Below are 57,340 nucleotides of genomic sequence, written 5' to 3' on the forward strand. Positions count from 1 at the left end.
AGCAACAAGCTGAAATTGAGTAATTCCTCCCGCCGGTCGTCTGCCGCTTCACCAGCACTGCGGCACTTTTCAGGTAGGTCATGCTTAGGAACGTTCAGTTGCGCTGTTGTGGGCAATGGGAGAAAACCGTTTGTCAATAAAGAAGGCCATGAGTCGAAACAGGTTGAGGAGGTCTGGGAAGTCAGTTCCCGGTTGACCTTGATGTTGAAGTGCCCAGTCTTCCCAGCGATCGCACCAAGTGCAGAGGTTTTCAATGGATTCCTCGGGCAAGTTTTTCTCACGGCGGCTAGCAATGCTGGCGATCGCCCGCCGAGTCACATGTTCTTGACTTAGCCAGCAGTGCTGTGGCAGTTCTGCAATCAATCGGTATAGAAGAGGGCTAACATCGTCCGTTGCCTGTTGAAGAACTTTCCACCAGTTCTCAAGGAGGTTGCCCTTCATCAGGGCTTCCAAAACATTCCCAGAACCGTAGAGAACTCGAAAGCAAAGACCATCCTTGCCGGGAAGTTTTTTCGCCCGTTCTTTTTCGGCCTGCCAGAGGTGCTCTAAAACAGTGGGTAGCGGCACACTTTTGTAGGCAATGACTACCCCCATACTCAGCGTGGCTTCCTCGCCCATGGTAAAGAGGCGACGCATTCCCAAGGCTTGAGCCGCTGTGCTACCCGCAACCGTTTGCCAGTAGCCTCCGCAGGATTCAAACTCCCCGCCGGGATCCGTACCACCACACCATGCTTGCCGCAGAGTATGAATCACCGAGAGGACATCCTCCAAGGGCGAGATGGCCATGACATCATCGCCACCGCTATAAACCACCCGACCACAGTGACGTTGCTCCACAAGGTAGGGCACCAGCCGATTCGAGAAATCCAAAAGAGCACGGTTTAAGCCCACATGGGTAGCAGGTCCCATGCGCTTGGGTGTGTTATCAATTAACTTCTTCCAGTTCTGAAGATTTGCATTTTTGTTGATTTGCTGCACAATATTGCCGGCAACGTACTCGCGGTAGGCTTTTAAGTTGTGACCACGCACGTAGTCTCCCATGTTGTCGCCATCGGCGAGGAGAATGCACCACCAGTCAGCGGGGGAGCGATCGCCCCAACCCATTTGTTTTTGTTGTTTTTGCGTCCGATCCACCGCACTGCGCAGGGCTGCCAACTCCTTCTTGGTTTCAAGCCCTACATCTTCTGCCAACCACTTGGCTGAGAACATGACACCGTTGTAATCCCCTAGCTTGGCATCCACTTGGGGAATATGGGTGGGACGGCGAGTTTTGCTGCCAAAGCGATCGCGATAGGGCTGTAAATCCAGATCGTCAGTAAATTCTCGATTCAATTTTTTCCAATACTGCTTGACCTGATCGGGACACGCCACCATAAACCGCGCAGCAGCGATACTGCTGGCATTGGGAAAACGCACTAAGTTTTCATAGTCATCTTCGGGACACTCAACCCCCAAGGACATAGCCACACCGCCATGCTTCCACGCCATCCGCTTGGTGACTTCAATGGCATTCAAACGCTCACTGCCATTAAATAGCCCCGGAAAGGCTTGGCTCATCACATACCAAAACAGGCGCAGGGAACTAGTAGGCAGGCCATGTCCCTCGCGGAAGGGATCGCGGTACAGCAGATTGGGGTGCAGGGCACTATAGACGCCGGAAATCGAGGAACGCTCTCCCGGTGAAGCAGGAAACTGCCAGTTACGGGTGTTTTTGATGGCGGAGAGGGCTTGCCCCAAGCGCTGTTGCAATAGCGGCCACCAAGTGCCGACATTAATAGTGGTATAGACATTTTCCTCGACGCTAGTGGGCAGCGGCTCCTGTGCTTTTGCTAAGGTGGTTTGAGCGGTTTTCCAGCTTGCGTAGGTGGATGCTCCCCGCTGACAAGTGAGCGTTTTTTCTGGATTCCCAAGGGGAAGCGCAATCCAGTAGCTTTGCCAGAAATTTTCTAATTGAGCTTCCCAAAGAGCATTCCACTCCCACTGTCCTCCTTGCTGCCAACTGAGAAATTCTTTCTTTAACTCCTCTTGCTCTGCTTCTGGAAATTGCCTGTGAATCCATTGCTGAATGTGGTTAATCCACTTGTCGTCGTAACTATTGCGGACTTTGGCTTTGATGGCTTCACGCACCTCTTTGCCAAGATCCAGCCAAATCTGCCGCAGATGATCTTGAAGTTCTTTGCCAATAGTGTCTTTATCGGCGGCAGGAATGAGAGCGGTAATCACGTTGGGAAAGCCTGCTGTCACCAAGGTAGGGGAGGGTTGCCCTTGATCAACAGGTTTGGCAATGCCAAATTCCTCAAAGTAGCCTTCAAATTCGGGATATTTTTGCAGTAGAAAGGCGTCAATGATTGTCTGATTGTAAAGATTGGGGGTAATGACGACATCAGGGCCATAGCGTTCGGCGAGAAACCAACACACCCTAGCGCTAAGGTAGTGAAGCAGGTAAGAACCGGCCCAAAAATCTAGGAGCTTGCGGGACGATTTGATAAAGTCCTGAACTGGGGCAAAGGAAAACATCAATAGCCAAGGATGCTGTGGCTCATCCCCATTTTGGGCATTTTTAGGAAACAGCGTCCCTGCCAAGGCAGCAGTAATGGAGGCATGGGCTTCGAGGGGGCAGTCGGGAATGCGTGTGTCAGCAGGCAGCAGCAAGATATCTTTCGCATAAACTGCTTGACCTTTAATGCGCTGATGGTTAGCAATGGCTTCACCATAAAATCGCCAAAACCACCAAAACACTTTTTCGGCGTCAGTTTCTTGGCGAATCTGATTCCAGATGGACTGCGCTTCAATTTCAGCTAAATTCTCATCGCTGAGACTCCCTGCAAAAGAAAAGTTGAGATGACTTTTAGCACCGGTGATAGGGTGGGCAATTTCTACTTGGGTGACGTTACCTGTTTGAGTCGGCGGGGTCATCATCCCCCCTTGAAAGCTCAGGCGATCGCTGGCCGAAGCAATATGATCTGCTGTAACGCCACCGTGCTTATTCCACCAATCTTGCAACGGTTGGGTATGCCGGTTTAGGCAAGACACCTGTTGCCATGCGCCTTTGAGACCTTTATTGCGGTACAAGGCCTTCAGATAGGGATCGTGAAGCAGGGCAAAAAGTTTGCGTTCGTAATACATACAGGTTCCTCAAAACAATTCACTCCACTGCGACTAGGTCACCCGATCGCAGCAGCTAATAGTTTATCCAGTGTAGTTAGGCGGGATATGCAGCAGGAAAAAAGTGAACTATTTTTTTGTAATTCTTAACGATTTTTATATTAAATACAAAAATTGTGACAATAAGAGGCGGCTTTCGAGAGATTTGCCAAATTGGCTCACGCCTAGATTCCTAGGTTAGCTCCCACAGGGTCTTCCCAAGGAGAGGGTTTGCGTATTTCCTATTGCGTTGCAGCAAAGTTTTTGCCCTCCTCGAAAAGGAAACTGGGAAATACTATAGCTTATCGCCTGCCTCAAGAATTTTCTCCAATTCGTCGGCTACTTCTAAAACAACGCGAATACTCGTATAGAGCGCTTCTGCATCGCAATCAGCGGCGACTTTAGTGCAGAAGACGGCAATGTATTTATTGTCAGCAAGGGGGCGCAATTCCCAAGCCCCAATTTTCTTGGTCGCATTCTCAATCAACAGGTAATTAGCTACTTCTTGATCCAAATGGCCGTCGGAAATGTAACCAATCGACCAGACATCGCGAATTTCATAGCTGCCGAGTTGCTGCGTTTGCGAGTCAATAAAGGCCTGTTGCGATCGCCCACCGTTTAGCTCAAAAACAACGCGGTAATCCCCATCCTCATCCACGCGGTAGCGAATTCCCAATTGATCCAAAAGACGACCGACCCGCAGATCTGCTTGGACTCGCCGCTGACCAAACATGCCAAAACTCCTACTAGCCGATGTAGTTTGAATTAGAGGGTATCGTATCAGATTTTTATGCTTACAGTAGCAATTTCACCGTTGTTCATATATGCGGTAGGGGCGAGGGCGTGGTATTGTGGCTAAGTAGTTAAAACCTCCCACTCTACGCGGGGTTGCCTGCCAATCCAACTCAATCAAGAGGATGCCATGCTGTCAAAGGGCTTTGAGGTTGAACTCTACACGGGTAAACCCACGGGGGAGATTGTGGGACTGTCAGATCGAATTGTGAGAGACTTGCCAGGGTTTGTGCGTGAGCCGGATAGTCGCAATGTCGAATTTACCACTCCCCCTGTATATCTCTATGATCAAGCCCTGTGTGACTTGTTGCGTCCTCGCTTTCGGCTGCGCGCCTATTTAAAATCCTTGGGGGATTTAACCCTTGTCCCCGGCAGCACTCTCAGTCTGGGGGATAGTCAACACTTTTATCGCTCTGACCCGCAGAACCCCTACCACACCTACATTGAGCAAACCTATGGCACGCGGGTGGTAACCGCCAGTGTCCACATCAACATTGGCCTGCGGCATCCAGAGGATTTGATCCGCGCCTGTCGGCTGGTGCGCATGGAGGCAGCGCTGTTTCTGGCACTCAGTGCGTCTTCGCCATTTCTCGATGGCAAGGTAACGGGCTACCACTCCACCCGTTGGGCCATCTTTCCCAAAACCCCACCCCAAGTGCCTTTATTTACTAGCCATGCCCACTTCATTGAGTGGACAGAAACACAGCTTCAACAGGGCACGATGCAAAATGTGCGGCATCTTTGGAGTGCGGTGCGTCCCAATGGCGATCGCCGACCCTATGATCTCAACCGCCTTGAACTACGCATTTGTGATCTAGTTACGAATCCCATTGCCCTCCTAGCGATTACCGCTCTCCTTGAAGCGCGACTCCTGCAAATGCTGGACACCCCTGATCTTGATCCGCTCCGCTGGGGTGATGGCGAGATGCTGGCACAAATGGCCGATGAAAATGAGCAGCTTGCCGCCAAAAGTAGCCTAGAGGCGGTGTTGACCCATTGGCGCGATCGCCGGCAACTCACAGCTGCCACTTGGATAGCGGAACTCTATGAAGAGGTCTGGCCAATTGCCAAAGCACAGGGCTTTAGCTGTTTTCTAGCACCGATTAAGAAAATCCTGCGACAGGGGAATACTGCCCAGCAATGGTTGGCGCAATATACAGCGGGACAGTCCATCCCTGAGATTATGGCCGCCGCCGTACAGGAGATGGCCGCCAGCGAACAGGAATTTGCAGATCAACTCTGTCAACCAGTGGCAGCGGTACGGGGCTAAGCATGGCGCATCTGTTCATTAGCACAGGGGAGGTCTCTGGGGATTTGCAGGGTGCCCTACTAGTGAAGGCCCTCTATCGCTTGGCGGCGCAGCGGGGGATTCCCTTAGAAATTTCTGCCCTTGGGGGCGATCGCATGGCTGCGGCGGGGGCAAAGCTACTCTTTAATACCGGCGGGATTGGCTCCGTGGGGCTACTAGAAGCTCTGCCACTGATCAAACCAACGATCGCGCTACAACTCAAGGCACGCCGCTATCTACGACAGCACCCACCTGATTTGGTGGTTTTGATTGACTACATTGGCGGCAATGTGGCCATGGGGCGGTTTATTCGCAAGCATTTTTCTGTACCGATGGTGTACTACATTGCCCCCCAAGAGTGGGTCTGGTCCCACAGTCTCAAGACGACTCGTCAAATTGTTGCCCTCAGCGATCGCCTGCTTGCCATTTTTCCAGAGGAAGCCAGCTATTACCACCGTCATGGCGCCAATGTCGTTTGGGTGGGGCATCCCCTGTTGGATCGCATTGCGGCGGCTCCCAGTCGAGAAGTTGCCCGTCAAAGTTTGGGTATTGCTGCCGATGAGCTGGCGATCGCCCTATTGCCCCTTTCGCGCAAACAGGAAATCCACTCCCTTTTGCCCCTGATTTTAGGGGCTGCGACGAATATTGCTCAAGCCTATCCCAAGGCCCGTTTTTGGTTACCCCTGTCTCTGCAACAGTATCGTCCAGCCATTGAAGCCATCCTCAAACAGTATCCAATTCCCGTCACCCTTGCGGAAGACTCCCTGCAAGTTCTAGCGGCAGCGGATCTGGCGATCGCCAAGTCGGGCACCGTGAATCTAGAAACAGCGCTATTGAATGTGCCCCAAGTCGTGATCTACCGCGTCCATCCCCTCAGTTTGTGGCTCTATCAACGCTTCTTGAAGTTTGATCTCAAATTTGTCTCTCCCCCCAATTTACTCGTGAATCGAGAAATCGTCCCCGAACTCCTTCAAGAACGAGCCACCGTTGCCAACATTACCGCTGCTGCCCTTGAGTTGCTCGATCATCCAGAGAAACGCTTAGCGATGCAAGCAGGCTATGCCGAAATGCGAGCTGTCATGGGTACTCCCGGCGTCGTTGATCGCGCCGCCACAGAGATTCTCGATCTGTTGATCAACAGAAAATGTGCAGGATCAGCGACCCTACACGAGTGAACAAACAACTGGCTCAAGTGTTAATGAGGAAATTCTCTACTGTTGCGGTTTCATGGCGCGATTGCCTTGACGGCGCTGCTGCATCTGGGTGGCCAAGGCTTGCCGTTGTTGTGGTGTGAGAATACCCCGCATAGCCAGCATGCTTTCAAAGCGGAGGGAGGCCAGTTGGTTTTCCAGTTGGCGGACTTGTTGATGTTTACTGCGGATTTGATCTTCAGAGGCATTGCCACTCATCATCTGCCGCAGTTCTTGCTTGGCAGTGCGCAGTTGGTTGCGGGTTTGCTCCATTTGACCTTGATATTGTTGCCGCACGGCTTGCAAACGTTGCCGCTGCTCTGGGGTGAGGTTGAGGTTCTCCAAGTTGGCTCCCCAGCGAGGGCCACCATAACCGGGGTCAGCGAAGGTCGAGGGAGCGATCGCCACCAAGGGGCTGAGGGCGCTACATACCAAAAGTGCTGCGAGGGATTTTTTTAACATGGCTGTGTTCTCCTTTATTACAAAATTACAAATTGGAATGATAGATTACTCAAAAAGAGGGGGTTCGGCATTGTAGAACATTGCCTGCCAATTGGTTGTGATGAAGGTTTCTACTGGATCTGGAGGAGTTTGCTTTGCCACTTGAGCTGACGGTTTGAGAAACCACACACTGGTGGCGGTCGCGATCGCCCCTGCGCCAAGGATGTAGGCGACTTGCCAACGCCGTTTGTTTAAATGATGTTGACGGAGGGCGGCTTGCACAATCTGCTGCTCCAAATGGGGAGGTGGTGGTGGGGGCGTTCCCGCATAGGTTCGGAGAAAGTTCACCAAGGTTGTATCCTCCGCAGGTGGGGGTTCACGTTTCATAGGCTGACTCCAGCTTCGCTAAAGTAAGTGCGCAACATGCCACGGGCACGAAAGAGACGGGATTTTACTGTACCGACTGGAATTTTGAGAATTTCAGCAATCTCCTTTTGGGGTAAGCCCTGCAGGTCATGCATGACCAAAACACTGCGGTACTCTAGGGGCAAAGTGGCTAAACCCCGCTGCACTAAATCCTCATAATGCAATTGCCGGAGATCCAGTCCAAGCGTGAGTGGCTCACTTTGAGACAGGTATTGCTGATGTCGCGATTTGCGCGTAGCCAGTTGACGGCGATAGTCGCAAGCCACATTCCAAGCAATCCGATAGAGCCATGTGGAAAACTTTGCCTCATGTTTGAGACCCTTTAGCCCCTTCCATGCCCGCAAGAAAACCTCCTGCACCAAATCATCTAGGGCAACCGCACCGCACAACTGAAACAGGAGCGATCGCACCCGTTGCTGATGTCGTTGATATAGCTCCCGAAACCCCTGCGGATGTCCAGAAAGGCACTGCTCAATCATCCGCCGATCGGGATCATTAACTTGGGATCGGGTCACGATAGCCGTTGGGGCTATTGCCGTTGATAGAGGTAAGGATATATTCATGCGAGGCATCACTCCATTGATGTAATCATCTGTTTAGACTGGCCCAGAAAAACAGAGGTTCAAGACCCTTGGCAGTATAGTTCGCTAGAATTTAGACAAAATTTAGACAACAATTGCGACTCCACGCTGGACTATACTAAACGTCGGATGCTCTGACAGGGAACTGATCGTGAATATCGCTGAAATTTTTAACCGTGGTGGCTTGGCCATGTGGCCACTACTGATTCTCTCGATCTTGACCTTAGGCACCATCTTTGAGCGGCTTTGGTTTTGGAGCATTGTCCTGCGGGGAGAGACGAAACTGGCTGAGCAGATTCTGGATGCCGCTCGCCACGATTGGCAAGAAGCCCTTGAACTAGCAGCAAATGCCTGTGATCAACCCATTGGTCGCTTCCTTTATACCCCTTTACAACTGATTGACACCAACCCAGAAATCTTTCGTCTGGCTTTAGAGGCGGCCGCTGATGAAGAACTGAGTGCCATGCGGCGGGGAGAAAAGGTTTTAGAGGCAACGATTACCATGGCACCTCTACTGGGTTTGTTGGGAACGGTGTTAGGTCTAATCAGTGCCCTCAGTTCGATTCGCTTGGGCGATATTGGCACACCCGCAACCATGGGCGTGGGTCTCGGGATTAGTGAGGCCTTGATAAGTACGGCTGCCGGGTTGGTGGTGGCCATCATTGCCCTTGCCTTTCAGCGGCTCTTTCAAGCCTTTCTCTTGCAGCAGGCGCAAATTTTTCGCCGCACTGGCAATGAATTAGAACTCACCTATCGCCAAGCATGCTTGGAGCAGCGGATCAAGGCAGAACCTGAAAAAACGTTGTTCTAACTCAGGCTTTATTTTTGCCCCTTTGACTGTTCTAAACCAGAAATTTCTACAGGTTAGGAGGAATTAAAATCGTTATAATCACTGTTGAGATTTCATTGGCGAGGCATCATGCGCGTTTACGTGTTGCTCTACAACCCGGGCACTGAAAATGAGGGGATTCATTCCCTGCAACTGGGCGATCGCAACCTGATTCTGATGTTTGAAAGCGAAGACGATGCCAATCGCTATGCCATGCTCCTAGAGGCACAGGATTTTCGTCCCCCCAGCGTTGTGCCCATTGATGCCAAGGAAATCGAAGAATTCTGCGAATCCTCAGGCTACACCTGTCACTTGGTTCCCGAAGGATTTGTGCCGACCAATGATGCTGAGCGGCTCTTTTTGGCACCCCCAGAGCGTAACGTTGAAGAAACCGACTGGGAACTAGAAAATCGCGTGCCGCCGGCTGCTGAGAGTGAGTTCTCGGAAAGTGAACTGAATCAGTTGCGCCAGCAATTTGAAAAGCTGCTGTAGATGGTGCGGGTCTGTGCCTGTTTGATTGTCAAAAACGAGGCAGCTCATTTGGCGCGCTGTCTAGGCAGTGTTCGACCCTGGGTAGATGAGATCGTGGTGGTTGATACCGGATCAACGGATGAGACGATCGCCATCGCCCGCCGGTTTACAGAGCGCATCTTTAGCTTCCCTTGGCAGGATGATTTTGCCGCCGCCCGCAATTACGCCCTCGAACAGGCCACAGGCGATTGGATCTTGGTGATTGATGCCGATGAGGTGCTTGTGACCTTGCAGGAGCCGCCTGTGCCCCTTGGACAACAACTAGAGGGCAATACTTTCACTGCCTATCAACTCCTACGGCGGGAAATCGGCACGGGGCAACAATTTTCCGACTTTGCCATTGTGCGACTCTTTCGCAACCTGCCGACGCTGCGCTATCAGGGACGCTTCCATGAGCAGTTGGTGTCCACAGCAGCAGAACCGCTGACCATGGGTTTGCTGGCAACGCTGCGCCTTGACCACTATGGTTATCAGCCTGCCCAAATTCAAGCCAAGATGCGCGATCGCAACATCCCAATTCTAGAGCGCATCCGTGCCAGTGAAGGGTTGCCGTTGCATCTCCTTTTCGCCTTGGCGGATATGTACCACGCGGTGAATAACCCCACGGCAGCTGAGGAGTGCTATCAAGAACTTTTTGAGCGGCTCTTGCCCCATCTCCTCACCGGCCAATTGCCTGAGAATATGCCCGGTGCACTGCCCGAAATTTTGAATCAACTGGGGCGGCGTTTGCTGGCTATGGGGGATCACGAAACATTGCAACTCCTATGTCAACGAAGTCTGGAGTGGTTTCCCACCTATCCTCCCCTCAATGATTTGGCCGGGCGCTGGCTGATGGCTTTGGGATTTCCTTTGGGGGCAACGGCCTACTTTGAATATTGCCTTGAACTGGGGCAGACGAATAGCTACAGCAAACAGATGATTTTTCCCTTGGGCTATGTGCGGGAGATTGCCGCAGAGCAACTGGGACGCGCCTATGAAGCTTTGGGCGATCGCGATCGGGCGGCAGCCGCCTTTGCCCAAGCAACAGCTTTTCGCCAAGAAAAGGGCACTCACCCATAAAAAAAAGTGCCGCTGTTAGCAACGGCACCGCAGTTTGGGTTTCGGTGATCCAACCTTAGGCAAATTGCTGCCACTCTTCTTCCAGCAGATTGATGAGGTCTTCGTTGCCCTGACTCCGAGCCACCTGCAGTCGCCGCTCAAGAGTTTTCAGAATCGCATGGCGATGGGCTTCGGCCAAGGAGTCACGCTTACGCTGGGGAAGTACCGAAGGGGTAGCAGTCGTTGTCGAGGTGGTTGTGGTCACTGGGGTACCGTTGGTTTGGTAGGTGACCCCCCGCCAGCAAAGAACATGATTCGGTTGAGGAACCGGTTCAGCCGCTTTGTGGCCTACCCATTGGGCGCCCCGGTAGAGACCCTTGGCACCCGATTCAACAAGGGGAATGTGCTGATCAGAAGTTTCGTATTTAACGCCGCGATAGATTAGTTGCATAATTAAATCAAGGCTCCTAGGTGAATCCTATTGACTCGTTATCAAGCTTTAGGTGGTCTGCATTAGGAGACAACTTCCTCCTAACTTTCTGTATTCTATTATACGATTTCTCGATATTCATTAGGCAGACGCCAGTTGTTGTAATAAATCTTTAGCCCTCTCCCAGTCCTCTTATGAATTTGTTATCACCCCCAACCCATGCCAGTTACCTCCTAGGGACGTTGCGTCCGGGTCAACGGGAAATTAGCGAATGGCAAGGGGGAATGCTTGCGGTGTCGGCAGTGCCCGGAGCGGGCAAATCCCATGGCATGGCCGTAGGAGCGGCGATCGCCATCGCTCGCGAAAAACTCCATCAACAGCGGCAACTAGTAGTAGTCACCTATAGTCGTTCGGCTGCTGCCAATATCAAGGTGCGGATTCGCCAGTACCTACGGCAGATGGGCTTACCGCGGAATGGCTTTAGTGTACAGACCCTCCACAGCTTAGCGTTGAAAATTGCGACGAGTCATCCCACGGCGGGGCTGCGCTGGAGTGGTGAGAACTTAATGAGTGAGCATGAACAGCGACGCCTGTGTGTCACTTGTGTTAAGGAATGGGCGCGATCGCACCCCCAACTCCTCAAGCAACTCATCCAAGGCTGCGATACCAGTCCCCTGAGCGACATTGAACACGAAGGCCGCAAGAGTGCGTTGTTGACTGACATCTTAGTGAAGTTGGCACAAACCGTGATTAGCAGTGCCCGCAGTATGGCGTTGACGCCCCAAGATTTGCGGCAGTTGTCCCAGCAGCTTCACGCCCAAAACCCTTCAGAAGAAGAACCCTACCCTTTTCTAGAGATTGGCGCCGACCTGTTGGAACGGTATCAGCACCATCTGGCGCAACAGGAACGAATTGACTACGATGAAATGATTTTAGCAGCAGTACAGCTGCTGGAGGGGAATGAGCAGTGTCGCCAAGAATGGCAACAGCGAGTGTATGCCGTGTTTGAGGATGAGGCTCAAGACTCAACCCCCTTGCAATCGCGGTTACTGCGACTTCTTGCGGAGGACAGCGCCACAGGGCAAGTGAACTTTGTGCGGGTAGGGGATCCCAATCAAGCCATTAACTCCACCTTTACGGCAGCAGATCCCCTCTTTTTTAATGAATTTTGTGATGAATGTGCCCAGCAGCAAGCTTTCTATGAAATGACTCAAGCGGGGCGATCGACCCTACTGGTCATTAGAGCAGCAAACTTTTTGGTGCGCTGGGCTAATTGCGCCCTCCAAAAGCAAGAACTCCCCTTTCGTGAGCAAGCAATTCAGCCCGTCCCGCCAACAGATCTGCAACCAGAAGCGAACCCAGACCCTTGGGGGCAAGGGGTAGAAGTTGCCCGAACAGCAACCGTTTTTGAGACCGTGCGGCAGCTAGCAGCTCGCATTTCTCAGGTCTTGGCAGAGCATCCTGACGCCTCAATCGCCGTGCTGGTGCGCACCAACCGCCAAGGGGAATTTCTTGCGGATCTGTTGCGATCGCCCGCGAGCTTCAGGATTGATACCGACCTTGCCGCGCAGGGGGTTCCGATTCTCGATGTGTCGGGCATTGAACGGCAATCGCAGGTGCCCAAGGAATTGCTGGACATTCTCTATTTTCTCCACCATCCCTATTCTCCCGAAGCAGTCAAAGCTGCCCTCACTGTGCTGCAGGAGCGCAAACGTATTCCACCCCAAAACTTGGATCGCTTGGCTGCCCAGCCGGAGGTGTTTTTGTATCCAGGGCCTTTAGACCCCCCTGCCGAGGAACCAGTGCTCAAGGCGCGCCACCTCTGTCAACGTCTTCTCAAAGCCCGCCTAGAGCTGTCCCTATTTCCCTTGATCACCTATTGTGCTCAGGAATTGGGCTATGAGGCTGCTGAATTGGCCACCACCGATCGCCTGATTTGCCACTTGGCACAACAGGAACCCACGCAACTGTGGGAGCGGATTCATCCCCGTTGGCAGGAGTTGGTGGCAGCGGATCGCTTTAATGCTGTTGAGATAGAAGACCTCCATAGCCGCTTAGTGCGATCGGGGCAGGTGACAATCATGACCATGCATCGGGCCAAGGGCCTCGACTGGGATGCTGTGTTTGTTCCCTTCCTAGAGGCAAGAACCCTCCCCGGCGAGAGTTGGGTAGCAGCCAATGCCAAGTTTCTGAGTCCTGAAGTGGATTTTACGGATGTGGTGCGATCGCAACTGCGTGCCTACGGTCATAGGCAGCCCGTTCCCAATTGGCAAGCTGCCTATCAAAAAGCGAAAGAGGCCAAAGTTGCCGAGGAATATCGCCTGCTTTACGTGGCCATGACCCGTGCCAAGCGTTTACTGTGGCTTGCCGCCGCCCACCAAGCCCCCTTTAACTGGCAGAACTTTAATTGGCGAGGGTCTTATCAACTGCAAGACAGTTCCCCTTGTCCTTTTTTACCTGCCCTAGAGCAAAAGCTAAAGAAATATGCCAAGACTGCTACTCCCGGCGATCGCTAAGGCTATCACGCCCCGGCAAGCGTTCCATGGCTGCCAAGACGGCTCGTTCTGCCGCCAGAATATCCCGCTCCGCGCCCCCCAAAAAGAGTCGGCCAAAACTGCCCACCGCTGAAATCTGCAAGATATTAATGAGGGCTGCCTTTTCAGCTTCATTCGCTGCTAGGGCGGCATAGGCAGCAGGTTCCACTTCAAACACATAGAGGGTTTGCCCCGCCAAAATCATATTGCCCCGCCGCGAGCGGTTAATCAGTTGGGTGTGGTGGGCATCAATATTGCGAATCACCTGACTGGAAATCACCCGTGGCCGCAAGCAATCCTGTACCCGAGCACCAATGGCATCTAAAATGGCTTGCCCTGCGGCGCGCACTTCCCCCTGATTGCCCGAATGCACCTCCAATAATCCGTAGAGTCGCTCGATAAACAAGACCCCCGGCCGTACCACCGCAGACTTCAAAGCAATATCCAAAAGGCGATTGACATCAATCCCCGGTGAAATCTCCACCCAGAGGGAGCAATCCCCCGGCAGCGGCAAAAAGCCCTGGGCCACGGTTCCCAAGTAGGCCGCGTGCTGCGGTTGAATCGAGTCGAGATAGACATAACTGCGCAGATCAACGCCCAAGGTGGTGGATTCCTAACGCGCCAGTACCCATGATCGCCGAAAATGCCCTAGGAAAGTAGCCTCTGAAGGCGGGAATCCGTAAAGTCCTCAATGCAGACCTCTGCCCCTGCCCCCTGAAGTGCCGTTGCCGCTTGCGTTGTTAAGACTCCCCAGCAGCGCATCCCTGCCCGCACCGCTGCCATCACCCCCGCCACGGCATCCTCAAAAACCAGACAATGCTGCGGCAACACCTGCAACCGCTCCGCTACGAGTAGATAGCATTCCGGATCCGGCTTGCCCCGCTGCACATCCTGCTCCATCACCACCGTATCGAAAAAGTCACCCACCCTCTCGCAGGAGAGCACCAATTCCACATTGGCAGCACAGGCTGAGGTGCCCAAGCCCAAGCGATAGCCTTTTTCCTTGGCGCTTTTGAGAAAGGGCAATAACCCCGGCAGCAGTTCCAAATTGGGTGCTAACAGTTCCCGAAACACAGCCTCTTTACCCGCCCCCCAACGTTCAACTTCCGCTTCAGTGACTGATCGCCCTAGGAGTTCCGGCAAGAGTTCAGCGTTGCGTTTGCCCCCCATTTGCCGCAACTGTTCCAGATTGATCTGCTGCCGCAGTTCAGGGGTGCGCTCCACATAGAGGCGCCAAGCTTCAAGGTGATAGGGCATGGTGTGGCAAATGACGCCGTCCATGTCGAAAATGAGGGCACGCTGGGAGGGATCAACGGCAAGAAACTGGGAAAAATCAGCCATTCGGGAAAAGTTTTTGGCATCAGCAAGTGTAGTCTATCGCCTTTTGATACTCAAGAGGCTGGTCAATTCCACAATAGAATGTTACTAGAATGTCACCGTAGCCTCCTCCCCACAATTAAAATACGGAAATATGGGCAACCGCACCTGCAAAAAAATGAGTCAACATCTACAGTAATAGTAATTGACCATACAAAAACACGCCAAAGTGGACGTGTTAAGATGAGTGATACCAGCACGCAGGAGCCATTAGGGGAAGGGTCATGTTTGAACGCTTTACAGAAAAAGCCATTAAAGTCATCATGCTGGCACAGGAAGAGGCTCGCCGCCTCGGCCACAACTTTGTCGGTACCGAACAAATTCTCCTTGGGCTGATTGGGGAAGGTACTGGTGTGGCTGCCAAGGTACTCCGTTCCATGGGCGTGAATCTCAAGGATGCCCGCATCGAAGTCGAAAAAATTATTGGCCGTGGGTCTGGTTTTGTGGCGGTAGAGATTCCCTTTACCCCCCGTGCCAAGCGAGTGTTGGAACTCTCCCTCGAAGAAGCCCGCCAACTGGGGCACAACTACATTGGCACTGAGCACCTTCTGTTGGGTCTGATTCGGGAAGGGGAAGGGGTCGCCGCACGCGTTTTAGAAAATCTGGGGGTTGATCTGTCGAAGGTGCGCACCCAAGTGATTCGCATGCTGGGTGAAACTGCAGAAGTGACCGCTGGCGCCAGTCAAGGGCGAACCAAAACGCCAACACTGGACGAGTTTGGGGTCAACCTTACCCAAATGGCGATCGAGGGCAAATTAGATCCCGTGGTGGGTCGGCAAAAAGAAATTGAGCGGGTGATTCAAATCTTGGGTCGCCGCACCAAAAATAACCCCGTGCTGATTGGTGAACCGGGGGTGGGTAAAACCGCCATTGCGGAAGGCCTTGCCCAGCGCATTGCCAATAAAGATGTCCCCGATATTCTGGAAGACAAGCGGGTGGTCACCCTCGATATTGGCCTCTTGGTGGCGGGCACGAAGTACCGCGGGGAGTTTGAAGAGCGGCTCAAAAAGATCATGGATGAGATCCGCCAAGCGGGCAACGTGATCTTGGTGATTGATGAGGTGCACACACTGATTGGCGCTGGGGCGGCAGAGGGTGCCATTGATGCGGCCAATATCCTCAAACCTGCCTTGGCTCGTGGTGAGTTGCAGTGCATTGGTGCCACCACGTTGGATGAGTACCGCAAGCACATTGAGCGGGATGCTGCCTTGGAACGCCGCTTCCAACCGGTGATGGTGGGTGAACCCTCCGTTGAGGAAACCATCGAGATCCTCTACGGGCTGCGGGAGCGCTATGAGAAGCACCACAAGCTGAAAATTTCCGACGAGGCCCTTGAGGCGGCAGCAAAGCTGTCTGATCGCTACATTAGCGATCGCTACCTACCCGATAAAGCCATTGACCTCATTGACGAAGCCGGTTCACGGGTGCGCCTGATTAACTCGCAACTGCCGCCTGCGGCCAAGGAACTGGATCGCGAGCTGCGGCAAGTGCTCAAAGAGAAAGACGAGGCCGTGCGTGCCCAAAACTTTGACAAAGCGGGCGAATTGCGCGATCGCGAGATGGAATTGAAAGCACAAATTCGGGCCATTGCGCAGCAGAAAAAAGCGGAACTGGCGAGCGGCGAAGAGGAAACTCCCGTGGTTACCGAAGAGGACATTGCCCACATTGTTGCCTCTTGGACGGGGGTACCCGTCAGCAAGCTCACCGAAAGCGAGTCGGAAAAACTGCTGCACATGGAGGAGACCCTGCACCAGCGGGTCATTGGCCAAGATGAAGCGGTGAAAGCCATCTCCCGCGCCATCCGTCGTGCCCGTGTCGGTCTGAAAAACCCCAACCGTCCCATTGCTAGCTTCATCTTCTCTGGGCCGACGGGTGTGGGTAAAACCGAGCTAACAAAAGCCTTGGCCGCCTACTTCTTTGGCTCTGAAGAGGCAATGGTTCGCCTAGACATGTCCGAATACATGGAGCGGCATACGGTCTCCAAGCTCATTGGTTCGCCTCCCGGCTATGTCGGCTACAACGAGGGCGGTCAACTCACCGAGGCCGTGCGGCGGCGCCCCTACACGGTGGTGCTCTTTGACGAAATTGAGAAAGCCCACCCTGATGTCTTTAACCTGCTGCTGCAAATTCTGGAGGATGGCCGTCTTACCGACTCGAAGGGGCGTACCGTGGACTTCAAAAACACCCTCTTGATCATGACCTCGAACATTGGCTCCAAGGTAATTGAGAAGGGTGCCGCTGGCCTTGGTTTTGAGTTTGGCACGGAGGATGCCGCTGAATCCCAGTACAACCGCATCCGCTCCCTAGTGAATGAGGAACTGAAGCAGTACTTCCGCCCTGAATTCCTCAATCGCTTGGATGAGATCATTGTCTTCCGTCAATTGACGAAGGACGAGGTCAAGCAAATTGCTGATATTCTCCTCAAGGAGGTGTTCTCGCGCCTCACCGAAAAGGGGATTACCTTAGAAGTGACCGAGCGCTTCAAAGATCGGCTCATCGAGGAGGGCTATAACCCCAGCTATGGGGCACGGCCACTGCGGCGGGCAATTATGCGCCTCCTAGAGGACACCTTGGCTGAGGAAATGCTCTCTGGTCGCATTCGTGAAGGGGATACTGCCCTCATTGATGTGGATGAATCGGGTCAAGTGAAAATCCAAGCTCAACCTCGGCGTGAGCTATTGCCCCAAACGGTTGAGTAGGGTACTTGCTGCCTATGCCAGATTCACCGAAAGAGGTTTATGGGGGAAAATCTCTGGCTCTTGATCACGAGTGGCACACGATTTATCCCCTCGGTGCTTACCAAATTCATGGTCTGGCATGGGTTGATCCCCAAGCCCTGTGGCTACGGCAATTGCCCCGTTTACCCTTTTGCCAAGCGACCCTTGGCGCCAGTTTTCTGGCTTTGGATCGGGTACGGGGCTTTATTTTGTTGATCAACAGCGAAAACGACCACAGTGAGATCCTCAATCCCTACGATCTAGAACCCTTTCTCGACGCTTATGGCCTCTGTCTCCATCGCGAAACCCTTTGGTTTTGTCGCGATAGGTGGCTCTATCGCTGTCATCTTCCTGACTGGCAGGTAGAAAAGGTGCTGGAGTGCCGCTATCCCATTTACGGTGTGGCGGTAGATGACACAGGCATCTATGTCACCTGTCAAAAATCCGGCTACATCCACTGTTTCGATGAAACAGGTCGAGAGCAGTATCGTCTCAGTGCCCCCGGCATTGGCTGCGAAAATTTAGCCCTTAAGGATGGCTATCTCTGGGTGAGCGATCGCCTTGAGCAATCCATTTACTGTCTGGATCGCCAGAGTGGCCGTATTGAATGGGTGGCCTTGACTCCCTTTGCCCAGCCAACGGCGTTTACCTTTGATGCGGCGGGGCGATTATGGGTGGCCTATGGCGGTGAAGAACCCTATCTGCGGGATAACCCCAACAACCGTGAAGCCCCCCTTGAAATTGATCATCGCGATATTTGTCTGATTCATCCGCTACTCTACAAGACCCACAGGGAGGCACACTACACCCTTTCCAATGGCTATCTGATTGAGATGGCCTACATCGAAGAAATGGCGCCCCTTGATCCGCTGCACCTTGATAACCTAGAGTGGCGGATTGCTCTGCCTGCCAATTCCCTGCGCCAAAAATTGCTGCGGGTCGAACCCATCGGTACCCCCTTTCGCTTGGAAACGGTGGAAGATCAGCAGGTGGCCGTGTTTGACTTTCCTGAATTGCGTCCCTACGAAGCGCGTCTTTTTGGCTGGCGTGCTTGGCTAGAGGTGAGGGGTATCAAGTACCATCTGCGGCCTGAGGATATTGATGAATCTTTGCCTTTGCCTGCTGGTTTTGCCGCGCAATATTTGGTGGACAACGATGAGCTGGCCATGGATCAGCCCATTGTCCAAGAGGCGGCACGGGAAGCGGTGGGCACCGAAACCAATATCCTGCGCAAGATGCTCAAGATTCGTAACTATGTGTACGATCGCCTGAGCTATGCGATGCGACCTACGATTGAAACCCCTGATATTGTCTTGAAGCGGGGAACGGGATCCTGTGGTGAGTACGTGGGAGTGCTCTTGGCCTTGGCGCGATTGAATGGCATTGCCTGCCGCACGGTGGGTCGCTACAAATGTCCCCCCCATCCCCAAAAGCGGGGGATTCCCCTCCAGCCCACCTATAACCACGTTTGGTTGGAGTTTTATGTGCCGGGGGTAGGCTGGCTGCCCATGGAGTCCAATCCCGACGATGTGGTGGAACGCGGCCCCTATCCAACGCGGTTTTTTATGGCCCTGCCTTGGTACCACGTGGAAGCGGGTAAAGGGATTCGCTTTGAGACCACCAATTATCGCGATCGCGGGCTACGTCTTGGGGAGCTCGCCCTCAACCATGTGCGTTTCACAATTCACGGCGAGTTACCCCCAATTTCCTAAACAGTTCTAAGGCAAAAGCAATTGCAGCATTCCCAGAGGAGCTGGTTGCCAATCACCGCGCCAGTCTAAAAGTTGCACTAACACTAAGTAGCCAATTCCCAATAACAGGGAAATTGCACCGGTAACAATCGCCACCCATTTGCCCGCTGACCGTTGAGACACCCTTAGCCTCCTATTCATTCTTGAGTCGCAATACTGCCATAAAGGCCTCTTGGGGTACATCCACCCGCCCGATCGCCTTCATCCGTTTTTTACCCGCCTTTTGTTTTTCGAGGAGCTTACGTTTGCGCGTCACGTCACCGCCGTAGCACTTGGCCAAGACATCCTTGCGCAGGGCAGGAATACTCTCACTGGCAATCACCCGTGAGCCAATGGCCGCTTGAATGGGAATCTTGAACTGGTGGCGCGGGATCAAATCCTTGAGTTTGCTGACAAGAGCACGGCCCACATAGTAGGCCTTATCGCGGTGCACAATGGTCGCCAAGGAATCCACTGGGTCGTTATTGATAAGAATCTCCAGTTTTACTAGATCATTGGGACGGTAGCCAATCAGGTGGTATTCCATACTAGCATAGCCCCGCGATCGCGACTTCATTTCATCAAAGAAGTCCGTGACAATTTCCGCCAAGGGCATTTCATAGACCAAGGTGGTGCGCCCTTGGGTGAGGTAGCGCATATCCTTAAAGATGCCCCGCCGTGACTGCGCCAATTCCATGAGCGTGCCCACATAGGTTTCGGGGGTAATCATTTCCAGTTGCACGTAGGGTTCCTCAATTTTTTGGCGGTATTGGGGTTCCGGCAGCAGGCTGGGGTTATCAATCGTCAGCACTTCCCCTTTGATGGTGGTGACGCGATAGACCACCGAAGGGGCGGTAATGATTAAGTCCAGATTGTATTCCCGCTCTAGCCGCTCTTGGATAATTTCCATGTGCAGCAGCCCCAAAAAGCCACAGCGGAACCCAAAGCCCATGGCGCTGGAGGTTTCTGGCTCGTAGTGGAGCGAAGCATCGTTGAGCTTCAATTTTTCAAGGGCTTCGCGCAGATCCTCAAACTGATCCGCATCGGTGGGAAAGAGACCGCAAAAGACCATGGGTTTGGCCTCGGTGTAACCGGGCAGAGGTTCCTTGGCGGGGTTTTGGGCCAATGTAATCGTGTCGCCGACCCGGGCATCACCAACGGCTTTAATGGCGGCGGCGAGGTAGCCTACTTCTCCGGCATGGAGACTGTCCACGGGTTTTTGGTTAGGGGCGAGAACGCCTAATTCATCAATTTCGTACTCTTTGCCAGAAGCCATCAAACGAATGCGATCGCCCTTGCGAACCACACCATCCATAACCCGGAAGTAGACAATCACCCCTCGGTAGGCATCGTAGTAGCTATCAAAAATCAATGCCCGCAGGGGTTGATCCACCGTATCGCGGGGGGGTGGCACCAAATGGACAATGGATTCCAGAATTTCCTCAATGCCAATCCCTTCCTTGGCAGACGCTAGAACCGCTTGGGAGCAATCAAGGCCGATAATCTCCTCAATTTCTGCCTTCACGCGCTCAGGTTCAGCCCCCGGTAGATCAATTTTGTTCAAGATAGGAATAATCTCTAGGTTGTGCTCCAACGCCAGATAGACGTTGGCCAGCGTTTGCGCTTCTACCCCTTGGGAGGCATCCACGACAAGAAGTGCCCCTTCACAGGCGGCGAGCGATCGCGACACCTCATAGGAAAAATCCACGTGGCCGGGGGTGTCAATCAAATTCAAAATGTATGTCTCGCCATCGCGACTGGTATAGGTCATGCGAGCCGCTTGTAGCTTAATCGTAATTCCCCGCTCCCGCTCCAGTTCCATATTGTCGAGAAACTGCTCCTTCATTTCACGGGGATCCACAGTGCCCGTAAATTGCAGCAGGCGATCGGCAAGGGTAGATTTGCCGTGATCAATGTGGGCAATGATCGAGAAATTGCGAATGTGGGAAACGGGGACGTCGGTCATACCAGCGAGGGTAACCTTAACAAAATGCAAAACTCCTTTTTTGATTCTAAGCCTCCCTGTCTGATTGTGCTGAGAATTCGGTGGTAGGATAGAAATGAACTGCCGGGATGTAGCGCAGCTTGGTAGCGCATCTGCTTTGGGAGCAGAGGGTCGCAGGTTCAAATCCTGTCATCCCGATTCGGAGCCGCCAGTTAGGGTCTTTGCAATGCTTATAGCGATTGTTGCCAGCCCGATCCTGCGGTAGATTAGCCTCAGACCTGTTGAATACGCATTCGTTGTATTCGTTAATGCTGACGGTTCCACGCACAATTTGCCTCGGTTTTTTAGCGGTGATTACGGTGGGGACGTTGCTTTTGTGCCTGCCTTGGTCCACCAGTAATGGGCAGTGGAACCCCTTTATTGTTGCCCTATTTACCGCCACCTCGGCAGTTTGTGTGACGGGTCACATCATTGTTGATACGGCCACCCATTTTTCCCCCTTTGGTCAATTGGTGATTCTGCTGCTCATCCAAGTGGGGGGGTTGGGTTATATGACAGCAACGACGTTTTTGATCATTTTACTAGGGCGGAAGTTTAACCTACGGCAAAAAATAGCGGTTCAGCAAGCCTTGGATCGGCGGGGCATGCAGGGGGCACGGCAACTGGTGCGTTCGATTTTGGGCTTGACTTTTCTCTTCGAATTGACGGGTGCCCTTTTACTGTGGTTGATTTTTCGCCAAGACTATAGTGATCCACGAGCACTGTGGCTCGCGGTGTTTCACAGTGTTAGCGCTTGGAATAATGCCGGGTTTAGTTTATTTAGCGATAACTTAATGGGGTATCAAACCTCGGTGCCCTTAAATTTGGTGATTTCGCTGCTAATTATTTTGGGTGGCATTGGCTATGAGGTGATTTTTGAGTTTTACCTTTGGCTGCGGGAACATCTACGCCACTGGGGGAAACCGGCCTACTTGATCCGCAAGGCTAGCCAGATGACGTTTAGCTTGAACTTCAAAATTGTAACGAGTACGACGGCGATTCTCTTAATTTTAGGAACGGTAATGCTGTTCCTGACGGAGATGCGATCGCCAGAACGATTTGGTCTCTTTTCCTTTGATCAAAAGCTTCTCTTGGCGTGGTTTCAGTCGGTGACAGCGCGGACAGCGGGCTTTAATACCGTCAACATTGGTGAATTCAATAATAGCGGGCTATTTATTATGATTGCCCTGATGTTTATTGGCGGCAGCCCCGGTGGCACCGCAGGGGGCATTAAAACAACGACCTTGCGAATTCTCGCAGGGATTACCAAGTCAGCCCTCCAAGGGAAAGAGGTGGTGCTGCTCTACCGCCGTCAGGTGCCCCCCTCGCTGATCATGAAAGCGGTTGCCGTGGCCTTTGGCTCAATGTTTACGGTGCTCGTTTCCACCACCCTGATTGCGATCGCTGACCCCGAAGAGAATTTCATCAATATTCTCTTTGAAACCGTGTCTGCCTTTGCCACGGTTGGTCTCTCCACCGGTATTACCAGTGGGCTAAGCGTCTTTTCCAAGTTGGTTTTGATTGTAACGATGTACGCCGGACGGGTGGGTATCCTGCTGCTGATGGCGGCAATTATCGGCGACCCGCAGCCCTCCAATGTTCAATATCCTGAGGAAAACCTACTGGTGGGTTAGGGCGCAGCGTACTCGGCAATGGCAGCAGCCATCTCTTGGGTCCCCACCGGTTCTTTGCCCGGCGCAGCCAAATCGTAGGTGACAAAGCGCCCCTCACCAATGACTTTTTCGACAGCGGCTTGCAGACGCCGTGCCGCCTCCATTTCACCAAGGTGTTGCAGCATCAACACCCCTGAAAGAATCAACGCCGTGGGATTGGCTTTGTTTTGACCGGCATATTTAGGGGCGGAACCGTGAATCGCCTCAAAAACCGCATATTCATCGCCAATATTGGCACCGGGAGCCACCCCAAGACCGCCAATCATCCCGGCACAAAGATCCGACAGAATATCACCGTACAGGTTCGGCATCACCATCACATCGTAGAGTTCGGGCTTCTGCATCAACTGCATACACATGTTATCCACGATGCGATCTTCAAAGGCAATGTCGGGATAACGGGTGGCAATTTGCCGCGCCCGTTCAAGGAAGAGGCCATCGGTAAATTTCATGATGTTGGCCTTGTGAACCGCTGTCACTTTCTTGCGCCCATTGGCCTTGGCATATTTGAAGGCAAACTCAACAATGCGATCGCTCCCTAGGACAGAAATGGGCTTGACCCCAATGGCGGCATCTTCCCGAATCGGCTTACCCGATAAATCACTCAAAAAGGCACGGGCTTTGGCCGCTTCAGGGCTGGTGTACTCAAACTCAATGCCGGCGTAGAGGTCTTCGGTATTCTCGCGAACAATGACGAGGTCAATGTCTTGAAAATAGCTTTTTACCCCCGCGATGGATTTGGCAGGCCGCAGGTTGGCATAGAGATTGAGCCGCTTGCGGATCTCGACATTCACAGAACGAAAGCCCGTCCCCACGGGGGTGGTAATGGGGCCTTTGATAGCTGTTTTTGTGCTTTTGATAGCGTCAAGCACATGTTCGGGCAAGGGCGTACCGTAGCGCTCCATCATGTCCACACCAGCATCCACCACTACCCAGTCAATTTTGACGCCCGTCGCGTCAATGGCCATGCGAGTGGCAGCGGCAACTTCAGGACCAATACCGTCGCCGCGAATTAAGGTAACAGCATGAGACACGAGCGCTCTCTCCCTATGCAGAACGTTAAGACAGAGGTACTAGAAGGCCATGATGCGGCTAAATGAGCTTCACTGTACGTAGCGTGTGAAACAAAATTGTGGCCAAGGCGATTGCGCCCGCAACAATGACCAAGTACAAAACAATTCCCATCGTTTTTCTCCTCGATGTGAAGTGGTTTAAAGCACCCTAGGCAGTGGCTACAAAATTAACATCACTAAAGCGTTTTTGCGCCTCACTGACGGGGTGATTTTTGCCTTCCTCTTGCCAGTAGTTAATGATTTCAGTGGCACGGTTGAGAAGTTCAATGCGCTCCGCTTCCGTAATCCAAGATTTCTTCTCTAGCTCTGCCTTGAGAAGTTCCCAAGCATCGGTGCGCGGCCAAAAGAAGTAGGAGGTGAGGGGGCTTGTCCCTTTGCCAACAATTTGATCAACCGCAATTGCCACGTCTTTTTCTAACCAAAGCACTCTCAGGGTAAAGCGGGACAATTCTAACCTCCTAAAAGTCGTTTTTCACAAAAGGCCATCCTTTATAATAACCAATCAGGCCAACTGCATACAAGTTTCCGGAGAACTACAGTTGAGTACCCCCTGTGCCTGTGTCTTTTTTGATATTGATGGGGTGATTCGCGATGTCAGTCGTTCCTATCGCCGTGCCCTCGCCGATACAGTTGAGTATTTTACGGGGCGTGCCTATCGTCCCAGTCAAAAGGAAATTGACGACCTCAAGGCAGAAGGCTGTTGGAATAATGACTGGGAAGGATCCCGCGAACTCATTTATCGCTACTTTGAGCGCCAAGGAAAACCCCGCTGCCAAGTGCCCTTGGACTACGAACGCTTGGTGATCTTTTTTGAGGAGCGCTATAGCGGCCAAAATTGGTCGGGCTATATTCAAGATGAGCCACTACTGGTGGATGTGGCCTATTTTCAGGCTCTCGACCAAGCACAGATCCGCTGGGGGTTTGTTAGTGGTGCCACGCGGGACTCAGCAGAATATGTCCTCAAACACCGCTTAGGTCTGGATCGGCTCCTTTTGGTTGCTATGGAAGATGCCCCCGGCAAACCCGACCCCACGGGACTCCGCATGGCCTACCACCAAACCACAGCTCAGGAAACCATTCCCGCCTTTTATGTGGGGGATACGGTAGCGGATATGCAGACCGTTGTCAATGCCCGCAAAGAACAAGCAACCACGCCGTGGATTGCCCTTGGGGTGATTCCTCCCCACGTGAAACCTGAAGATCGGCAACGCTATGGCGATCGCCTGCGCGCAGCGGGAGCCAATGCAGTTTTTGAACACACCCGCGACATTACCCCAGAGGTGGTGGCAGCGTTCTTAAGACAATTGGCTGACCGCGACTCAAACTGCGGGCAATAAGATCACAGCGTTCATTACCCTCATCGCCACTATGGCCGCGTACATGGTGCCACTGGACTAAGGGATCATTGAGGGCATCCAACGCCTGCCACAGGTCTTGATTGAGAACGGGCTTGTTGGCGGCGGTTTTCCAGCCCCGCCGTTTCCAGTGGTGGATCCACTCCGTAATGCCCTTGAGGACATACTCGCTGTCGGTGTAAAGCGCGATCGCGCTCCCCGCAGCCAGTTGGCGCCATGCCTTGAGGGCTTCAATGGCCGCCTGCAATTCCATGCGATTATTCGTAGTGGCCGGGTGGTGTCCTCCTAGTTCCTGCACAGCGCCATCGGCAAAGTAAATGACCACGCCCCAGCCCCCCGGTCCCGGATTGCCTTCGCAGGCACCATCGGTATAGATAGCACGAATGTGGGTCATGAGTCTGTATACTCTCCAAATGCTGCAAATAAAAATAGGGTGGCCAGAACACCACCCTCCCAACAAATTGATAACAGAGATTACTTGATGCTGACTTTGGCGCCGGCTTCCTCCAGTTCCTTCTTGGCGGCTTCGGCGTCTTCTTTGGTGACTCCTTCTTTCACGGGTTTGGGGGTAGATTCGACCACATCCTTGGCTTCCTTGAGACCGAGGCCAGTCAAGGAACGCACCACTTTCAGTACAGCAATCTTCTTGTCAGCGGGAACCTCTTCGAGAATCACATCGAAGGCGGTTTTCTCTTCGACTTCTTCTGCGGGAGCCGCCGCCGCACCACCGCCTACGGGGGCAGCCACCACCATGCCACCAACAGGGGCAGCGGCACTCACACCAAAGGCCTCTTCGATTTGCTTGACCAGCTCAGCGGCTTCCAGGAGGGTCAAGGATTTCAATTTTTCGAGAATTTCATCAGTTACAGCAGACATTGTTAACTCCTATTGTTTCAAAGTTGGAAAAAGTGGCTTCCCAAGGGAAACCGAGAACAGGATCGATCTATGCCGCACCTTTGTCGGCGATCGCCTGCATTGCCCGCGCCAAGGAAGCAGGAACCTCCTTGATGCCAATGGCAATCTTCGCTGTGACGGCATTGAGGGCACCGGCAATCTGCGCCATGAGTTGTTCTTTCGAGGGCAGATCACCAATGGCCTTCACTTGCGCTTCATCGAGGGCACGTCCCTCCATAACCCCACCGCGGAGGGTGGTTTTTTTGGTGGCCTTTTGGAATTCTTGGTAGGCCTTGATGGCGCCCCCAATATCCTCCTTGAGCAAGAGAAAGGCCGAGGGGCCTTTGAGGAATTGGGTCATGGGTTGCCAAGTGTCACTGTCTTTGACCGCCAATTCCATCAGCGTATTTTTCGTGACCTTGCAACTGGCATTGCACTGGCGCAAGCGTTGCCGTAACTCTTTCATCTCAGCATCGGTGAGACCCTGGTAGTCAATCACCAGTGCCATTTGTGACTCGCTCAGGCGTGCCTTTAGCTCCGCCACAATTTCTTTTTTGTTTGCTAGCGTGCGTCCCACGCGCATCACCTCCTGTAGTCAGTGAAAGAAAAACCCCAGCAGTGGTGCCGGGGCGGTCGCCCAATCCCAACGGATGGACTTCGCAAACCTCGGCAGGAAGATTACGTCTAAGCCAGACCCCTGCGGTCTTCGGTTTCCGTCTTGAGTTGTCCAGTATTGGGCAATAGGCAAGTCCTCCTTAGGCGGCTTCGGCCAGTTTTAGCTCCCGCAGGGCATTGATGTCCACCTGAATGCTCGGCCCCATGGTGGCGGCCACATAGACACTGCGCCAGTAGCGACCTTTCGCACCACTTGGGCGGTTGCGGTCAATGCTCTCCTGCAGTGCTTTGAGATTCACCAGCAGGTCTTCGGCGCTGAAGCTGGCTTTGCCAAAGAGCACATGGACAATCCCGGAGCGATCGGCACGGAATTCCACTTTCCCTGCCTTAAACTCCTGAATGGCTTGGGGCAAGTCAAAGGTGACCGTACCGGCCTTGGGCGACGGCATTAACCCCCGCGGCCCCAGAATCCGTCCCACTTTGGCCACTTGGGGCATCATATCGGGGGTGGCAATAAGAAGATCAAAGTCCATCCGCCCCTTTTGAATTTCGTCAATAAGTTCCTCTGAACCTACGACATCGGCGCCGGCGGCACTGGCTTCGGTCACTTTTTCCCCACGGGCAATGACCGCCACGCGAATGGTTTGACCGGTGCCTTTGGGGAGTGCCACGGTGGTACGCAATTGTTGGTCTGTATATTTGGGGTCAATGCCCAAGCGGATGTGGGCTTCCGCCGATTCAGGAAATTTGGCTGTGGCCGTTTCCTTAAGGAGTTGCAAGGCCTCAAGGGGAGCGTAGGGACGCTCCTCCACCTTGGCATAGAGTTCGCGCAGTCGTCGCGAGAGTTTACGCATGAGAGTTTACCTCCACGGGGTACTAACGAAACGAAGTTTCTCCCCCAACACAACAAGGGACTCAACAGGAACACACTTAGAAAGCTTTAGTCGGTAATGGTCACGCCCATATTGCGAGCGGTGCCTTCAATAATTCGCATCGCCGCTTCAATGTCGTTGGCATTGAGATCCGGCATTTTCTTCTCAGCAATTTCCCGCAGTTGGGCACGGGTGATGCTGCCCACTTTTTTCTTGTTGGGTTCGCCGGAGCCTTTTTCAATGCCCGCTGCCTTTTGAATCAGCACGGAAGCGGGCGGGGTTTTGAGAACAAAGGTGAAACTGCGATCTTCATAGACCGAAATTTCAACGGGCACCACCATCCCTGCTTGATCGGCGGTGCGAGCATTGTACTCTTTGCAGAACATCATGATGTTCACACCGTGCTGACCAAGGGCCGGACCAATGGGGGGAGCAGGGTTGGCTTTACCCGCTTGAATGGCCAGTTTGATAACTGCGACAACCTTTTTCGCCATAGTGAGTTAGCGTCCTAATCTACTTTTTCCACTTGAGTCACTTCGAGTTCGACCGGCGTTTCGCGGCCAAAAATCGAGAGTAATGCTTTCAGTTTGCTGCGCTCAGCACTGACTTCAATCACCTCTCCCTCAAAGTCCTTAAACGGACCATTGAGAACTTTGATCTTATCACCAGTGTTGAGGTCAATGCGGTGAACCGGTTCCTGTTCTTGAACTTTACGGAAGATGCGATCTACTTCCGCCGGACTCAGGGGCATGGGCTTGACGTGACCGCGCCCCCGACCTGTACTGCGGCGTTGCTCAGCACCAACAAAGTTAATCACATTGGGGGTGTTTTTAATCACCTGCCAAGCTTCATCATCAATTTGCCATTCACCGGTTTCGGGGGACTGCTGTGCCCGCACTTGCACCAGAACGTAACCAGGAAACACTTTTTCCTCAACAGTTTGCCGCGAGCCATCTTTCTTGATTTTGATGACGGGGGTTTGGGGAATTTCAATGCGAAAGATGCGATCGGCCACATCCAGCGTATGGAGCCGCTGCTCGATGGTGCTTTTCACTTTTTTTTCGCAGCCAGAGGCCACCTGCACGGCATACCAAAACCGTTTGACCTTGCCGGCCTGATCCCCTTCAACCACTTCAACAGTGTCGTCAAGCGGATCGCTCAGATCGGAATGATCAGTAAATTCACTCACCATAGGCGCGTACTCGTAGAAATCTTTGGCTGTCTAGAAAATCAGTGTGGCCAGCCAACGAAAGAGTTCGTCCACTAGGTAGATGACCGCAGCCGAAAGGGAAACGATAAGAATCACTGCCGCAGATTCGCCAATCAGACGCTGGCGATCAGGCCACACCACTTTACTGAGTTCCTCCTTGGTTTCGCGGAAAAACTCGGTTAGATTGAAGCCACGAGTGGGCTTTTCGACTTCGGTACTCTTGGTCACGGCGGCACTCCTTAGGGCGGGGGCAGCCTGTTGCTACCCGTTTAATTCAGCGCAATTTATTATCATAGCAGGTTTCTTCTTTTTAGGAAATCCCGATGTTTGATTGCCTGCGATCGCTCACCCTCACAACGGCCATGGGTGAGGTGGCCTATGTTACGAATGATCTCAGGGATTCTGACCCTGCCCGTCCGCCCCTGTTTTTTTGGCATGGCTTTGGCGGTGGCTCTAGCCGCTATGAGTGGTCAGCAGTTTATCCAGCCTTTGCCGCTGAGTATCCCCTTTTTGCTTTGGATTTGCCGGGGTGGGGCGCCTCTGAGCATCGTGACCAATCCTATACAGTGGCGGGGTATGTCGCCCACTTGCTCCAGTGTCTTGACCAATTGGCACAGCAACCAGCAGTGGTGATCACTTCCTCCTTGACAGCAGCTTTTGTCCTGCAGGGGGCGATCGCCCATCCCCAACGCTTCCGTGGCCTCATTCTCACCTGTCCTACAGGGTTGAGTGATTTTGGTCAAGATTACCGCCAGACCCCTTTAGCTCAGATTGCCCGCCAGCCCTACGTGGATATCGCCTTTTATCGCCTTGGGGTGGCCAATGCCCTAAGTGTGCAGTCCTTTATGGCCAATCAACAATTTGCCCGATCCAGCCGTATCAGCCCGGAAATGGTTGCCACCTATACCGCCGTGGCGCAGTCAGCGGGGGCAGAATTTGCTGCGTTGGCCTTTGTGCGGGGGGATCTCTGCTGCGACCTCAGTCGCTTCTTGCCCCATCTGACAGTGCCGACCTATATTGTTTGGGGAGAGCAGGCCAAACTCCCTCCCATGGCCGTAGGTCAACGCTTAGCGCAGTTAAATCCTGAGGCGATTCGTGCCTTCGATGTCATTCCAGAGGTGGGATTCACGCCGCAGTTAGAATGTCCTGCGGTGATGATTGGCTTGATGGATCGCTACCTTGGCGAATTGCTGGCCTCCCCTTGAGGGGATCGCCTTAACGCTGGGCACTGGCCGTGGCGGGTAGGATTGTGCCGTAGAGACGGGGGCGATCGCCCTGGGCCAATTGGGTACTGCCTTGAGTATCCACTGCCCAGATCGTGACTTTGGGGTTCCCCATCACTTGGGTTTGAAAGAGGACCCGTTGTGGATGGGTCGTACTCCACCCTAGAAGGGTGGCAAAGTCGTATTCATCCGCTGTGGGATAAACTGTGGCCACATGCCCCACCCCCGCCTGCCAAATCCACGCGCTGTCGCTAATCAAATCCGTTGCAAACAAGCCACTAATCTGGCGCACCAAGAGACGATCCTCTGTCTGTGACCAGCCCAGGGGCACAAGGGCAGCAATTAAGCCTTCTTTTGAGGGGATGTCTGCCAAAAACTCACGGGGAACTTCCTTGAGACTGTCAAAGCGCTGATGAGTGCCCGTTTGGCGATCTGTAATCTCAAGAACACTCAACAGTTGCTGCCGATGTGCCTCAGGGTGAGCGGTAAGATAGAGGGTGGCCTGTGCCACATAGCGCTTGTGCGGTGAGAAGTATTGCGCTGTTTTTTGGCTGAAACGCAGAGGCTTTTTAGCTCTGACAGCGGCGGCGTGACTCTGCTCAATCCATTGCCACAGAGAAGAACGCTGCTCGGGAGTTTCCACTGGGATTTCCACCGGTTGATCTGGCAGCGGCGTGCGGGGAGATTGCGCTATCGTGGCAAGGGCTACCATTCCTGCCATCCCAATGCCACCGAGAAAAGATGTCAAAACTAACTGCCAACTTACAAATCGGCTTACCATACAATCACTGCCTTTATAGGGATTTGCCAATATCTACTTTTTGGGAAAGATGGTTAGGGATAAAAATAGTGATTAATTCGCCCCCCTTTTTATAGGATAGCAACTGGCCTAGGCCGATCGCGCCAAAGTTAACGAAGTTTTATGCTCCTGACAGAATTAGTCAAAAAAACCCGTGACTATTTACGTTCATTGGCATCCATTGAGATACATCGCCACTGGCTTCCCCTCAGTTCCCCCTCTCTCAGAGACGCAGGGACTGCTCCCTATGCGGTGAATGCTAAAGGTCATCTGGCCTGGCCCAAGGGTTGGCACTCTCTCTGGTTGGGGCAGCGAATCACGGTACCCGCCACGGTTCAAGGCTACAGTGTGGCGGGTTTAACCCTGCGTCTGGATCTCACATGGTGGGCGGAGCGGGCAACGGTGTATATCAATGGTCAAGCGGTGCATCAGGGGGATTTATTTGATCATTCCGTCAGTCTGTGCCTAGAGGAGGCGGTGAACCCCGGCCAAACATGGGAGGTGGTGTTGCATCTTGTCAGTCCCGGCCACGATGACGGTGCTTTGGTGAGATCCCGCCTGCGGTTTGAATCACCAACGGGAATTGATCCTGATTTTGTGGCTACTGAGTTAGACATTCTCGAGATTTTTAGTGAAACCCTCAACCCAGAACCCCTTGAACCCCTGCTTAAGGACGTTTTAGAGAGTCAAGGGCAGCGTGCCATCTTAAATCCATTGCTGGCAGAAATTCATGACAGAATGCAGGCGATCGCCACCCCTTTGCGGGACTTCACCCTGCACCTGTGTGGCCATGCCCACTTGGACTTGGCCTGGCTCTGGTCGATCACTGAAACGTGGCAAGTGGCACAGTCCACTTTTGCCTCTGTGTTGCAGCTTAAGGAACGCTATCCCGAACTCACCTTTACCCATTCCAGTCCGGCTCTCTATGCCTATTTGCAGACCCATGCCCCCCAACTCTTTGGGCAAATTCAGGAAGCCGTAGCAGCGGGTTGGTGGGATGTGGCGGCGGGCCTTTGGGTCGAGCCCGAACTCAATCTCATTGATGGGGAGTCCATTGCCCGACAGATTCTTTATGGGCAGCAGTACGTGCAGCAGGTCTTTGGCGACATTAGTCCCATTGCTTGGTTGCCCGATACCTTTGGCTTTCCGGAACGGCTTCCCGGTTTCTTGGCGCAGGGGGGAATTCGCTACTTTGTGACCCAAAAATTGCGCTGGAATGACACTACCCGCTTTCCCTACGGTTGGTTTGTCTGGCGGGATGTGGCAGGGGCTGAGGTCAATGCCTTGATGTCAGCGCCCATTGGCGAGGGCATTAATCCCGTGAAGATGGCGGCCTATGCCCAAGAGTGGTGGCAACAAACGGGATCGCAGCGCAGTCTGTGGCTGCCCGGTGTCGGCGATCATGGCGGTGGACCAACCGCAGACATGTTGGAGCGGGTGCGGCGCTGGCAACACTTGGGGGGAATTGGTCCGCAGTGGCAATGGACTACAGTGCGGCAGTATCTCGAACAGCTCACTCAGGAAACCCCCCCGACTCACCAGTGGCAAGGGGAACTGTATCTAGAATTCCATCGCGGTTGCTACACTAGTCATGGCGATCAAAAGGCAGCCCACGATCGCGCCCAACGGCAACTGCAAGAGGCGGAGCGTTGGTGTGCCCTCGCGGCAATCACAACTTCTTTTGCTTACCCCAGAGAAGAACTCAAAGTCTGTTGGCGGCAACTCCTTTTTAACCAGTTTCATGACATTTTGCCCGGCTCTTCGATTCCAGAGGTTTATGCCGAGGTGAATGCGGCGTGGCAAGAACTCTTGACAAAAACAACAGCCTTACGGGATGCGGCGCAAACAGCGCTGTGTGACTCAATCCACTACGGCGAACCCCCTGTGGCAGGGGCCATCCCAGTGGTTATTTTCAATGGTGGGGTGGGCGATCGCGCCGCTGTGGTGCACATGAACTTGGCACAGCTACCTGAGGAGGTTCCCTCTTGGCGGGTGTATTGTCCACGGGGAGATTACGATCTCCCGGCTCAGTTGAATGCTCCCCAAGGTTGTTTGACGTTTTGTACCCCTGAGGTGCCGGGAATGGGCTACACGCTGCTGTGGCTTTGTCCAGAATCCCGCCCCGACACGTTACCAACGCCGCCCTTGGGCTATGTCTTGGAAAATAACTATCTGCACGTTGAAATTGATCCAGCCACGGGGGAAATCACCAATCTGTATGACAAGTTAAACCATCGGCCTTGCTTGGGCGATCGCGGGAATCAACTGCAATTTTTCCGGGATCAGGGGCAATACTGGGATGCTTGGAACATTGACCCCAACTATGGCCAGCACCGACTGCCCGGGGCGATCCTAGAGGCCATTGAATGGGTGACGTGGCATCAGCTGGAGCAGCGACTGCGGGTCAGGTGGCGCTTTCAGTCTTCGCAGATTCAGCAGGAGTATGTGTTGCAGTATCACACCCCGTGGCTGCGCATTGATACGGCGATTGACTGGCAGGAGGAACATGTTCTCCTCAAGGCGGCTTTTCCTTTAGCAATCAGTGCGGCACAGATCACCTGTGAAACTCCCGGTGGCGTTACAGTGCGCCTGACACTTCCCAACCCCCACCTCAGCGCCCACGAACAAGCCAAATGGGAGGTGCCCTTTCTGACGTGGGTGGATTTGAGTACGCCAGAGTATGGGGTGAGTCTGTTTAGTGAGTGTAAACATGGCCTTGATGCCCAAGCCAATCAACTGCGGTTGACGCTGTTGCGATCGCCCACCTGGCCCGATGCGAATAGCGATCGCCGTCAGCACCGCTTTAGCTATGGTGTGTTTCCCCACCGTGGCTCGTGGCAAGCGGCTGGTGTCCCCCAACAGGCGGCTCGGTTTAATCAACCCCTTAGGATGGCGATCGCCCCAGCCAACTCGTCAGGAACCTTACCGTCTCACGCGCAGCTTCTCCATTGGCCGGATAGCCGCATTCAATGCCTTGCCCTCAAACAAGCAGAGGACGGACAGGGTTGGCAATTGCGAGTGACAGAAGTGGCTGGGGAAGGGGGCAGCTTGGAGCTGCATTCAGCAATAATCCCATGGCAGATCAAAGCACCGCAAACCCTCTTGGAGACTCCCACAGGAGATGCAAACGCAAACGTAGTCAATCTCCGTCCATGGCAAATTCAAACCTTTCGGCTGCACCCTTAAACTGCAATTGCGCCTTGAGGATTTTTCCCTTACCGTCAACACAGACTTGAGGCCTTGGGCGTTCGATTCTGGCGTTTTCGAGATGAAAAGGTTGCGCCGGAATGTTGAGGCAGTCCTTGAGGCGATCGCCACTTGGATTAAGAACAACGTCCCCAAAATTTAGGTAGGGGTTAGGGGCAAGTTCCTTTAAGCCAGGCGGATTCACACCGCCCGACGGACACCTTTGCGAATGGAGATGGTTATCAACCAAAGGATGAGGCTAGCTGAATCAGCGTCAATTCCTAGAAAGGCACCTCATCCAAGTTAATATCCTCAGGTTCGGGGGGTGGGGGTGCGACCCGAGGTGTAACAGATGTTGTGACGGTAGGGGTAGCCATTGGAGTTGTGGCAGGCTGTGCAGGATGATCCACAATGTTGCCCTCAACGGTGTAGAAACGGCTCACCACCAGCTCGGCACGTTTTTCTTTGAAGCCCTCAGGGCGGTCAATGGTGTCCATTTTTAACCGACCTTCTAGGATCAGGCGATCGCCGACTTTGCATTCTGCCTGCATTTTTTGTCCCAAATTGCCCCAGGCCACGGTTCGCAAACTCATGGGTGGCTCTTCACTGCGCAGGCTGGCAAACTGCACCACCATCGTCGCCACCGCCATCTGAGTGTCTTGGGTATAGCGCAGCTCTGGGGCTTGAATGACTTCCGCAAAGAGGACACAACTATTCATCCGCTGGGCTTCCAACAGTTCACGTTGCTTCCAGTATAGTCCCAACGGCTGCCGCCACACTGCCACAGGATGAATCAAGGGCAATCGGCCTCTCAGTGGCACAGATGGGTATAGCCAATTGTATTTTTATACTACCATATAGTTAATTAAACAGATTTGCAGAGGATATAAGAGGATATAGTTATGGCACGGGTGGTTGTCCTTGGGGCTGGGATCGGCGGCTTGCCTACGGCCTATGAATTACGGCATCGTTTGGGCGATCGCCATCAAGTGATGTTGGTCTCCGATGTGGAGTGCTTTACATTTATTCCGGGATTGGTGGCAGTTGCCCTCGGACACAATTCCCTCGAACGCCTGCAAGTGCCCCTAGAGACAGTCAGCCGCCGCCATGGGTTGACGTGGGTACAAGGCAAAGTGCAGCAGGTTGATCCTAAGGCCAAGAAAGTTTATTTGCCTGAGCAAACCCTTGAGTACGACTATTTAGTGATTGCCACAGGGGCAGAACTGGCTCTCGATCTGATTCCCGGCCTTGGCATCCATAGTCATTTGGTATGTACCCCCACTCACGCAGTTGCTGCCCATCGAGCATGGCAAGAATTTCTCAAAGACCCAAAGGGTTTAGTAGTGGGTGCAGCGCCGGGAGCCAGTTGCTTTGGGCCAGCCTATGAATTTCTGTTTTTGGCAGAGTATGCCCTGCGGCGTCATGGGTTGCGCGATCGCGTCAAGATTACGTTCATTACCCCTGAACCCTACATTGGCCATCTAGGGATTGGCGGCTTGGCCAACAGCGCTAAACTCACCCTTGACTTGATTGAGAAACGGGGCATTGAAACTATCACCAATGCGGCAATCACCGCCATTGAGCCAAATCAGATTTGGTTGCAGGATGGGCAGAGGATTCCCTTTGGCTATAGCATGATTTTGCCGCCCTTTCGCGGAGCGGCGTTTGTGCGCGCTTCTCGCCTTGGTAATGAAAAGGGGTTTTTGCCCCTGCTGCCCACCCTTCAGCATCCCGACTATCCTGAGATCTATGGGGTCGGCATTAGTATTCACCTCCAGCCTTTAGAAGTAACCCCTGTCCCCATTGGGTTGCCCAAGACAGGTCAAATGACCGAGGAGATGGCGATCGCTGCTAGCCATAATATTGCCGTTGCCCTCGGGGAATTAGCGGCTGAGCCTGTGGTGCCGACACTCGATGCCCTCTGTTTTGCTGACTTTGGCGACACGGGGATTGCCTATATTGCCGCACCTGTCATCCCTGAGACCCTTGGGCAGAATCGCCGCTTAGCCTACGCTGTTCAAGGATTGTGGGTCAGTTGGGTCAAGGCTGCCTTTGAGCGCTACTTCCTGCTGAAAATGAGATGGGGGCTAAGTGTTCCTTGGTTTGAACGGTGGGGACTGCGGTTATTGTTTGGCCTTTCCCTTGTGCGTCCCCTGCAGCCCACGATGTTACCAGAACAGCAACCAACCTTAAAAGTTTGATAGATAAACATTGACAAAATCTGACAAAGGAGCAATTTTTATGGTGCGCATCTTTCTCATGGGGCTATTGATGGTCTTCCTGTGGCTTCACGCTTCCCTGCCCACGCTGGCCGGGGTTAATCCCGATGAACTGGGGAAGGCAGTAACTGCCATTGAACAACTGGATCAAATGCGGGTTGGTCTTGCCTCGACCCTAGAGGGCAGTACCGGCGAACCGACCCTTGACACCTTTAAGGCCGTTTGTGCGCCCGTCGGTAAGAAAGCCAAGGAGCTTGCTGCTGCCAATGGCTGGGCAGTGCGTCAGGTGGCTCTTAAATACCGCAACCCCAACCACGCCCCCCGCACAGCGCTGGAAGTGCAGGCTCTCAATCGGTTTGAGAACAATCGTCAACTGCAAGCCTTTTGGCAAACCGACAATGCAGGGGTGCATTACTTCCGTCGTATTGATGTCCAAGCGAGCTGTCTTGCCTGCCATGGGGCTAAAAATCGGCGGCCTGCCTTTATCCAAGAAAAATATCCCGGCGATCGCGCCTATGGTTTCCGCGTTGGCGATCTGCGGGGAATGTACGCCGTCACCATTCCGCAAATTCAGCAGGCACTGCAAACCTCACCCTAGGGGGAACTTCGATGGCATGTTGGCGGCATTTTTGGCTAATTATTCTGCTTGTCATTCCCCTGTGGCTGGCGGTGTCCCCCAGTAGTCCTGCCATGATTCGCACGATTGAGGAGGCTCCCAATCAAATCGTGGTGCAGTCGCGGCATCAGTTGCAGGATAATCGTGGCTTCACGTGGCAGGTGATTCTCTTTTCCCGTCGTGACCAGTTGCAGTTGCGCTTGGTCGGGTTTCCAGAGCAGTACCACTTTCGCCATCCCAATCCCTTGGTGTTAATCACGTCGAGCGGTCAAACCCTCACCGCTCCAGATGACTTTCCCAAGGCAGACACCGTTACCAATGTGGGACAGTTTGACCTGTTGCCCCTCGCCTCGCAATTGCCCAAGAGTGAATCTTTGGTGCTGCGTCCGCCCCTAGAGGAGCAGGGGATTGAGATTGCCGTTCCCGCTGCTGTGGCGATCGAGTGGCACGCTCTCATTGAGGGAGTCTAGGAACAGGTGCTGATGGGCGTGGCTGCTCCGAGGGCAAGGAGCAGGGCTTGGGCTTTGCTCAGGGATTCTTGCCATTCCCGCTGCGGATCGCTGTCGGCCACAATACCGGCGCCTACTTGCCCCCAGGTGGTCTGGCGATCGCGAGCCACCAAGAGGGTACGGATGAGGATATTCAAATCCAAATGCCCTCGCTGATCCCAGTAGCCACAGGAACCGTAGAACAAGTTGCGGGGAAAGGGTTCCAACTCAGCCAAAATCTCCATGCAGCGCACCTTGGGACAGCCGGTAATTGTGCCGCCGGGAAAGAGGGCACGAATCACATCCGCGGGGGACAGCCCCGCTTGCAGTTTGCCGCGCACATTGCTCACCAAGTGCATCACATGGCTGTAGTACTCCAGTGTGAGCAGTTCATCCACCACCACACTGCCCCACTGGCACACCCGCCCCAAGTCATTGCGCTCTAAATCCACAAGCATAATGTGTTCGGCCTGTTCTTTCATATTGCTGAGGAGTTCCTCGGCGTAGGCGCGATCGCCCGCTGGGGTTTGGCCACGCGGACGGGTACCGGCAATGGGTCGGGTTTGCACCCTATCTCCCTGAACTTGTACCAAGCGTTCCGGTGAGCAACTGACAATGTAGCCCCAAGGGGTCTGCCAAAAACTGGCAAAGGGAGAGGGGTTGATTTGCTGAAGCCGTAGGTATTGTTGCCAAGGATCAACAGGCCCGTAATGGTAAAAGCGGGCTGACAGATTAGCCTGAAAAATATCCCCGGCGCGAATATGATGCAGAATTTGGCGAACCGCTGCTTGATAGGTGTCGGGGTGCCAGCCAGCGGCTAGTTCAATGCTGCCGGGGCGATCGGGCACCCAGAGAGAATCCGCAGGGGGTGTTTCCTCAAGCGCCTCTTGCAGCGCCACTAGTTGACTAGAGGTCGAAGCTGCCAGATAGAGGAGATCAGCTTGGTGATCGAGGACGGCAAAGGCTGCCGGTTCATACCAAAAGGCCACAGGAAAAGGCAGCGGATCCGGTTTCAAGGGGGGAAGGGCTTCTATTTCCCACGCCAACTCATACCCCAGCCATCCCAACCAGCCACCAGTAAAGGGCAAATGGCTTACTGCTTCAGGAACTGCTTCACAGCGGGGGAACTGTTGTAGGGTCGGCAGGACTTGACCCAAGGAGAGTGCCCACTGGCGATCGCCCCGCGGGGAACCCGCACAAATGGAGTAACGCGCTTGGCGGGTGGGGGCTTGGGCTGGGCTTTCGAGGAGAACGGCAATCGGCTCCGCCAAAAATAGCTGCTGAAAAACGGCGCGGCCCGTGCGACCCCGCAGCGGCAAAGAGCACCATAGCCACGGCTGACAGGGGAAGATCAATGGTGTGTCACCCCCAACCAACCCAAACGAACCAGCCAAAATAGTCCCATCCCCCCTAGAGCCAGCCAATCTCGCCGCTGCAAGCGCAGATGGTGCCAGGGATTATCGTAGGTGCCCGGTTCTTGAAAACCCCGTACCTGCATGGCACAGGCCACCTGTTCTGCCCGCAGCAACAAGTTGTCCACCAAGCGTACCGCCAAGGTGAGCCACAGCTTAATACTGCCTTTGATACCCACCAACCGCCAATTGATGGCACGAGTCCGCACGGAGCGGCTCAGGTTTTGCACCTCTTCTAGAACAAGGGGAATAAACCGCAGCGAAAGCGTCAAGGTCAGGGCAATTTCGGCCACTGGCAGCTTCAAGCGTTTTAGGGGCTGCATCAGATTTTCCAAGCCAGCGGTGACTTCCTCAGGGGCAGTGGTCAGCAAAAACAGATGCGTACTGTAAAGGAGTGTAAACAGGAGGGTACTCAGTCGTAGCCCCAAATCCAGCGATCGCTGGGAGATTTGCAGATGAATGGGAAACTGACCCACTTGGGTATGAAACTGCCACAGGATATAACTGTAACTCGTCGGTGGAACTGGGGCTGCCAAGGGACGGCGGGGTTGATAGGTGACGGCCATCCCATCGGGCATTAAAGCCGTGATGACTAGAATTAAACTACCCACGAAGAGGAGCCACAGCAGTTGCCGTCGCCACACCCGCGCGGGGATTCCCCCTAACAGCGTCAGGAGAATTAAACTGACCACTAGCCCCAACCGCCAAGGGACATCCGCCAAAATGGGAGCTAACAGAAACGTCATCAACCATGCCAGCTTGACCCGTGGATCAAGGCGGTGCAGCCAAGTAACAGGTTGTTCAAGGTATAGCCCCAAGGGGAGCGATCGCAACAAATCCATAGAAAAATTAGTTTTTCCCTAGTTCCCGCCGCAGCGCTTCCAACTCTGGGTCGTAGGCAGGGGTAGTGCTGGGTAACAGTTGCGGATTAGCCAATTCTGCCTTCAGCCGCGCTAAATCCTCGTCCACACTCCCTGCTTCTAGGGCAGCAAACTTGGCTTCGAGGGTGTCGCTATTCAGTTCAGCCACCGCTTGGGAGCGAGCCTCTAGTTCTTGAACCCGTTCCTCCATGCGCTCAAAGGCGGCCATTGGGGCATTGGTGTTGAGGCTGCTAAAGGTTTGTTGCAGTTGCTCTGAGGCCTTGGCTGCCCGTGCCCGTGCCACCAGCATTTCTTTACGGGTTCTCGCTTCCGCAATCTTGCTTTCAAGCTGCTGCATTTGTTTTTTGAGCGCTTCCACTTGGGTCACGGACTGCTCCAGTTGCCCTTTGAGGGCCATAGCTGCATTCAGTGCAGTTTTTTTGCGACTCAAGGCCTCAAGCGCCAGTTGCTCATCCCCATGTTGCAGGGCAATTTTGGCGCGGCGCTCCCACTCTGCCGCCTGCTGTTGATTTTGGTTGAACTGTTGCTCTAACCGCTTTTGGGAGGCGATCGCTTGGGCAACCGCTTGCCGCAGGGTCACTAAATTATCCTGCATTTCAATCATCGTCTGCTCGAGGATTTTTTCGGGATCTTCGGCAGCACCCACCAGCGCATTGAGCCAACTGCGAACCACACGGCTGACGCGATCAAACAGTGCCACAGCGTTCTCTCCCTCTTGGCTTTTCATCTATAGCTTCAATCTATAGCTTAATTTATAGCAGCATGCCATTTTCTCTTACCCTCCCAGAAATTAACTCCATGCGCCAAAGAAGCCTGCGGTATGATTTCCATAAGGTCGTGAGAGAGGCTAAATAGCGGCTAATTTATATTAAAAATATTATTAAAATCTATTGTACTCAATCCCATTATAAATGACTGAATGTTACCCCCCCCCGAAAATCCCGATAAACACGGCTTTTTAGAACGCTATGCCCCAGCGTTCATTAATCAAAGAAAGTTGCAGCGACTTTTAGAATTGTATGCTCAAGGGGAGCGCTGCTTTCAAAAGTGGAATCTCAGAGGCATTACCCTAGAGAATGCCGATCTCAGTGGTATTGACCTCAGCAAAGCTGACCTTAGTGATGCGCGGCTGATTGACGTTAACTTAACAAGGGCAAAGCTAATTGAAGCACAGTTAGTGAACGCGGAACTCACTGCCGTCCAGCTCAACCAAGCCAACCTCAGCTGGGCAAACTTGCGCGGAGCTACTCTTGTGCGTACGTCATTGGCAAAAGCCACTCTGCGCAGCACAGTCTTACCCAATGGAGAGATATGCCACTAGAGGATTGTCAGCAAAGCCTGCTCCAAACGCTGCCAAAAGCGGTCATTTTCTGCGGGTGTGCCGATGGTGACGCGAATGCCGCCGGCGATCGCTCGCACAAGGGTACCCTCACGCCTTAAGGCATCACACAGGGGCTGGGTGTGTTGCGGTTCTTGCAAACGGAAAAAGAGAAAATTGGCCACACTGGGCCATAGCCGCAGTTGGGGGCACGCCTGAAGCCGTTCATAGAGGCGCTGCCGCTCCGCCAGCACTGTGGGAACCTCGGCTAGCAGTTCCTGACGATGCTCAAGGGCAACTTGCGCCGCCACTTGGGAAAAGGTGGGTAGGTTATAGGGCAGACGGACTTTTTCTAGGACTGCTATGACCTCTGGATGAGCAATGGCGTAGCCCACGCGATGGGCGGCAAGGCGAAAGGCCTTGGAAAAGGTGCGCAGAATTAACCAGTTGGGATGGGCTGCCAATTCCCCCACCAGTGTCTTGCCCGAAAACTCAAAATAGGCCTCATCAATCACCACTAAAATGTCCTCAGGAAGCTGCCGTAGCCAGTCCACCTCTGCTGTGGTGAGGGGGTTTCCCGTCGGGGAGTTGGGTTGCAGCATAAACAGAGCACGCACAGGGGGATCCCCTTGGGCAATGAGCGCGTCCGCCTCGGCAATTTGCACGGCAAAGGTGTCAGGATCGCGGGGCGATCGCTGGACGGGAATCCCTAGGGTTTGGGCGAGGATCCCGTATATGGAAAAGGTCGGTTCTGCCACTAGGATAGAACCATAGCCCCCGATTGCAGTGGCCAGTAAAATCGAGCGAATGAGTTCATCGGAGCCGTTGCCAACCGCAATTTGGTGTGGGGAGATTGCGGTTGGGCTGTGTTCACTGACATAGCGAGCGATCGCCTGCCGCAGCGGCCAATGGTGACTGTCGGGATAGCGATGACTGGCTAGGGTACTGATGTACTGCTGGGCTAGCCTTTCCTTGAGAGCAATGGGCAAATCCCAAGGAAACTCATTGGTATCGAGGGAGTCCACTTCTGGCGGTAGAGAGTCGCTCGTGAGGGTAGAGTAGGCGCGGAGGTTGCTCAGTTCTGGACGAAGAAACGTCGCCATGCCAAGACGGTATAAGGGGATTCAACTATAATAGCACTGAGCTTTTTGCCCTCATTTGCTGCCAGCCCTGCCACTCATCTGCATCTTTATGATTACTTAGAGGCGAATGTTGCTATGGCGCGTACCGACTTCAAAGACTACTACCAAATCCTCGGGGTCAGCAAAAATGCCACAGATGCCGAAATTCGGCAAGCCTTTCGCCGTCTTGCTCGCAAGTATCACCCCGACTTAAATCCGGGGGACAAAGACGCAGAAGCTCGTTTCAAGGAAATTAACGAAGCCCACGAAGTGCTCTCAGATCCAGAAAAGCGGCGCAAATACGATCAATTTGGTCAGTACTGGCAACAGGCCAGTGCGGCGGGTGCCGGTGGCTTTAATGTCAATGTGGGCGACTTTGGCGCTGATTTTAGTCAGTTTGCCAACTTTGAAGATTTTATCAATGAGTTGCTGGGACGCTTTGCCACGGGCACAACCACAGGGCGCACCCGCAGTTGGAGCAGCGTTGGCTTTGATACGGCTGGGTTTGGTGCCACCGACGTTGAGACGGAAGTGCAAATTAGCTTCCAAGAGGCCTTTCAAGGCTGCCAAAAATCATTCGCCATTGGCAATGAACAGGTGACGGTGAGGATTCCCGCAGGGGTAAGAAGCGGCACGAAGTTGCGCCTGCGCGGTAAAGGTCAATATAACCCCTACACCCAACAGCGAGGGGATCTGTATCTCACTGTCCAAGTGGCACCCCATCCCATCTTCCACTTTGAAGAGGATCAACTGGTGATTGATTTGCCGATCACGCCGGATGAAGCTGCGTTGGGTGCGCAAGTGACGGTGCCAACCCCATCCGGGAACGTGGTTGTGAATGTACCGGCGGGGACGCGCTCTGGGCAATCTCTGCGGCTGCGGGGCAAAGGGTGGCCGAATCGGCTAGGGAGCAGGGGCGATCTTCTTGCCAAAGTGCAAATTGTGCCCCCCAAATTCCTGAGTGCTCAAGAACAAGAACTCTACGCAAAATTGCGATCGCTGCGCACCTTTAACCCCCGTAGCCATTGGCCAGTTTAAGTTAGGGGAATTGTCGTGATTTAACAGCTTGACAGTAGTTTTCGAGGGCCGCGATCGCCTGCGTTCCCAAGTCAGCATACACCTTGGCGAAGGGGGGCACCTGTGGACTCAAGCCCAAAATATCGGCTGTCACCAGCACCTGACCATCGCAGTGGGGGCCTGCCCCAATGCCAATCGTGGGAATGTCTAGTTTGGCGGTAATCTGCTGGGCCAAGTCCGCAGGAATATGCTCCAAAATAATGCCAAAGGCGCCTGCCTCGGCAAGGGCAAGGGCATCTGCAACAATAGCTTCTGCAGCCTGGGGGGTCTTGCCCTGTTGATGCCATCCCCCCAATTGATGTACCCGCTGCGGCAGCAAACCCACATGCCCCAAAACAGGAATGCCCGCCTCAACCAAGCGTCGTGTGGCTGCCTGAACCACAGGCGAAGCCCCTTCCATTTTCACCGCCTGCACCTCTGCTTCTTTAACCAAACGCCCTGCTGATCGCAGCGCCTGCTCTGGGCTTTCTTGGTAGCTCAAAAAGGGCAAATCACACACAAGGAAACTATGGGTGACGCCCCGCCGTACAGCTTGGGCATGGTGAATCATCTGCTCGAGGGTCACCGGCAACGTGGTTTGATAACCAAGGGCAACCATGCCAAGGGAATCCCCCACAAGGATCACATCCACGCCCGCTGCATCCAATAGCCGTGCCCACAGGTAGTCCCAAGCCGTGAGCATGGTAATCGGCTCTCCCTGCTGTTTTTTCTGTTGTAGTTGCGGTAATGTAACGGGACGACGCACCATAGCCAGATGCACAAGGGTTGTATCCCCATCCTCTAAAGGAATGCTCAAAACGTCAATTTAGCCACAGGCATAGAGTCTAGTGATATGATTGGGGCGCGATGTTAGCCACAATACGCATGTCTTTGCCTGCCTTTGTCGAAGCTCTATTAACCCCCGCTGCCTACCCCCATGCAGTCATCACCCCAATTCAATTGCTGCAAACCCATATTTCCTATGTGTTTCTCACGGGGGACTATGCCTACAAGGTGAAAAAGCCGGCGGACTTTGGCTTTTTGAACTTTACAACCCTAGAAAAGCGGCTATTTTATTGTCAGGAAGAGTTACGGCTGAATCGGCGCTTGGCACCCGATCTGTACTTGGCTGTGGTGCCCATTGTGGCATTGGGCGATCGCTATTGCGTGGTGGATTCCCAAGACCTGCCTGCGGGGTCTGAGGTGGTTGACTATGCCGTACAAATGCGGCAATTTGATCAATCGCAACTGTTTTCTCATCTCTTTGCAGCCAACCAAGTCACCCCCCACCTGATTGAATCCCTCGGCAAAGAACTAGCTCACTTTCACCGCACCGCTGCCACCAGTCCCCACATTAGTGAATTTGGCTCCCCGCGAGCGATCGCCCAAGTAATTAACAATTGCCATGCCTTGGCGGCTCAATTTGTCGGTCGCTGTCAGTCCCCAGAACGGTATGCGGCAATTCAGGCCTTTACCGATGACTTTTTGACGCGACATCAGGAGTGGTTTGTGCAGCGACAAGCAGGGGGTAAAATTCGCGAGTGCCATGGGGATCTGCACCTAAATAATATCTGTCTCTACAACGGCAGGGTGCAAATTTTTGACTGTATTGAGTTCAACGAGGAATTTCGCAATATTGATGGCATCTATGACGCTGCCTTTTTGCTCATGGATCTGGAATTTCGTGGGGGCAGCGACTTGGCCAATCTTTTCCTCAACACCTACTTGGAATGGAGTGGGGACTATGAAGGGGCAGTGCTCTTGCCGCTGTACCTGTGTGTGAGGGCCTATATTCGCGGTAATGTGAACTCCTTGGCGCTCAATGATCCCGCCATTAGTGATGCTGAAAAAGCACAGATTCAAGCCACTGCTGCCGCCTACTATGAGGCCGCCTACCGCTACACCCAACCGCGCCAAGCCAAGCTCTATGTGATGTGTGGCCTCTCCGGAGCGGGCAAAAGTACCCGCGGGCGGGGTCTTGCTCAAGCGGAGCAGGCGATTCAAATCCGCTCCGATGCGGTGCGCAAACACTTGGCAGGCTTACCCCTTGATCGCCACAGCAGTGACTTTCCAGAGGTGGATCTCTATTCCGAAGCGATGACCCAAAAAACCTACAATCAACTCTTGGCCTATGCGGAATTGTTACTGCGTCAGGGACAAACGGTGATTTTGGATGCAAAGTACGATCGCGTGGCACTGCGGCAACCAGTGATTGCCCTCGCAGAGAAATTGCACGTACCCCTAGAGATTCATTTCTGTAGTGCACCCCCGGAGGAATTGCGCCGTCGCTTGAGCGATCGCCAAGGGGATATTGCCGAGGCAACCCCCGATCTGATTGCTGCCCAAATGGCCAGTTTTGAACCCTTTTTGGCGGAGGAGGAACCCTACGTTCGCCATGTGTGTGACTAGGACGAGCGCGACTGATAATAGGAACAGTGCAATAGGACGGGTCTGATGTATCACATTGGTTTACTGGGGTTGGGCACTGTTGGTGGCGGGGTGGCGCAAATTTTGGCGGATGCAGCGGGACGCCATCCCCTGCTTAAGGAACTGGCGATCGCCCAAGTGGGGGTACGGGATATCCATAAACCCCGTACCGTTGCCCTTGATCCACAACTGTTGACAACGGATTTAGAGAGCATTGTCACCAACCCGGCCATTGACATTGTGGTGGAAGTCCTCGGCGGCATTGAACCGGCGCGATCCCTCATTCTCAAGGCCATTGCCCACGGCAAGCACATTGTCACCGCCAACAAGGCCGTGATTGCCCGTCATGGCGATGAGATTTTTGATGCCGCCAAGGCCCAAGGGGTCTATGTGATGTTAGAGGCGGCGGTGGCGGGGGGGATTCCGGTCATCCAAGCCCTGAAACAGAGTCTTGGTGCCAATCGCATCCACAGCGTCACGGGCATTCTCAATGGCACCACCAACTACATTTTGACGCGTATGCAGCAGGAGCAGGGAGATTTTGCCCCCATCCTTGCTGATGCCCAGCGCCTCGGGTATGCGGAGGCCGATCCCAGCGCCGACATTGAGGGGTGGGATGCCGCAGATAAAATTGCCATTCTTGCTAGCCTTGCCTTTGGCGGACGGATTCGCCGTGAGGAAGTGTATTGCGAAGGCATTCGTGGCATTACCGCCGTGGATATTGCCTACGCTGAAAAGCTCGGCTTTCGCATTAAACTGCTGGCGATCGCTCGCCGCTTAGGTACCCAGCCCCTAGAGGTGCGTGTGCATCCCACCCTCGTTCCCCTTGAGCATCCCCTAGCAGGGGTGAATGACGTCTTCAATGCCATCCTTATCGAAGCAGAGCCACTAGGACAGGTGATGTTCTATGGTCCCGGTGCGGGGGCTGGAGCAACCGCCAGTGCTGTCGTGGCCGATTTGATTAACATTGCCGCCCTTTTGCCCCAAGGCCCTGCCCGTCATCCCTTACTAACCTGTCAGCACGATCAAGCTATACCGCTGCTGCCGATGGCGGAGGTGGATAGTCGCTTCTATGCCCGTGTCCATGCCCAAGATCATCCAGGGGTTTTGGGGAAACTGGGCACCTGTTTTGGCAATCACAATGTCAGTTTGGAGTCCCTTGTGCAAATTGGCAGCCATAATGAACTGGCAGAAATTGTGATTGTCACTCACCATGTGCGCGAAGGGGAGTTTCGTCAAGCCATGGCCGAGATTGCCCAGATGGCCGATATTGAAGCTGTGCCCTCGATTTTGCGCGTCTTGGGTAAGTCCTAAGCATTGGGCTTGATGCCGGTTTTGCGCTCTAAAATTTCCTTCACCACCAGCGTCACCAAGGCTAAGAGACCAAGGATCACGGCTGCGGCGTAGGCCGACTCTGTGTTGTAGTTTTTGTAGGCCTCTTCCACAAAGAGGGGCAGGGTTTGCGTCAAACCCGCCACATTGCCAGAAACCACTGCCACCGCACCAAATTCCCCCATTACCCGCGCATTGGTCAACACAACGCCATAGAGCAGCCCCCAGCGGATATTGGGCAGGGTGACTCGCCAAAAGGTTTGCCACTCATTGGCGCCTAGGGTTTTTGCGGCTTCCTCCTGCTCGGTGCCAATTTCTTCTAGGACAGGAATGACCTCCCGCGCCACAAAGGGCAAACTCACAAAGGCCGTTGCCAGCACCATCCCCGGAAAAGAGAAAATAACACGAATATCCAAGGCTTGCAGCCAGCCGCCAAACCAGCCATTGCGGCCATAGACCAGTACGAGCATCAGTCCGGCAACAACGGGGGAGATGGAAAAGGGTAAGTCAATCATGCTGAGCAACAGGGTGCGGCCCGGAAAGCGATGGCGGGCGATCGCCCACGCGGCACAGAGGCCAAAGACCGTGTTTAAGGGCACCACTACCAAGGCAAGGGCAAACGTCAGCCACACCGCATGCAGAAAATCTGGCTCCAGCAAATTTTCCAGAAAGGGCAGGACTCCCCTGTGAAAGGCTTGGAAAAGGACATTGGCCGCTGGAATCAGGAGCACCAAGGCTAAGTAGCCGATAGCAATGACAATCAAAAGGGCGTGCAGCCACGGCTTTTCTTGGGTGGGGGAGGGTTTAACGCTCCGCATAGCGCCGTCCCCATGCTTGCAGCAGGTTAATCAAAAATAAAATCGCCAAGGACACCAAGAGCATTACCGTACCAATAATGGTGGCTGCCTCATAGTCGTACTGCTCCAAGCTCTGAAACACCAGCACCGAGGCAATCAAGTCGCGAAAGGGGGTGTTGGAGGAAATAATCACAACCGAACCAAATTCCCCGACGGCGCGTGAAAAGCCTAGAGCCACCCCCGTCAGAATGGCGGGCATTAAAGGCGGCAAAATCACTCGCCAGAAGGTCTGAGCATGGGTAGCACCGAGCGACCATGCAGCCTCCTCCACATCCTTTTCCATCTCCGTGAGGACCGGCTGAACCGTACGAATGACGAAGGGCAGCGAAATAAAGAGCATCGCCACTGCTACCCCCCAGCGGCTAAAGGCGATTTTGATGCCGAAGGGAGCGAATAAACTCCCAATCCAGCCATTTTCGCTATAAACCGTGGCTAGGGTGAGACCAGCCACCGCCGTTGGCAATGCAAAAGGTAGATCCACGACGGCATCAAAGAAGCGCTTTCCCGGAAAGGAGTAGCGCACCAGTACCCAAGCAATCAGGGTACCAAAGACGCCATTGATGACCGCCGTGATCAGGGCAGTGATAAAGGTGACTTCGTAGGCCGAAAGGGCGATCGCCTGCGTGGCCACCTGCCAAAAATGCAGTGGTCCGGCACTACTGGCACGGCTCAAGAGGGCGGCAATGGGCACAGCCAGCATCACCAGTAGGTAAAAGACCGTGATTCTCCAGACCCAAGGGAACTGCCAGCGCTGTTTTTTAGAAGAGCAGGCCGCAGGGATGGGGTTTGTGGTGATCATGAGGCTCGATTCTCCTGTTGAATTTGATCAAACAGGGCACCGTTGGCAAAAAATTGCGCTTGCACCTTCTCCCAGCCCCCTAAATCCGCCACAGTAAAGAGGGTGGGCACCGGCGGAAACTCCTGCTGATGGGCGGCAAGGACGGCAGGATCGACGGGGCGAAAACCATACTGGGCAAAGATTTCCTGAGCTTGCGGCGTGTAGAGAAAATCAATGTAGGCTTGGGCCACCTCCCGCGTGCCATGTTTATCAACATACTTGTCCACAAGGGCGATCGGGTTTTCAATCAGGATATTCACAGGCGGAATGGTGTAGGAAAAGGACTGCCCCTTTTGGTGTGCTAGGATGACTTCGTTTTCGTAGTTGATTAGAGCATCCCCTTGACCCTGCTTCAAAAAGGCATCAGTTGCTTCGCGGCCATCGCGGGGTAGAGCCACCACATGGCGCAAGGCTTCGGTAACAAACTGCTTTGCTTGTTCAGGCGTTCCCCCCGTTTGGGTGACAGATCCCCACAGGGCAAGGAAGTTCCAGCGAGCCGCACCAGAGGTTTTGGGATTCGCCGTGACGAATGTCACTCCCTGCCGCGTCAAATCCTGCCATGTTTGCAGATTTTTGGGGTTGCCCTGCCGTGTGATCAGGGCGCAGACAGAAGTGGTGACAATGCTGTTGTGGGGGGCTTGGTTTGCCCAGTCAGGACGAATTAACCCTGCCTTGGCAATGCGATCCACATCCAAACCCAAGGAAAAGTGAACAATATCCGCCTCTAGACCATCAATCACTGCCCGTGACTGACTGCCAGATGGCCCATAACTTGTCCGAAAGCGCACTTTTTGCTGATGGTCGTGCTCCCATTGGGCGGCAAACAGGGGCATAATGGCCTCGTGTGCTTTTTTGGTGACTGCAAACGAAGAAAGGGTGAGATTTACTTGAGCAGGGCGGCCATCGGGCAGTGTGGCCTGCAATTGACAAGCAGCGGTGAGACCACTAAGGCCTACCGCGAGTAGAAACAGACTAAACCAAACCCTAAAACGCCGCCAGCTCACTATGCTGTTAACAATCTACGATAAGTCGGTCGGAATACCGATGTGTAAATTCATCTTAGCAGAAGGGGCAGCAATTCTGGCTGGAATTCTTAAAACGTGATCAGCACCCCATTAGGATTGGTGGGAATCACAAACTGCGGTTGATTGCGGGAGGGCTTTTTGCGGTGATGGCGCGATCGAACCCTAACCGCTCTTGGCTGTACCACATACACTGGTTGCGTTTGCGGGGTGGGCACCACATAGACGGGTTGGCTGGGGGGACTCGGTACCACATACACCGGCTGGCAGGAACCACCGAAATTGATATTCACATTTAGTTGGGCAGCGGCGGCATCCGCAAAGGAAAGGACAGCCAAACCAGTCAAGGACGATGGGCCAACGACTTGCAGTGTCTTCAATATCGTCAACTCCTCCCCAGAAAAAACGCACTGCGGAGTCTGACGCTCAAGGAATCAGAAGGGTTCCGACCACCGCTGCACCCAAATAAAAAGGGGGAAGATCCCCCCGTGCAACCTATTAACGTTGTTTACTCAACTCCCTCAATTTTGTCCTCGACCTCTTGATAGAGTTGCCGCAGCAATTCCAGATTGGCTTCACTGGTCTGCCAGTAGCCCCGGCCGTGGAGTTCGAGGAAGGTGCTGACCATTTTGCGGAAGGAGTGGGGGTTGGTATTCAAAAGCCGCTGCCGCATCTGCTCATCGAGAATAAACGTGGCATTGGCCTCCTCATAGACCCAGTTATCCACAGCTCCTGCCGTCGCCGACCAGCCCATTGTGTTCACTAGTCGTTTCGAGATCTCGCGCACCCCTTCGTAGCCGTGGGAGAGCATTCCCTCATACCATTTGGGATTCAGGAGCTTAGTGCGGCTGTCGAGGCGAACGGTTTCCGAGAGGGTGCGCACTTGGGCATTGGCCGTGGTGGTATCGGCAATGTAGGCCTTGGGTTGCTTGCCATCAGCTCGCAGTGCCCCCACCAGCTTGGTCGGATCCGAGTCAAAGTAGTGGCTGACATCCGTGAGACTAATTTCGGAGGAGTCTAAGTTCTGGAACGTCACATCCACCGTTTTAAGAGCCGCTTCAAAGAGAGGCCGCGCCTGCTGCATTGTCCCTGGCGAATCCGCCGAGAAGGCAAAGGACTTGCGGGAGAGATACATGTCCTGAAGCTCCGACTCCTGTTCCCAAGAGCTATTTTCCACCGCTAGGTTGACATTGGCCGCATAGGAGCCGGAGGCGTTGGTAAAGACGCGTGTGGCCGCTTGGCGCAGGTCAATGCCCAGTTCTGAGGCCTGTTGCAGGGCGTGTTTGCGGATAAAGTTCAGCTCAAGGGGTTCATCGGCTTCGGCCGCCATCTTGATGGCACGGTCAATGAGTGCCATTTGGTTGATAAAGAGATCGCGGAAAACCCCCGAACAGTTGACGACAACATCAATGCGTGGCCGTCCTAGCTCCTCCAACGGAATCAGTTCCACCTTGTTGACCCGCCCTAAGGAGTCGGGTAACGGACGTGCCCCCACTAGCCACAACACTTGGGCAAGGGACTCGCCATAGGTTTTGATATTATCTGTACCCCAGAGCACCATGGCGATGGTTTCTGGCCATTGGTTGTTGTTTTCTGCTTTTTGCCGCGCGAGGAGGCGATCCACCACGACTTTGGCGGACTGCACAGCAGCAGCCGTGGGAATGGCCTGCGGATCTAAAGCGTGGATATTTTTGCCCGTCGGCAAGACCTCAGGGTTACGAATGGGATCGCCACCGGGACCGGGGAGAATGTACTCGCCCTCTAGGGCTTGCAGCAGTGCCCCCAGTTCATTGTCGGCCACAATCTGCTGCAAACAGAATTCCAGATATTCCATGAGGGGTTTGAGGGCAGCGGCATCCACGTGGGGATAGCCCGCCCCATGGAGAGCTTCCATCCATGGCTCTTTGCGCCCCATGTTGAAGAAGTTCAGCTTCGAGACGCGTGAGACCCGCCCATCGGCATCGGCTTGGGCTTGGACAAGGGCACTGACGGCAGCACGGGTGGCTTCGTTAATTTGGCGCAGCAGTTCAACCTCCGCCAGTACCCCGCGATCGCTATTCTGATAAATTTCGTCAATGTCCCGTCCTAAGCTCTCGGCAATCAGCCGGGGCAGACTCTTGATACCGTCTTCAGGACGATCCAAGCTGGCAATATTCACCAAGGTGGCCACTGCCTCTTCCGTTGTCGGTGGCTTACCAATGACGTGCAGGCCACAGGGCAAGAGACGGCTTTCAATTTCCATCAGCTTGATATAGACCTTGCCCACGAGGGTATCCCGCTCCTCAGGGCTGAGATCTGCAGCATCCCTATCGGGGAGAGCCACATCTTGATCGAGATTGACCATGCGGCACTTGTCCATGATCGTGTTGACAATCTGAACCCCCCGACCACTATCTTTCAGGGTTTGGTAGGAGCCAATGAGGTCGCTAAGTTCCCGCAGCCCTTTGTAAAGACCTGCATTTTCCGCTGGGGGAGTGAGGTAGCTAATCGTGTTGGCGTAGCTGCGGCGCTTGGCAATGGTGGCTTCAGAGGGGTTATTGGCAGCGTAGTAGTAGAGGTTGGGAATCGTGCCGATGAGATTGTCGGGGTAGCAATCCCCAGACATACCCATCTGTTTACCCGGCATAAACTCCAAGGAGCCATGGGTGCCAAAGTGAAGCACGGCATCCGCCTGCCAGATGTGGTTGAGGAAGGTGTAGTAGGCAGCAAAACCGTGGTGGGGACTGGCGGAGCGAGAAAAGAGCAACCGCATGGGATCCCCCTCGTAGCCAAAGGTGGGCTGCACCCCAATAAACACGTTGCCGTAGGCTTTACCGTAGATGAGCAGGTTTTGGCCATCACTGTTGAGGTGCCCCGGCGGTTTGCCCCAGTTTTCTTCAAGGCGTTTGGCGTAGGGGGTGAGGCGCTCGTATTCCGGCACACTCATGCGGTAGGCAATATTAAGTTCAGGGCTCCCCACTTGGGCACGGGCGTCGTGGAGAATGTCCTGCATCAGGGCTTCGGCACTCTCCGGCATGTCCTGCACGTCATAGCCATTGTTTTTCAAGGCTTCCATGACTTTGTAGATGGAGCCAAAAACATCCAAGTAGGCAGCCGTACCGACGTTGCCCTTATCCGGCGGGAAGCTAAAGATGGTGATGGCGACTTTCTTTTGCATTTTGGGCTTGCGGCGCAGATTCGCCCACTTTAGTGCCCGCTGCACAATCATTTCCACGCGGTCTTGCAGGGCGATCGCCTTGCCGGTCATGCCATCACGACCCGAAAGAATAATTGGCTCAATGGCCCCATCCAGTTCCGGGAGGGCAATTTGCAGCGCCACTTGAATGGGGTGCAGCCCCAGATCACTGTCCTCCCATTCCTCAGTGGTTTGAAACACCAAGGGCAGGGTCACCATGTAGGGACGGTTGAGCTTTTTCAGTGCTGCCACCGCTTTAGCATGATCCTGCTTGGCAGGGCCGCCCACAAGGGCAAATCCCGTTAGAGAGACCACAGTGTCAACAATAGGTTTCTCAGGGTTGATGGGATCGTAGAAGAATTTTTCCAGTGGCACCGAAAAGTCTAGACCGCCGGAGAAGACGGGAATCACCCGCGCCCCTTGGGATTCAAATTCTTGCACAATTGCCACATAGTGGGCGTCATCCCCCGTGACAAGGTGGGTACGCTGTAACAGGAGGCCAATGGTGGGCACTAGGGGGTCTTTGAGATCGGCACCAATATCGCGGCGGCTGTTGAACCAGTTGAGGTACTCCTTGAGATCCTCAAACATCTGCGGTGCAAGGGGGTGCCAAATACCGGTGTCGGGGTAGGTGACCGGTTCTTGGTAGCTGAGGTGGCTGTTTGGCTGACCTTTGAAGACGTAGCGATCGGCCAGCATCAGCAGGAAGTTTTGGAGATTTTCTGGCGACCCCCCCAGCCAGTACTGGAAGCTGAGCATGAAGTTGCGGGCATCCTGTGCTTTATCAATGGGGAGGTACTTCAGGACTTGGGGTAGGGTTCGCAGGAGTTTGAGCATGGCATCTTGGAAGCCAGCGCCGGCTTTCTCCTTGCGCTTCTTCATAAAGTTGGCGATGACGCTCTTGGACTGGCCAATTTGCGCTAGGGAAAAGCTGCCCATTTTGTTGAGGCGCATGACCTGTGGCAAGGAGGGGAAAACAACTGCCACATCGAGGCGATCGCGATAGGGCTGAACGGCTTCGACCACCTTATCGGCCAAGTCCTCAATAAAGATGAGGGAGGCAATAAACACATTCGCCCGCGCCACGTCTTCACAGAAGGCGGCATAGTTTTCGGGATTACGCAGTTCCTCAAGGAGATAGCCACTGATTTCAATGGCCACCTGTGGATGGGTGTCGTTAATGCTGCGAACCGCTGCCGACAGCGCGCTCTGGTATTGGGCTTCAAGTACCACATACACCACTCGCAACAGCGATCGCCCATTCAACGCCGCTGGCGCGATATGCCGAATCGTGGACTTGACGTGGGTGAACATGCGTTCAAACTCCTTGTAACGATCGAGACCAAACCCTAAGTGGGATATACAGCCCTGTGTGAAAACAATGGAGGACATAAACGCGGTGCTGTCCTAACACCGGCTTGCACAGTGGTGCAGGTTTTCCATCCTTGCAAGAAGGGCTATACCTTTTGTGGTTGTAGCAGAAAATCAAGCTGTGGAGCGACTTTGCGCCCCTATGGTAACAAATTGCAAAGTTTTGCTACCTAAGTATTAAAACTTATTACAGGACTTGACTGATGGGAAGTCAGTGGCACCAGACAACCATTTTCCAATCGCCAAGTGCGATCGCTAATCGCCTGCAATTCACTGGCCTCATGGGTCACCACAAGGAGGCTCCAATGTTCCTTAAGGCGGCGCAGCACCTGTAGCAATTGGCGGCGCATTGACCAATCCAAGCCGGCCGTGGGTTCATCGAGTAACAGGAGGTAGGGTTGGCGCACCAGTTGCACTGCAAGGGCAAGGCGCCGCTGCTGACCGCCACTGAGGGATTCGGGGCGGATGTGCAAAGGTAGATGCTCTAGGCCAACATCGGCAAGGGCGCGGTAAAAATTCTCGTAGGGGATTTCCGGGTGACCAAAGCGCAGTTCTTCGAGAATGGTGCTGCCACAGAAGTAGCGATCCGGGAACTGAAAGACCAATCCAGCCAACTGTTGTAAATGATCGGGTGTAAGAACCTGATCCTGCCAGCGAATGATTCCCCGACTGGGGGTGGCCAAGCCCGCTAAAATCTCTAGTAGGGTGGTTTTACCCGAGCCACTCGGTCCCACAATTAATCCGAGTTCAGCCCGACCTAAGGTCAAGTTAATATCCCGCAAGATGGGCTGAGGGGTGGCGGCGGGGTGATAGCTGAGATGGTGAACCGAAAACAAGATGCAGACTCCGGAGGTAACGACCGTGCAAACCCGTCAATGGCGCTTGTGGCAACGCTTTGCTCTCTATCTTAGTGGAGCGATCGCCCCTTGGGTACTGAGTACTGCTGCCCTTGCCGGAGATCCGTTCCGCAGTGGATCGCAGGCACGTCCGATTTCGGATCAAACGGAAGCTGTCTTTGTCGCCCTCTTTCGCGATGGCAATTATGTCAAAGGCAAAGAGTTGCTGCCGGCTGCTTTGGAGCGCGATCGCCAAGAACCTCTCACCCTCACCTTGGCCGCTGCTATTGCCTATCTCAATGAAGACTGGGCAGGATATAAGCGCTATGCGGAAGAGACCCTGCGCGCTGCCCAAGCCCTCACGAGCCGCGATCCCCTGCGGGGCAATCTCTACCAAGCGGTGGGGCATTTCCTGATGGCCGGCTATGAAATTTCCGATGCGGGCGCGGGGCCAGTGGCCGGTGCTCCCGCTGCTCTCTTGCGGGTACAGCGGATTCTTGATCATGTGGGGCGAGCCGAAGCGGTCAATCCTCGCGATCCAGAATTAAATCTGGTGCGGGGCTTTATGGAGTGGGGCATTGCCAGTAATGTCGGCTTTGTCAGCATGGATCGGGCGATTCAAACCCTGCAAACCTACGCCGCTCCCCCTTACCTTAGCTATCGGGGCCTGGCCTTGGCCTATCGCGATCGCAAGCAGTGGCCACAGGCCTTAAACGCCGTTGATCAAGCCTTGGCACTGGCGCCCGACAATCCAGAACTCCTTTATCTGAAAGCACAAATTTTAGCTGCCAGTGGCAACCGATCGCAGGCCCAGCAATACTTCCAGCAAGCCCTCGCCAAACAAAACCAATTGCCCCGCGGGATTCGCGAGGAGCTTCAGCAATTTAGCCGCCGCATTTTGCCTCAGGGCTAGGGTACTGGCTGAGACAGCGCTTGCACAATCGGTAGGTCAGTGATATCAGTACTGATCACAGGCTTTGCTTGCTCTAAAATGGCAAAAATTTCAGAACGGCAGTTCCATTGGGCAGTTTCACCGTACCGAAGCGTGAGCTGTGTCAAGACTTCCAAAGCGTAGTCAGGAAAGTCTAGGGCATCAGCGATCGCTGCCAGCTTTAATAAATGCGCTGGGGTCTGTAGATGGGCATTTTGTTGCCGTTGATCCTCATTCAGTAAATCCCGCAAGTAAACCGCATCTGCCCAGAGTAGTTGACCTGCGCGGCGTTGAGATTGGAAAGGCGAGAGGTAGCGAGGCAAGCGGCACCAAGCATCATCGGTGAGTAAGTCAAAAAGTACAAACCCTTGAGCACGTAAATAGGCATCAATATCAGCAAAGAGCGGTTGCCCCCGATAAATTTCCGAAAACTCAACTTCAACAATGATGGCCAAAGTGCTTGCAGCTAAAAGATGTTGACCACCCTGCAAAACATCGAGGTCTGCGCCTTGGACATCCACCTTGAGCACCTCTACACTCTCAAGCCCCTCAGTTTGGGCAAATGCATCTAGTGTTGTTGTTTCCACTTGAACGGTTGCTGCAACACTTAAGCCGGGGTTGAATCCTTGAAACCGTGATGTATAGCTTAAATTGGGTTCGTACAAAGAACTACAATGAACCGCATTGGTAATGTACAGGGTTGATTCACCCACCTGTTTCCCCAGAGCAAGAGGATAGTGGCGCTCAAACCAAGTGATTCCTTGGGCTTCTAGGGCAGCATTTGCTGCATCACAGGCCTCTGGATCGGCATCAAAACCATAAATTCTCAAATTGGGTGCAAAAATATGCCATGGGGATTGGCCATAATCATCGTCACGGTAAATTTTACGAGAACCAGCAATGCACAAGGTTAAGGAAATCAGATCGAGCTTTCCTGCAGATTTTAAGGTGTTGCTAATGAGTCCCATGGCAGAGCAGTGTTTCTAAAGTTCAATCACAATTCTGAGTTAATTCTAGTCTAGTGATTTAAGTGTGCTGTCCTTCGGAAAATGCTGTACCGTTACTGTGCGACGATAAGTATTGAGCAGCCAAAACTTTGGAGACCTTCCCTCGCCCGATGATTGATAAACTATTGGACCTCTCGCCCAACTGGGGACTGGATACCCTGTTGTTGCTGGTGGTGTTGTTGGCCCTAGAAGCGGTTCTTTCCGCAGACAATGCGATCGCCCTCGCCGCCTTGGTACGAGGCATCGAAGATTTAGATGAGCAGCGGCGGGCCCTCAATCTGGGACTCGCCATTTCCTACATTTTCCGGATTGCGCTGATTTTCACAGCCACGTGGGTCTTGCAGTTTTGGCAGTTTGAGTTGGCGGGGGCGTTGTATCTTCTCTGGTTAGCGGCAAAGTACTTTTTCTTTACCACTGAGCCAGAACATCACCACGAGCGGGTGATTCGTTCGTTTTGGCAGGCAGTTCCCCTACTGGCTTTGGCGGATTTGGCCTTTTCCC

54 protein-coding genes, 1 tRNA gene and 1 other annotated feature (1 of these 56 cut by a window edge) are annotated in these 57,340 nt (G+C 53.7%); of the genes, 22 read left to right on the forward strand and 33 right to left on the reverse strand.

The features are described 5' to 3' along the window. Positions 1–84: 84 nt before the first annotated feature. Together cas10 and ACK4HN_RS08740 are read right to left on the reverse strand one after the other, a co-directional pair. The gene (gene cas10 / locus ACK4HN_RS08735; protein ID WP_409877520.1) at positions 85–3,126 is read right to left on the reverse strand and encodes a type III-B CRISPR-associated protein Cas10/Cmr2; all 3,042 of its coding nucleotides are present in this window, start codon (positions 3,124–3,126) and stop codon (positions 85–87) included. A 313-nt stretch (positions 3,127–3,439) separates the two neighbouring features. Beyond that, on the reverse strand, positions 3,440–3,877 hold the full coding sequence (locus tag ACK4HN_RS08740; protein WP_409877521.1) for a hypothetical protein: 438 nt from the start codon (positions 3,875–3,877) through the stop codon (positions 3,440–3,442). A gap of 189 nt (positions 3,878–4,066) precedes the next feature. Here ACK4HN_RS08740 and gshA point away from each other — a divergent pair, with 189 nt between their 5' ends. Together gshA and lpxB are read left to right on the forward strand one after the other, a co-directional pair. Then, entirely contained in the window at positions 4,067–5,206 is a 1,140-nt protein-coding gene (gene gshA / locus ACK4HN_RS08745) for a glutamate--cysteine ligase (RefSeq protein WP_409869106.1), read from the forward strand. A 2-nt stretch (positions 5,207–5,208) separates the two neighbouring features. Continuing rightward, entirely contained in the window at positions 5,209–6,399 is a 1,191-nt protein-coding gene (gene lpxB / locus ACK4HN_RS08750) for a lipid-A-disaccharide synthase (RefSeq protein ID WP_409869107.1), read from the forward strand. 36 nt (positions 6,400–6,435) lie between these two features. On the opposite strand, the gene ACK4HN_RS08755 is transcribed toward lpxB, so the two are convergent. From ACK4HN_RS08755 to ACK4HN_RS08765, 3 genes are read right to left on the reverse strand one after another with little or no spacing between them, the layout of a single operon-like run. Beyond that, positions 6,436–6,876 carry a Spy/CpxP family protein refolding chaperone gene (locus ACK4HN_RS08755; RefSeq protein WP_409869108.1) on the reverse strand — a complete coding sequence of 147 codons (441 nt, stop codon included), beginning with the start codon at positions 6,874–6,876 and terminating at the stop codon, positions 6,436–6,438. Between the two features lie 45 nt (positions 6,877–6,921). Next, on the reverse strand, positions 6,922–7,242 hold the full coding sequence (locus tag ACK4HN_RS08760; protein ID WP_409869109.1) for a hypothetical protein: 321 nt from the start codon (positions 7,240–7,242) through the stop codon (positions 6,922–6,924). Then, positions 7,239–7,844 (reverse strand): sigma-70 family RNA polymerase sigma factor, encoded by a 606-nt coding sequence (locus ACK4HN_RS08765; RefSeq protein WP_409869110.1) that lies wholly within the window; start codon positions 7,842–7,844, stop codon positions 7,239–7,241. The genes ACK4HN_RS08760 and ACK4HN_RS08765 overlap by 4 nt, the downstream gene beginning before the upstream one ends. 169 nt (positions 7,845–8,013) lie before the next feature. Here ACK4HN_RS08765 and ACK4HN_RS08770 point away from each other — a divergent pair, with 169 nt between their 5' ends. From ACK4HN_RS08770 to ACK4HN_RS08780, 3 genes are all read left to right on the forward strand, one after another. Continuing rightward, entirely contained in the window at positions 8,014–8,673 is a 660-nt protein-coding gene (locus ACK4HN_RS08770) for a MotA/TolQ/ExbB proton channel family protein (protein WP_409869111.1), read from the forward strand. A 108-nt stretch (positions 8,674–8,781) separates the two neighbouring features. Further along, complete coding sequence (locus ACK4HN_RS08775; protein ID WP_409849520.1) at positions 8,782–9,183, forward strand: DUF3110 domain-containing protein; 402 nt, start codon at positions 8,782–8,784, stop codon at positions 9,181–9,183. Beyond that, a complete protein-coding gene (locus ACK4HN_RS08780; protein ID WP_409877523.1) occupies positions 9,184–10,281 on the forward strand; it encodes a glycosyltransferase in 1,098 nt (365 codons plus the stop codon). 55 nt (positions 10,282–10,336) lie between these two features. Here ACK4HN_RS08780 and ACK4HN_RS08785 read toward each other — a convergent pair whose 3' ends face one another. Beyond that, entirely contained in the window at positions 10,337–10,711 is a 375-nt protein-coding gene (locus tag ACK4HN_RS08785) for a DUF4278 domain-containing protein (RefSeq protein ID WP_409869114.1), read from the reverse strand. Positions 10,712–10,884: 173 nt separating this feature from the next. On the opposite strand from ACK4HN_RS08785, the gene ACK4HN_RS08790 reads away from it, so the two are divergent. Beyond that, the gene (locus tag ACK4HN_RS08790) at positions 10,885–13,206 is read left to right on the forward strand and encodes an ATP-dependent helicase (protein WP_409877524.1); all 2,322 of its coding nucleotides are present in this window, start codon (positions 10,885–10,887) and stop codon (positions 13,204–13,206) included. Here ACK4HN_RS08790 and ACK4HN_RS08795 read toward each other — a convergent pair. Both ACK4HN_RS08795 and ACK4HN_RS08800 read right to left on the reverse strand, forming a co-directional pair. Further along, positions 13,187–13,825: a hypothetical protein gene (locus tag ACK4HN_RS08795; protein ID WP_149817184.1), complete on the reverse strand. Its 639-nt coding sequence runs from the start codon at positions 13,823–13,825 to the stop codon at positions 13,187–13,189. The genes ACK4HN_RS08790 and ACK4HN_RS08795 overlap by 20 nt on opposite strands. 47 nt (positions 13,826–13,872) lie before the next feature. After that, a complete protein-coding gene (locus ACK4HN_RS08800) occupies positions 13,873–14,565 on the reverse strand; it encodes an HAD family hydrolase (RefSeq protein ID WP_409869116.1) in 693 nt (230 codons plus the stop codon). 260 nt (positions 14,566–14,825) lie between these two features. Between ACK4HN_RS08800 and ACK4HN_RS08805 the strand changes: the two genes are divergently transcribed. Together ACK4HN_RS08805 and ACK4HN_RS08810 are read left to right on the forward strand one after the other, a co-directional pair. Beyond that, positions 14,826–17,300 carry an ATP-dependent Clp protease ATP-binding subunit gene (locus ACK4HN_RS08805; RefSeq protein WP_409877525.1) on the forward strand — a complete coding sequence of 825 codons (2,475 nt, stop codon included), beginning with the start codon at positions 14,826–14,828 and terminating at the stop codon, positions 17,298–17,300. 14 nt (positions 17,301–17,314) lie between these two features. After that, positions 17,315–19,030 carry a transglutaminase domain-containing protein gene (locus ACK4HN_RS08810; protein WP_409869118.1) on the forward strand — a complete coding sequence of 572 codons (1,716 nt, stop codon included), beginning with the start codon at positions 17,315–17,317 and terminating at the stop codon, positions 19,028–19,030. A gap of 6 nt (positions 19,031–19,036) precedes the next feature. Here ACK4HN_RS08810 and ACK4HN_RS08815 read toward each other — a convergent pair whose 3' ends face one another. Together ACK4HN_RS08815 and lepA are read right to left on the reverse strand one after the other, a co-directional pair. Continuing rightward, positions 19,037–19,192, reverse strand: a complete 156-nt coding sequence (locus tag ACK4HN_RS08815) for a hypothetical protein (RefSeq protein ID WP_409849535.1) — start codon at positions 19,190–19,192, stop codon at positions 19,037–19,039. A gap of 10 nt (positions 19,193–19,202) precedes the next feature. After that, complete coding sequence (lepA, locus tag ACK4HN_RS08820; protein WP_409849537.1) at positions 19,203–21,014, reverse strand: translation elongation factor 4; 1,812 nt, start codon at positions 21,012–21,014, stop codon at positions 19,203–19,205. A gap of 103 nt (positions 21,015–21,117) precedes the next feature. On the opposite strand from lepA, the gene ACK4HN_RS08825 reads away from it, so the two are divergent. Together ACK4HN_RS08825 and ACK4HN_RS08830 are read left to right on the forward strand one after the other, a co-directional pair. Further along, positions 21,118–21,191 (forward strand) — tRNA-Pro (locus ACK4HN_RS08825). 113 nt (positions 21,192–21,304) lie between these two features. Then, a complete protein-coding gene (locus ACK4HN_RS08830) occupies positions 21,305–22,666 on the forward strand; it encodes a TrkH family potassium uptake protein (protein WP_409869128.1) in 1,362 nt (453 codons plus the stop codon). Here ACK4HN_RS08830 and ACK4HN_RS08835 read toward each other — a convergent pair. Beyond that, positions 22,663–23,739, reverse strand: coding sequence for an isocitrate/isopropylmalate dehydrogenase family protein (locus ACK4HN_RS08835; protein ID WP_409869119.1), 1,077 nt, complete (start codon positions 23,737–23,739; stop codon positions 22,663–22,665). The two genes, ACK4HN_RS08830 and ACK4HN_RS08835, sit on opposite strands and share 4 nt — an antisense overlap. 187 nt (positions 23,740–23,926) lie before the next feature. Beyond that, the gene (locus tag ACK4HN_RS08840) at positions 23,927–24,226 is read right to left on the reverse strand and encodes a 30S ribosomal protein PSRP-3 (protein ID WP_409849543.1); all 300 of its coding nucleotides are present in this window, start codon (positions 24,224–24,226) and stop codon (positions 23,927–23,929) included. 91 nt (positions 24,227–24,317) lie between these two features. On the opposite strand from ACK4HN_RS08840, the gene ACK4HN_RS08845 reads away from it, so the two are divergent. Then, complete coding sequence (locus ACK4HN_RS08845) at positions 24,318–25,115, forward strand: TIGR01548 family HAD-type hydrolase (protein WP_409869120.1); 798 nt, start codon at positions 24,318–24,320, stop codon at positions 25,113–25,115. Here ACK4HN_RS08845 and rnhA read toward each other — a convergent pair. The 7 genes from rnhA to secE all read right to left on the reverse strand — a co-directional run bounded on the left by rnhA (position 25,048) and on the right by secE (position 28,952). Further along, positions 25,048–25,527 (reverse strand): ribonuclease HI, encoded by a 480-nt coding sequence (gene rnhA / locus ACK4HN_RS08850; protein WP_409849547.1) that lies wholly within the window; start codon positions 25,525–25,527, stop codon positions 25,048–25,050. The two genes, ACK4HN_RS08845 and rnhA, sit on opposite strands and share 68 nt — an antisense overlap. Positions 25,528–25,607: 80 nt before the next feature. Further along, positions 25,608–26,009 (reverse strand): 50S ribosomal protein L7/L12, encoded by a 402-nt coding sequence (gene rplL, locus ACK4HN_RS08855; protein WP_409853915.1) that lies wholly within the window; start codon positions 26,007–26,009, stop codon positions 25,608–25,610. Positions 26,010–26,076: 67 nt separating this feature from the next. Continuing rightward, a complete protein-coding gene (rplJ, locus tag ACK4HN_RS08860) occupies positions 26,077–26,604 on the reverse strand; it encodes a 50S ribosomal protein L10 (RefSeq protein WP_409869121.1) in 528 nt (175 codons plus the stop codon). A gap of 18 nt (positions 26,605–26,622) precedes the next feature. After that, positions 26,623–26,755: a sequence feature (ribosomal protein L10 leader region), on the reverse strand. 27 nt (positions 26,756–26,782) lie between these two features. Further along, positions 26,783–27,496, reverse strand: a complete 714-nt coding sequence (rplA, locus tag ACK4HN_RS08865; protein ID WP_409869122.1) for a 50S ribosomal protein L1 — start codon at positions 27,494–27,496, stop codon at positions 26,783–26,785. 86 nt (positions 27,497–27,582) lie between these two features. Continuing rightward, the gene (rplK, locus tag ACK4HN_RS08870) at positions 27,583–28,008 is read right to left on the reverse strand and encodes a 50S ribosomal protein L11 (protein ID WP_181496694.1); all 426 of its coding nucleotides are present in this window, start codon (positions 28,006–28,008) and stop codon (positions 27,583–27,585) included. Between the two features lie 14 nt (positions 28,009–28,022). Then, positions 28,023–28,706 (reverse strand): transcription termination/antitermination protein NusG, encoded by a 684-nt coding sequence (gene nusG / locus ACK4HN_RS08875; RefSeq protein WP_409853909.1) that lies wholly within the window; start codon positions 28,704–28,706, stop codon positions 28,023–28,025. A gap of 30 nt (positions 28,707–28,736) precedes the next feature. Continuing rightward, complete coding sequence (gene secE, locus ACK4HN_RS08880; RefSeq protein WP_409853906.1) at positions 28,737–28,952, reverse strand: preprotein translocase subunit SecE; 216 nt, start codon at positions 28,950–28,952, stop codon at positions 28,737–28,739. A 95-nt stretch (positions 28,953–29,047) separates the two neighbouring features. Between secE and ACK4HN_RS08885 the strand changes: the two genes are divergently transcribed. Then, entirely contained in the window at positions 29,048–29,929 is an 882-nt protein-coding gene (locus tag ACK4HN_RS08885) for an alpha/beta fold hydrolase (RefSeq protein WP_409877526.1), read from the forward strand. 10 nt (positions 29,930–29,939) lie between these two features. On the opposite strand, the gene ACK4HN_RS08890 is transcribed toward ACK4HN_RS08885, so the two are convergent. Continuing rightward, positions 29,940–30,695 (reverse strand): hypothetical protein, encoded by a 756-nt coding sequence (locus ACK4HN_RS08890; protein ID WP_409877527.1) that lies wholly within the window; start codon positions 30,693–30,695, stop codon positions 29,940–29,942. Positions 30,696–30,869: 174 nt separating this feature from the next. Between ACK4HN_RS08890 and ACK4HN_RS08895 the strand changes: the two genes are divergently transcribed. Beyond that, positions 30,870–33,932 (forward strand): alpha-mannosidase, encoded by a 3,063-nt coding sequence (locus ACK4HN_RS08895; RefSeq protein WP_409877528.1) that lies wholly within the window; start codon positions 30,870–30,872, stop codon positions 33,930–33,932. 281 nt (positions 33,933–34,213) lie between these two features. On the opposite strand, the gene ACK4HN_RS08900 is transcribed toward ACK4HN_RS08895, so the two are convergent. Next, positions 34,214–34,735 carry a single-stranded DNA-binding protein gene (locus ACK4HN_RS08900; protein WP_409877530.1) on the reverse strand — a complete coding sequence of 174 codons (522 nt, stop codon included), beginning with the start codon at positions 34,733–34,735 and terminating at the stop codon, positions 34,214–34,216. A gap of 99 nt (positions 34,736–34,834) precedes the next feature. Between ACK4HN_RS08900 and ACK4HN_RS08905 the strand changes: the two genes are divergently transcribed. The 3 genes from ACK4HN_RS08905 to ACK4HN_RS08915 are packed head-to-tail and all read left to right on the forward strand — an operon-like array spanning position 34,835 to position 37,237. Beyond that, a complete protein-coding gene (locus ACK4HN_RS08905) occupies positions 34,835–36,133 on the forward strand; it encodes an NAD(P)/FAD-dependent oxidoreductase (RefSeq protein ID WP_409877531.1) in 1,299 nt (432 codons plus the stop codon). A 40-nt stretch (positions 36,134–36,173) separates the two neighbouring features. Then, positions 36,174–36,749, forward strand: coding sequence for a DUF3365 domain-containing protein (locus ACK4HN_RS08910; protein ID WP_409877532.1), 576 nt, complete (start codon positions 36,174–36,176; stop codon positions 36,747–36,749). 11 nt (positions 36,750–36,760) lie between these two features. Further along, positions 36,761–37,237 carry a DUF3122 domain-containing protein gene (locus tag ACK4HN_RS08915; RefSeq protein WP_409877533.1) on the forward strand — a complete coding sequence of 159 codons (477 nt, stop codon included), beginning with the start codon at positions 36,761–36,763 and terminating at the stop codon, positions 37,235–37,237. Here the strand turns inward: ACK4HN_RS08915 and ACK4HN_RS08920 are convergent. The 3 genes from ACK4HN_RS08920 to ACK4HN_RS08930 are packed head-to-tail and all read right to left on the reverse strand — an operon-like array spanning position 37,234 to position 40,248. Next, positions 37,234–38,649: an anthranilate synthase component I gene (locus ACK4HN_RS08920; protein WP_409869442.1), complete on the reverse strand. Its 1,416-nt coding sequence runs from the start codon at positions 38,647–38,649 to the stop codon at positions 37,234–37,236. The genes ACK4HN_RS08915 and ACK4HN_RS08920 overlap by 4 nt on opposite strands. Beyond that, positions 38,607–39,509, reverse strand: coding sequence for an energy-coupling factor transporter transmembrane component T family protein (locus ACK4HN_RS08925; protein WP_409869443.1), 903 nt, complete (start codon positions 39,507–39,509; stop codon positions 38,607–38,609). The genes ACK4HN_RS08920 and ACK4HN_RS08925 overlap by 43 nt, the downstream gene beginning before the upstream one ends. 7 nt (positions 39,510–39,516) lie before the next feature. Then, entirely contained in the window at positions 39,517–40,248 is a 732-nt protein-coding gene (locus ACK4HN_RS08930) for a PspA/IM30 family protein (protein ID WP_409869444.1), read from the reverse strand. 219 nt (positions 40,249–40,467) lie between these two features. On the opposite strand from ACK4HN_RS08930, the gene ACK4HN_RS08935 reads away from it, so the two are divergent. Continuing rightward, a complete protein-coding gene (locus ACK4HN_RS08935; RefSeq protein ID WP_409869445.1) occupies positions 40,468–40,869 on the forward strand; it encodes a pentapeptide repeat-containing protein in 402 nt (133 codons plus the stop codon). Here the strand turns inward: ACK4HN_RS08935 and ACK4HN_RS08940 are convergent. Beyond that, complete coding sequence (locus ACK4HN_RS08940; protein WP_409869446.1) at positions 40,866–41,969, reverse strand: histidinol-phosphate transaminase; 1,104 nt, start codon at positions 41,967–41,969, stop codon at positions 40,866–40,868. The genes ACK4HN_RS08935 and ACK4HN_RS08940 overlap by 4 nt on opposite strands. A gap of 114 nt (positions 41,970–42,083) precedes the next feature. On the opposite strand from ACK4HN_RS08940, the gene ACK4HN_RS08945 reads away from it, so the two are divergent. Next, positions 42,084–43,025 (forward strand): DnaJ C-terminal domain-containing protein, encoded by a 942-nt coding sequence (locus ACK4HN_RS08945; RefSeq protein ID WP_409869462.1) that lies wholly within the window; start codon positions 42,084–42,086, stop codon positions 43,023–43,025. A gap of 1 nt (position 43,026) precedes the next feature. On the opposite strand, the gene panB is transcribed toward ACK4HN_RS08945, so the two are convergent. Next, complete coding sequence (gene panB / locus ACK4HN_RS08950; protein ID WP_409869463.1) at positions 43,027–43,812, reverse strand: 3-methyl-2-oxobutanoate hydroxymethyltransferase; 786 nt, start codon at positions 43,810–43,812, stop codon at positions 43,027–43,029. A gap of 116 nt (positions 43,813–43,928) precedes the next feature. Between panB and ACK4HN_RS08955 the strand changes: the two genes are divergently transcribed. Then, on the forward strand, positions 43,929–45,452 hold the full coding sequence (locus ACK4HN_RS08955; protein WP_409869447.1) for an AAA family ATPase: 1,524 nt from the start codon (positions 43,929–43,931) through the stop codon (positions 45,450–45,452). A gap of 45 nt (positions 45,453–45,497) precedes the next feature. After that, on the forward strand, positions 45,498–46,784 hold the full coding sequence (locus ACK4HN_RS08960; protein ID WP_409869448.1) for a homoserine dehydrogenase: 1,287 nt from the start codon (positions 45,498–45,500) through the stop codon (positions 46,782–46,784). Here the strand turns inward: ACK4HN_RS08960 and cysW are convergent. From cysW to ACK4HN_RS08990, 6 genes are all read right to left on the reverse strand, one after another. Beyond that, positions 46,781–47,620, reverse strand: a complete 840-nt coding sequence (gene cysW / locus ACK4HN_RS08965) for a sulfate ABC transporter permease subunit CysW (RefSeq protein ID WP_409869449.1) — start codon at positions 47,618–47,620, stop codon at positions 46,781–46,783. The genes ACK4HN_RS08960 and cysW overlap by 4 nt on opposite strands. After that, positions 47,607–48,458, reverse strand: a complete 852-nt coding sequence (gene cysT, locus ACK4HN_RS08970; RefSeq protein WP_409869450.1) for a sulfate ABC transporter permease subunit CysT — start codon at positions 48,456–48,458, stop codon at positions 47,607–47,609. Before cysT ends, cysW begins: the two co-directional genes overlap by 14 nt. Continuing rightward, a complete protein-coding gene (locus tag ACK4HN_RS08975) occupies positions 48,455–49,504 on the reverse strand; it encodes a sulfate ABC transporter substrate-binding protein (RefSeq protein WP_409869464.1) in 1,050 nt (349 codons plus the stop codon). Before ACK4HN_RS08975 ends, cysT begins: the two co-directional genes overlap by 4 nt. Before the next feature lie 86 nt (positions 49,505–49,590). After that, a complete protein-coding gene (locus tag ACK4HN_RS08980; protein ID WP_409877534.1) occupies positions 49,591–49,899 on the reverse strand; it encodes a hypothetical protein in 309 nt (102 codons plus the stop codon). A 128-nt stretch (positions 49,900–50,027) separates the two neighbouring features. Then, positions 50,028–54,008 carry a magnesium chelatase subunit H gene (locus ACK4HN_RS08985; RefSeq protein WP_409869452.1) on the reverse strand — a complete coding sequence of 1,327 codons (3,981 nt, stop codon included), beginning with the start codon at positions 54,006–54,008 and terminating at the stop codon, positions 50,028–50,030. Between the two features lie 227 nt (positions 54,009–54,235). Next, positions 54,236–54,901, reverse strand: a complete 666-nt coding sequence (locus tag ACK4HN_RS08990) for an ABC transporter ATP-binding protein (protein ID WP_409877536.1) — start codon at positions 54,899–54,901, stop codon at positions 54,236–54,238. A gap of 1 nt (position 54,902) precedes the next feature. Between ACK4HN_RS08990 and ACK4HN_RS08995 the strand changes: the two genes are divergently transcribed. Continuing rightward, entirely contained in the window at positions 54,903–55,814 is a 912-nt protein-coding gene (locus ACK4HN_RS08995; RefSeq protein ID WP_409877537.1) for a Sll0314/Alr1548 family TPR repeat-containing protein, read from the forward strand. On the opposite strand, the gene ACK4HN_RS09000 is transcribed toward ACK4HN_RS08995, so the two are convergent. After that, a complete protein-coding gene (locus ACK4HN_RS09000; protein ID WP_409869455.1) occupies positions 55,811–56,800 on the reverse strand; it encodes an FkbM family methyltransferase in 990 nt (329 codons plus the stop codon). The two genes, ACK4HN_RS08995 and ACK4HN_RS09000, sit on opposite strands and share 4 nt — an antisense overlap. Positions 56,801–56,949: 149 nt before the next feature. Here ACK4HN_RS09000 and ACK4HN_RS09005 point away from each other — a divergent pair, with 149 nt between their 5' ends. Beyond that, on the forward strand, positions 56,950–57,340 hold the 5' portion of the coding sequence (locus ACK4HN_RS09005; protein ID WP_409854047.1) for a TerC family protein. 350 nt of this gene lie beyond the right edge of the window; 391 of the gene's 741 nt are visible here — the first part of the coding sequence; it begins with the start codon at positions 56,950–56,952; its stop codon lies off the right edge, out of view.

It is taken from the genome of Thermosynechococcus sp., from assembly GCF_046299655.1.
Lineage (GTDB): Bacteria > Cyanobacteriota > Cyanobacteriia > Thermosynechococcales > Thermosynechococcaceae > Thermosynechococcus.

Coding starts and splice junctions, on each gene's coding strand:
- cas10 (WP_409877520.1), bottom strand. CDS start 3,126: ATGTATTACGAACGCAAACTTTTTGCCCTGCTTCACGATCCCTATCTG.
- ACK4HN_RS08740 (WP_409877521.1), bottom strand. CDS start 3,877: ATGTTTGGTCAGCGGCGAGTCCAAGCAGATCTGCGGGTCGGTCGTCTT.
- gshA (WP_409869106.1), top strand. CDS start 4,067: ATGCTGTCAAAGGGCTTTGAGGTTGAACTCTACACGGGTAAACCCACG.
- lpxB (WP_409869107.1), top strand. CDS start 5,209: ATGGCGCATCTGTTCATTAGCACAGGGGAGGTCTCTGGGGATTTGCAG.
- ACK4HN_RS08755 (WP_409869108.1), bottom strand. CDS start 6,876: ATGTTAAAAAAATCCCTCGCAGCACTTTTGGTATGTAGCGCCCTCAGC.
- ACK4HN_RS08760 (WP_409869109.1), bottom strand. CDS start 7,242: ATGAAACGTGAACCCCCACCTGCGGAGGATACAACCTTGGTGAACTTT.
- ACK4HN_RS08765 (WP_409869110.1), bottom strand. CDS start 7,844: ATGAATATATCCTTACCTCTATCAACGGCAATAGCCCCAACGGCTATC.
- ACK4HN_RS08775 (WP_409849520.1), top strand. CDS start 8,782: ATGCGCGTTTACGTGTTGCTCTACAACCCGGGCACTGAAAATGAGGGG.
- ACK4HN_RS08780 (WP_409877523.1), top strand. CDS start 9,184: ATGGTGCGGGTCTGTGCCTGTTTGATTGTCAAAAACGAGGCAGCTCAT.
- ACK4HN_RS08785 (WP_409869114.1), bottom strand. CDS start 10,711: ATGCAACTAATCTATCGCGGCGTTAAATACGAAACTTCTGATCAGCAC.
- ACK4HN_RS08790 (WP_409877524.1), top strand. CDS start 10,885: ATGAATTTGTTATCACCCCCAACCCATGCCAGTTACCTCCTAGGGACG.
- ACK4HN_RS08800 (WP_409869116.1), bottom strand. CDS start 14,565: ATGGCTGATTTTTCCCAGTTTCTTGCCGTTGATCCCTCCCAGCGTGCC.
- ACK4HN_RS08805 (WP_409877525.1), top strand. CDS start 14,826: ATGTTTGAACGCTTTACAGAAAAAGCCATTAAAGTCATCATGCTGGCA.
- ACK4HN_RS08810 (WP_409869118.1), top strand. CDS start 17,315: ATGCCAGATTCACCGAAAGAGGTTTATGGGGGAAAATCTCTGGCTCTT.
- lepA (WP_409849537.1), bottom strand. CDS start 21,014: ATGACCGACGTCCCCGTTTCCCACATTCGCAATTTCTCGATCATTGCC.
- rnhA (WP_409849547.1), bottom strand. CDS start 25,527: ATGACCCACATTCGTGCTATCTATACCGATGGTGCCTGCGAAGGCAAT.
- rplL (WP_409853915.1), bottom strand. CDS start 26,009: ATGTCTGCTGTAACTGATGAAATTCTCGAAAAATTGAAATCCTTGACC.
- rplA (WP_409869122.1), bottom strand. CDS start 27,496: ATGCGTAAACTCTCGCGACGACTGCGCGAACTCTATGCCAAGGTGGAG.
- rplK (WP_181496694.1), bottom strand. CDS start 28,008: ATGGCGAAAAAGGTTGTCGCAGTTATCAAACTGGCCATTCAAGCGGGT.
- nusG (WP_409853909.1), bottom strand. CDS start 28,706: ATGGTGAGTGAATTTACTGATCATTCCGATCTGAGCGATCCGCTTGAC.
- ACK4HN_RS08885 (WP_409877526.1), top strand. CDS start 29,048: ATGTTTGATTGCCTGCGATCGCTCACCCTCACAACGGCCATGGGTGAG.
- ACK4HN_RS08895 (WP_409877528.1), top strand. CDS start 30,870: ATGCTCCTGACAGAATTAGTCAAAAAAACCCGTGACTATTTACGTTCA.
- ACK4HN_RS08905 (WP_409877531.1), top strand. CDS start 34,835: ATGGCACGGGTGGTTGTCCTTGGGGCTGGGATCGGCGGCTTGCCTACG.
- ACK4HN_RS08910 (WP_409877532.1), top strand. CDS start 36,174: ATGGTGCGCATCTTTCTCATGGGGCTATTGATGGTCTTCCTGTGGCTT.
- ACK4HN_RS08915 (WP_409877533.1), top strand. CDS start 36,761: ATGGCATGTTGGCGGCATTTTTGGCTAATTATTCTGCTTGTCATTCCC.
- ACK4HN_RS08925 (WP_409869443.1), bottom strand. CDS start 39,509: ATGGATTTGTTGCGATCGCTCCCCTTGGGGCTATACCTTGAACAACCT.
- ACK4HN_RS08935 (WP_409869445.1), top strand. CDS start 40,468: ATGTTACCCCCCCCCGAAAATCCCGATAAACACGGCTTTTTAGAACGC.
- ACK4HN_RS08940 (WP_409869446.1), bottom strand. CDS start 41,969: ATGGCGACGTTTCTTCGTCCAGAACTGAGCAACCTCCGCGCCTACTCT.
- ACK4HN_RS08945 (WP_409869462.1), top strand. CDS start 42,084: ATGGCGCGTACCGACTTCAAAGACTACTACCAAATCCTCGGGGTCAGC.
- panB (WP_409869463.1), bottom strand. CDS start 43,812: ATGGTGCGTCGTCCCGTTACATTACCGCAACTACAACAGAAAAAACAG.
- ACK4HN_RS08955 (WP_409869447.1), top strand. CDS start 43,929: ATGTCTTTGCCTGCCTTTGTCGAAGCTCTATTAACCCCCGCTGCCTAC.
- ACK4HN_RS08960 (WP_409869448.1), top strand. CDS start 45,498: ATGTATCACATTGGTTTACTGGGGTTGGGCACTGTTGGTGGCGGGGTG.
- cysW (WP_409869449.1), bottom strand. CDS start 47,620: ATGCGGAGCGTTAAACCCTCCCCCACCCAAGAAAAGCCGTGGCTGCAC.
- cysT (WP_409869450.1), bottom strand. CDS start 48,458: ATGATCACCACAAACCCCATCCCTGCGGCCTGCTCTTCTAAAAAACAG.
- ACK4HN_RS08985 (WP_409869452.1), bottom strand. CDS start 54,008: ATGTTCACCCACGTCAAGTCCACGATTCGGCATATCGCGCCAGCGGCG.
- ACK4HN_RS08995 (WP_409877537.1), top strand. CDS start 54,903: ATGCAGACTCCGGAGGTAACGACCGTGCAAACCCGTCAATGGCGCTTG.
- ACK4HN_RS09000 (WP_409869455.1), bottom strand. CDS start 56,800: ATGGGACTCATTAGCAACACCTTAAAATCTGCAGGAAAGCTCGATCTG.